Here is a 50,448-nt window from a genome sequence, read left to right as displayed (position 1 = left end):
CGAACATCTGCGCGAAACCGTGCTGGTTCCCGATCCGGCCGATCGCGCCACGATCGAGGAAGAACACGCGCTCGAACTGCGTACGCGCGACCGCGAACGCAAACTACTGAAGAAGGTGCAGCAATCGATCGTCGCCATAGATGCGGGCGAATACGGCTGGTGCGAAGAAACCGGCGAACCGATCGGCGTACCGCGCCTGCTGGCACGCCCAACCGCCACGCTGTCGCTGGAAGCGCAGCAACGTCGCGAACTCAAGCAAAAACTGTACGGCGACTGATTGACGACGCAATCGTCGCGCAGACAAAAAAACTGTCGACTCGATTGCTCAACTAAAACAAGCAGGCGACCAGCCTGACAACAAGCGCGCGGCCCTATCCGCGCGCTTTGTTTTTTTGTAGAATGCAACAATGTTGCAAATAGAAAATCTCGCGTATCGCTACGCCCGTGCCACACGCCCACATCTGGTTGTGCCGACCTTCTCGCTTGAGAAGGGGCGGCATGCCCTGTTGTTGGGGCCGTCGGGCAGCGGTAAGTCCACACTGTTGCATCTGTTGGCCGCCATCCTGCCGCCGCAAGACGGCATGCTGCGCGTCGGCGATACCGATCTCGCCACGCTCAAGGGCGGCGCAGCGGATCGCTGGCGCGGTCGCACCATTGGTTTTCTTCCGCAAAAACTTGCCCTGCTGCCAAGCCTGACGGCGCGTGAAAACATCCTGCTATCGGCCTTTGCCAACGATGCGCGCGAAGACCATGCGCGCGCCGATCAGTTGCTGACCGCGCTGGGCCTGCACGATCAGGCAATCAAGAAACCGCACCAGTTGAGCCAGGGTCAGCGCCAGCGCGTGGCACTGGCGCGCGCACTCTTCAATCGACCGCTGTTCCTGCTGGCCGATGAACCAACTGCAAGTCTTGACGATGCAGCGTGCCACGCAGCACTCGCCTTGCTGCGCGAACATGCAGACAACAACGGCGCCAGCCTGATCGTTTCCACCCATGATGCGCGCGTCTTGCAAGCCATGCCCGATGCGCAGATTCTGCGTTTGTCGGCGCCTGTTGCGGGAGAAGACTAATGCGTCTGCATGTCGTCTCGCTGGCGCTCAAGTCGCTGTGGCATCGCCCCCTTGCCACCAGCCTCAACCTGTTGTTGATGGCGCTTGGCATTGCCATCATGACCTTCATCCTTTCGGCTTCGGCACAACTCGCCAACAGTGCCACGCGCGATGCCGAAGGCATCGATCTCGTGGTCGGCGCGAAAGGTTCGCCACTGCAACTGATTTTGTCTGCCGTCTATCAGGTCGATGCGCCAACCGGCAATATCCCGCTCGCCACAGCGACGCAATTGCGCCAGAACCGCATGGTGAAGTCGCTCATTCCGCTGGCGCTCGGCGACAGTTATCGCGGCTTTCGCATTGTCGGTAGCAATGACGACTACATCACGCATTACGGCGGCAAGCTGATGCAAGGAAACCTGCCGCAGCGACCGATGCAGGCCGTATTCGGTGCACAGGCGGCGCAGCGTAGCGGTGCAAGGATCGGCAGCCATTTCTTCGGCGCTCACGGTCTTGCCGAAGGTGGCGAAGAGCATCAGGAAGCGGCATTCAAAGTCGTCGGCATCCTGCAGCCGACCGGTACCGTGCTCGATCGCTTGATCGTCACGCCGGTCGAATCGGTCTGGCAAGTGCACGAGAAAATCGATGGTCTCGATGCGGATGACAAGGAAGAACGCGAAGCTATCGAGCAAAACCGCGAACTGACTGCACTGCTGATCCAGTACACCTCGCCGCTGGCGGCCGTCACCATGCCGCGCTTCATCAACAGCCAACCGCAATTGCAGGCAGCGCAACCCGCGTTTGAAGCGGCCAAGTTGTTCCGACTGCTGGGTGTGAGCGTGGATGCGATGCGCGGCATCGCCACCATCGTGCTACTGTCGGCAGCCTTGTCGATGCTGGCAGCGCTCTACCACGCACTGGAAGAACGCCGTAGCGATCTGGCGATTTTGCGCACGCTGGGTGCGTCACCACGCAAGCTGCTGCTTCTGCTGCTGTGTGAAGGGATACTGCTGGCCGTGGCCGGAGCATTGCTGGGCTGGCTGCTGGGTCATCTCGCCGTCGAAGTGCTGGGCCAGTTGCTGCTCAACGAACACAACGTTGTCATGTCCGGCCTGCACATGACGAACGATGAACTCTGGCTACTGCCGATTGCTGCCGGCATTGGCATTCTGGCCGCCCTGTTGCCGGCGATACGCGCCTACCGCACGGATATCGCCGCCACCCTTTCCCATACCTGATTACGGAGCAACCATGCGTAAATTGCTGCTTACCTGCCTGACTGTTTCTCTGACCGCTTTCGCCGTCCCGTCACACGCGAAGGATGATGCCGCCACCTCGCAACATCGCAAGGAAACGATTGCCCAGCATCAAGCGATTGCCGAAGCACACACTGCCGCGGCGGAATGTCTGCGTAGCGGCAAGGATGAGAAAACCTGTCACGAGGAACTTGCCGCCGCCTGCAAGGGTCTGGCTCTGGGCAAACGCTGCGGCATGCGCCACGCACACTGACGCCGTCGCCGGTTTCCCCTCGCCAGACCTGCCGTTACAATAGCCGACCGCCCTGTTCTAACGATGGAGTTTTTCATGCAGCACGCCATCCGCCTCGCTCTCGCCTGCAGCATCTTGCTGACTGTGTTCGGCATGACGCATAGCGCCCTTGCGCAGCAATCGGCGCAGGAGCATGCCTTGCAAAACACGCCTCCGCCGCAAATGCCGGTGCTGAAAGACATCGCCGGTGTGACGTCGTGGAACACGCTGGCGAAGGTCAAGCAAAAGAAAGTGAAGAATCAGATCGTGCCGGATTTTGCGAAAGAGGTCGCCGCACTCGACAAGAAGGAAATCAAGATACAGGGGTTCATGATGCCGCTGGAACCCGGCGAGAAACAGAAGCACTTCCTGCTATCCATCAATCCGCAGACTTGCAGCTACTGCCTGCCGGCCGGCCCGGAAGGCGTGGTGGAAGTGAAAAGCAAGACGCCGGTGAAATACACGTTCGAACCCGTGCTGGTATCCGGCACGATGGAAATCCTGCGTGACGATCCGATGGGCTTGTATTATCGCCTCAACAACGCTGCACCGACCAGCGCACGCTAAACCGCTTTTCCACCATGCTTGCCACCCTCTTCCGTCCGACAACGCGCATCCGCCCCTGCTTCATGGCATGGCTGGCGTGCGCTTTGCTGTGCGTGCAGTGGGCTGGCATGCAACACCGTATCGATCATACGATGCTGGCCTACCAGATCAGCTCGCCGAGCGTCGAAGCACGAGCAGATATACAGACAAGCGTGCAATCCGATCACGCGAAGGATCATCTGCCCGAGCACTCTTGTGCCTTGTTCGACGGCATCTGCCTCGCCGATTCGAACACGCTTCCCGCCATCGTGCTGCCGCTGTTGCCAGCGCAGCGCATCCTCGCCCTGTGGCGCGCATTCGCGTCATGGGATGCGCCACAACTGCGCCACTTCTCGTCGCGCGCCCCGCCCTTCCTCTGAACGAACTGCCGCAGTAACGGCACGCCTGCATCGGCATCCCGGACTTGGGTCCGGCCCCGGATGCGGTCGTGCTGCCATTCGTTTTTCGAGGAATAAATCATGATTGCCCAACGTACCCTGCTGGCGAGCGCCGTATTGTCCGCGCTTGCCTCCCTTTCCACTGCCCCCTTTGCGCAGGAAGCCGCCCAGACACTGCCTGCCGTCACCGTCACGGCCACGCCCTTCAACGACGATGTCGACAACCAGATTCTCGCGCCCGCCAAGGTATTGAGCGGCGATGAGTTGCGCAACAAGCTCGGCAATACGCTGGGCGATACGCTGTCGATGGAGCCCGGTGTATCTGCTTCGGCATTCGGTGCCGGCGCATCGCGCCCCATCATCCGCGGCATGGAAGGGCCGCGCGTAAAAATCCTGCAGAATGGCATGTCGATGCTGGATGCCTCCACGCTATCGAACGACCATGCGGTTGCCGGTGAAGGCGCAACCGCACGCCAGATCGAAATCCTGCGCGGCCCGGCTTCGCTGCTGTACGGTTCGGGCGCGATTGGCGGCGTCGTCAACATCGTCAACGACCGCATTCCCACCACATTGGTTGGCAAACCCACGGGCGAGGCCGAAGTGCGCTACAGCAGCGTCGATAGCGGACGCCAGGTTTCCGGTACAGTGGAAGGCTCGACCGGCAACATCGGCCTGCATCTCGATGGCAATTTCCGCGATGCCGACGATTACCGCATTCCCGGCAATGTCGAACTCGGCGATGGCGCTTCCGGTTCCGGCCGCCTGCCCAACTCGTTCACGCGCGCCAACAGCCTCGGCTTCGGCGGTGCCTATATTCAGGATTGGGGTCACATCGGTGCGTCGGTCGGCGTCAATGACGATCGCTACGGCATCCCCACCGACGAGCGTTCGTACATCACGCTCAAGCAAACGCGCATCGACGTGGACGGCCTGATCAAGGAACCGTTTGCCAACATGGAATCGCTGCGCTTCAAGATCGGCCACACCGATTATCAGCACACCGAGCATGAGGAAGACGGCACGCCGGCCACCAACTTCAAGAACGATGCACTGGAAACCCGCCTTGAACTGACCCACAAGCCGCTCAACGGCTGGCACGGTACGTTCGGCATGCAAACCGAAAACAGCAAGTTCTCGGCACTCGCCGCCGATGGCAGCGGTGCGGCGACGGTGCCGTTGACGAAGACAGAATCGGTGGCCGCCTTTCTGGTGGAACAGCGCGATTTCGGTCCGTTCCGCCTCAGCACCGGCGCACGCGTCGAATCGGTCAAGCGCAAACCCGATGCCGGTTTCACAGAACGCGATTTCACGCTGGGTTCATATTCGCTGGGTGGCTTGTGGAGCTTCACCAAAGGCTATGGCATCGGCCTGACGGGATCGATCGCCCAGCGCGCGCCGGCAATCGAGGAACTGTATTCGAACGGCCCGCATGAATCGACCGGCACCTACGATATCGGCGACCAGAACTTGCGCAAGGAAACTTCACGCAACATCGAACTGAGCCTGCAAAAAACCGAAGGGCTGGTGCGTTGGAAAACCAATGTCTTCCAGAATCGCGTGAAGAACTATGTGTACGGCGCAATCGGCAATAGAGTGGATGAAGATGGCACGGTCGATGCGAACGGCGAATTCCAGGAACGCTTCTGGTCGCAGAATGACGCCATCATCCGTGGTGCCGAAGCCGAGATCAGCTACAACCTGCGCGGCGATGGTCTTTCCCTGCGTGGCTTTGCCGATACCTCGCGCGGCAAGCTGACAGGCGACCTCGGCAATCTGCCCTTGCAACCCGTCACGCGCGTCGGCGGTGAGATCGGCTATCGCCAGGGTGCATGGCAATCGGGCCTGAGCGTGGTCCATGCCGACCGCCAGACCCGCCTTGCCACCTTCGAAGACTTCGCTACGCCGTCCTACACCAAGGTCGATGCCAGCCTCTCGTACACGCAGCGCACCAACAATCTGCCCATAACCTGGTTCGCCATGGTCAAGAATCTCTTGAACGAAGACATTCGTGTCTCAACCTCGGTCTTGAGCGACGTTGCACCACTTCCGGGCAGAAACCTGATCGTCGGCGTACGCACGCGTTTCTAAGACAATTGTTTGCAAAAAACCCGTGCCGGGCAGCCACAGGCAGAGAAACCTGTGGCTGCTTTGTGTTACCTTCTAGCAGGTCATTTTGCTCGGATTGCGTCAGCAATTCGTTATCAGGTTCCCGACACGGGATCGTTGCGAATCAGGAAACACGTGGGAATTTTCTCGTTATTCGGAAAAAAGAATAAGGCGCCCTCTTCCGGCAAGGGTGGCGCCACTTCCTCTTCCGGTAGCAACAAGGCACCAGTCAGAAACGATTCCCCAACACGTCGCCCACGCGTCACGGCAGACAAGATCGATGCCATCGAATCGGAAATGTCATCCGAATTCGTACAGCCATTGCCATTCAGTGGCAATACGATGCCTTTCACGTCCGACGATCTGTTCACCAACCCCGGCCCGAACAGCGGCATCCACACCACGGCGGGCAGCACGCTGCAAACGACAAGCATCAAGCAGTCGACGCTCTTGCAGATGGGGGCCACCACCGCCATGCTGCTGAAGGCCGAAACCAAACCGGGCCCGATTGCCTTGTCGGAAGCGGCTCCCGTCATCGAAGAAGCCGCCATCCTGTTTGCCAACGGCCAAACGGACATGATCGAACCGATCCTGCGTCACGCCATCGAGGATGACACCTTGGGCAACATGCCCTTAGCGGTATGGGGCATGCTGTTCGATCTGTACCAGATCACCGGTCGGCGTGAACAATTCGAAAATCTGGCGCTCGATTATGCGGGCCGATTCGAACGTTCACCGCCAGCCTGGATAGAGCCGGATGCCAGCGAACAAGACCTCTCCGCTGCCCAGAAAAAAGGCAATATTCCCGGCGTCGCTTTTGCCGGCAAGCTCGACGCCGGCATCGTCAAGCAATTGGAACGCCTGCGCAATCTCGGTGAAATGAGTGAAGTATTGCGTCTGGATTTCACGCGCATCACGGAAGTCGATCCGGTCGGCTGTGGCCTGCTGCACAACGTGCTCAAACGCCTGCAACGCTCCGGACATCGTCTTTCCCTGGTTGGTGCAAACGAACTGACGGGCAAGATTCGCACGATTCTGGCCGTCGGTCGCCGTGACGAAACCGAAGCGCCCTGGCTGCTGTTGCTCGAATTATTGCGCCTGCTCGATCGCGAAACCGACTTTGAAGAAACCAGCATCGACTATTGCGTGACCTTCGAAGTGTCGCCACCCGCATTCACCCCGCCGCAGGATGCCATCGTCACCGTCTCCGAAGAAACCGACGGCAGCATCGGGGCAAATGAATCCAGCGGCCATTTCGTCATGCCGGCTGTCGTCAGCAGCAAGAACGACCACCTGATTGCGCAGATACACGAATATGCAGCGATCCACCAGCCAGCCGTGCTGGATTGCACGCGTTTGGTTCGTATGGACTTCGCTGCTGCCAGCCAGCTTTTCAGCAGCCTGACACCGCTGATTCAAAGCGGCCGCACGATCGAACTCGTCAATGCCAATCACTTCATCGCGGCCCTGTGCCATGTGATGGGATTTCAGGATTTGATCCGCATCCTGCCGCGCAAGAGTTGATCGCTTCGGCAACAATTGCCCGGCTTTAATCCTGATTTTTTCCTTGTAATCGCAGCCGGCATCCCCACTTGCCTCAAAACGGCGTTTTACACTACCCTCCACGCGCTGCCTGCCGGCAGCCAACCTCATTTCTATAGAGACACGCATGGAACAATTTCACGGCACCACCATCCTCTCAGTGCGTCGCGGCAATACCGTGGCGTTGGGCGGCGATGGTCAGGTCACGCTTGGCAATATCGTCATGAAAGGTACCGCGCGCAAGGTGCGCAAGGTCTATAACGGCAAGGTTCTGGTCGGCTTTGCCGGTGGTACCGCCGATGCCTTTACGCTGCTCGAACGCTTCGAAGGCAAGCTCGAAAAACATCAGGGCAACCTGATGCGCGCGTCGGTCGAACTCGCCAAGGACTGGCGCACCGACCGCATGCTGCGTCGTCTCGAAGCAATGCTGCTAGTGGCCGATCGCGAAACCACCCTGATCATCACCGGCAATGGCGACGTGCTGGAACCCAACGACGGCATCGGCGCCATCGGCTCGGGCGGCACCTATGCGCAATCTGCTGCCAAGGCCTTGCAGGAAAACACCGAGCTGTCACCGGAGGAAGTCGTCAAGAAGGCGCTGACCATCGCCGGCGAACTCTGCATCTACACCAATCTCTCGCACATCATCGAAACGCTGGACTGAGCGTTTGCGCTACCGGATCACTGACACCATGAACATGACCCCGCAGGAAATCGTTTCCGAACTCGACAAACACGTTGTTGGCCAAGGCAAGGCCAAGCGCGCCGTTGCCATCGCCTTGCGCAATCGCTGGCGCCGCCAGCAAGTAGCCGAGCCGCTGCGCCACGAAATCACACCCAAGAACATCCTGATGATCGGCCCGACCGGTGTCGGCAAGACCGAGATCGCCCGTCGCCTGGCGAAGCTGGCCGATGCGCCTTTCATCAAGATCGAAGCGACCAAATTCACCGAAGTCGGCTACGTCGGGCGCGATGTGGATACCATCATTCGCGACCTGATCGACATCGGCATCAAGCAGACACGTGAAAGCGAAATGCGCAAGGTGCGTGCGCGCGCCGAAGATGCCGCTGAAGACCGCATCATCGATATTCTGGTACCGCCTGCACGCGATTTCGGCATCAACAACTCGCAGCAGGCCGATGCGGACAAGAGCAACAACACACGCCAGACCTTCCGCAAACGCCTGCGCGAAGGCACGATGGACGACACCGAAATTGAAATCGAACTGGCAGAAAATGCGCCGACGATGGAAATCATGGCGCCGCCCGGCATGGAAGAAATGACCGAGCAGATCAAGAGCATGTTCTCGGGCGTGGGCGGTAATCGCAAGAAGGCGCGCAAGGTCAAGATCAAGGAAGCGATGAAGCTGCTGATCGAGGAAGAAGCGGCCAAGCTTGTCAACGAAGACGATTTGAAGCAACAGGCCATTGCCAACGTCGAGCAAAATGGCATCGTCTTCCTTGACGAGATCGACAAGATTGCTACGCGCTCGGAACATGGCGGCGGTGATGTCTCGCGCGCCGGCGTGCAGCGCGACCTGCTGCCGCTGGTGGAAGGCACGACCGTCAACACCAAGTACGGCATGATCAAGACCGATCATATTTTGTTCATCGCCTCGGGCGCATTCCATCTGGCCAAACCGTCGGATCTGATTCCCGAACTACAAGGTCGCTTCCCGATCCGCGTCGAACTCGAATCGCTGTCGATTGCCGATTTCGAACGCATTCTGACCAGTACCGACGCCTGCCTGACACGCCAGTACGAAGCGCTGCTCGGCACCGAAGGCGTAAAGGTGATTTTCGATCCTGAAGGCATCCAGCGCATGGCCGAGATTGCCTACTCGGTCAACGAGAAAACGGAAAACATCGGTGCGCGCCGTTTATACACCGTGATGGAAAAACTGCTGGAGGAAATCTCTTTCTCCGCCAGCGAGAGCGGCAATGACGAATTGCACGTCACCGCAGCGTATGTCGATGAACGCCTGGGTGCGCTGGCGGTGGACGAAGATCTCTCGCGTTACGTGCTGTAAGCAGCACGGCAATCCAAGCTGCATGCTCTTCTACAAGAAGGGCATGCATGGAGCACAACATGGCCAACAAGGCGCTCGCCAAACGACAGAAGATGACGCTCCGCGCGGAACCTTCGCACAAGGCGCCGCGCAATCCCTTTGCGCTGGCTGCCAAGCAACGCGTCGCCGGGTCCCATCAGGCATCCACTTCGAGCCAGCGGCAAACTGAACGGCGCCTGCTGGATCGCCTGCTGCAACAGGCGCGTGAAGAAGATACGTAAAACGACTTCGCGCGTTTCCTCTCCCATTCTCCTCCGCCCTCACATTCGGATTTGACGCCGCCCCCAAGCGGGGGTGTATGCTAGCGACATGCTCGATGCGCATCGTAGCGCTCGAATCGAAACAATCGTTGAGGAGAACATGATGGCGCTACCGCATGCAACATCCGGACAATTGATCGACATTTTGCCGCTCGGCCCGCGCATCGAGGAAACGCATTCGAATGCGCTGTTCAAAACCTCCCAACTCGAACTGATGCGCCTGGTGCTACCGCGCGGCAAAGGCATGCCCGAGCACAAGGTAGCCGGGGCCGTGACCATCCAGTGCATTGAAGGAGAAATCGAACTCTGTGCGCATGGCAAAACGCAGAACATGCGCGCCGGGCAACTCGTTTATCTGGCGGGCGGCGAGCCGCATTCGCTGCATGCACTGGAAGATGCCTCCATCCTGCTGACCATTCTTTTTCCTGCGCAGACATAAGCGAAGCTCACGCACGCCGCATCAATACAAAAGGGCGCTCCATGAAGCGCCCTGCTGATGCCTCCCGCAAAAATCTCAGCCATTCTCGACACGCGGATCGCGTGCCAGCAAATGCATCACGATATCGCGCGGCGCATGGCCATCGAACAGTACTGCCGCCACTGCATGCGCGATCGGCATATCGACGCAGAGCCGATCCGACAAGGCACGCACCGCCTGCGCACAACGCACCCCTTCGGCAACATGACCGAGTTCTTCGACGATTTGCGCCAACGGCTTGCCTTGTGCCAGCCCGAGGCCGACACGGCGGTTGCGCGACAGATCACCGGTACAAGTGAGGATCAGATCGCCCATGCCGGTCAGGCCGGTGAAGGTTTCAGCCCGGCCACCCAGGGCGACACCCAGCCGCATGATTTCCGCCAGCCCACGTGTCATCAGGGCGGCGCGCGCATTCAAACCCAGCCCCAGTCCATCGGTCACGCCAGTGGCAATCGCCAGAATGTTCTTGACCGCGCCGCCGACCTCGACACCGACCAGATCGTCGCTCGAATAGATGCGCAGATTGCGTCCGTGCATGGCTTCGACCACCTTGTTGCACAACGCTGCATCGGTGGAGGCAATCGTCAGCCCACACGGCAAGCCTTGTGCGACTTCCTGCGCGAATGAAGGCCCGGACAAGGCGCCTGCAGCCACGCCCTCACCCAACACGTCGCGCACGACCTGATGCGGCAGCAGATAGGTTTCTTCCTCGAAGCCCTTGCACAGCCACACGATGTTGGGAATGTCGACATCCTTGAGACGCATCGCAATCGGGCGCAAACCGGACAAGGAGCTGGCCACAATCAATAAGCCATCCTGTCCCGCATGCACAACAGCCGCGTCGAAATCGGCTGTCAGCAACAGTTCGGGCGGCAAGGCAAAACCCGGCAAGTAGGCAGCATGTTCACGCCGCGCCTGCGACTCGCGCATGATTGCTTCTTCACGCCCCCACAGCACGACTGAATGGACCGGTGCGAGGGAAATTGCCAGCGCCGTTCCCCATGCGCCGGCGCCGAGTATGGTGATGTTCATGGTTGAATTCTATTCACGGAAAAACACTGTTTGGATCACGCAACAGACGATCACTCAATCACCCCAGACTTCGGCCGATCGTACGTAACCGGCAGTGCCATCCTGATGGCGCACACCGACCCAGCCGGCTTGCGCGGGCACTGTCATGTCGAACCATACACCCTTGTCAGCGGTTGCCGTAAGTGTCGCCGCGTCGCTCATGGCCGCCAGTATGCTGGTGCGTACCGCGGTCACGACGACGGTACGTCGATCCGACAAGGCTTGTGTCGCCACCCAGGACAGATCACCTTCGGCGTCGCGAATCTTGGTCCAGCCATCGAGATCGAGAATGCGCTCGACCGGCATGCCGTGCGGTGCAATGAACATCTTGCGTGCACGCTCGGTCGGGGCGTTATAAAGAATCGCAAAGGAAGGCGCGATGGAGCGATATTCTGCGGCCTGTGCAAGCGTGGCGCCGACCAGCAGCAGTCCGCCACACAAACCTGCGAGCGCACCGCGCAATGCGGTGACGCGCAAGGCAAAACGGTGAGCGGCGGAAGACACGCGCCGCACCCGCTCAGTGCTTGGCCGTCGAGCCGTCAGCCAGCACGATGCCAGCCTGCTCCTGCTGTTCGGCAAATGCCTGCAGACGCTGCTGGTAAAACACTTCGAAGTTGATTTCGCTCAGGTGTACAGGCGGGAAACCGGCGCGCGTGATCATGTCGGCGATGTTGGCGCGCAGGTAAGGGTAGATCACGTTCGGGCAACCGATGCCGAGCAAGGGGTCGAACTGGTCTTCAGGGATGTTGCGGATTTCGAAAATGCCGGCCTGCTTGCCTTCGACGAGAAAAGCAGTCTTGTCTTTGACCTTGGCGGTCACGGTGATCGTCACGGTCGATTCGTAGATACCTTCAGCCAGCGGCTCTGCACCCACGTCCACCGCCACTTCGATGGCAGGCGCTTCCTGTTCCAGAAAAATCGCAGGCGAGTTCGGTTGCTCCAGCGACATGTCCTTCAGATAGACGCGTTGAATCTGGAATACGGGTTGCAGGTTTTCGTCAGCCATGAAGCTCTTTCGGTGATAGAGGTGAGTGAGTAAGTAAAACGGGGGATGAAATATCAAGGAAAGCGGATGCAATATCCGCTTTGAAATGGATCAGGCGCCTTGCAGCAATGCGTCCAGCTTGCCCGCACGCTCCAGCGCGTTCAGATCGTCAAAACCGCCCACATGGGTTTCGCCAATGTAAATTTGCGGAACCGTACGACGGCCGGTCTTTTCCATCATCAGCGCACGCTGCTGCGGATCGAGATCGACGCGAATCTTCTGGATATCCTCGATACCTTTGGCCTTGAGCAAACGCTCGGCCATCACGCAATACGGGCAAACGCCCGTGCTGTACATCGTTACCGGTGCGGTCATGCTACTTCCTTCTTCTTGCTGATCGGCAGGCCCTGTGCCTGCCAGGCTTCCATGCCACCCAGCAGGCTGGATGCCTGCTCGAAGCCATTCTTACGCAAGATGGAGGCCGCCTTGTTGGATTGCAAGCCCCGTGCACATACCGTGACGACAGGGCGCGTCTTGAATTTTTCCAGCTCGCCGACGCGCTCTTTCAATGCATTCAGCGGAATATTTTTTGCATCTTTGACATGACCGGTCGCGAACTCTTCCTCACTTCGGACGTCAAGTATCAGGGCCTTGCCCTGATTGAGAAGTTGTGTTGCCTGCAGAGGCGAAACCTTAGCACCTGTGCGTTGCAGTGTGTGCGCCACCAGCAGGCCACCCGACAACACGACAATCGCCAGCAAAATCAGATTATTGATATCGGAAAAGAAATTCACAGCGTTCCAGTGAGTAGAAAGAATGTTGGCATTATAAAATAGTCGGCCGAAACCGATATGGCTTCGGCATTTTGCATCAAAAACCCCTTACCACCTATCTGACTCATGTACAAAATCGTATTGATGCGCCACGGCGAGTCCACCTGGAATCTGGAAAACCGCTTCACAGGCTGGGCCGACGTCGATCTGACGGAGAAGGGTTGCGCCGAAGCAAAACGCGCTGGCGCGCTGCTGCGCGAAGCCGGTTTTACTTTCGACCTCGCCTACTCTTCCATGCTCAAGCGCGCCATCCGCACGCTGTGGATCACGCTGGACGAAATGGACCTGATGTGGATCCCCATCGTCTGCGACTGGCACCTCAACGAACGCCACTACGGCGCGCTGCAAGGGATGAACAAGGCAGAAACCGCTGAAAAGTACGGACAGGACAAGGTGCATCAATGGCGTCGCAGTTTCGACATTCCGCCCAGCTTGCTGGCTGCCGACGACGAACGCACGTCCTACAACGACCCGCGTTACGTCAGCCTCAAGCGTGACGAGATTCCACTGGGTGAATGCCTGAAAGACACTGTTGAACGTGTCGTCCCGTACTGGAACGACACCATCGCGCCGCAAATTCGCGCCGGCAAGAACATCATCATCTCGGCGCATGGCAACAGCCTGCGCGCCCTGATCAAGATGCTCGACGACATCAGCGACCAGGATATCGTCACGCTCAACATTCCCAATGGCCGCCCGATCGTCTACGAACTGGATGCCAATCTGAAACCGATTCGCCACTATTACCTGGGCGACGACCAGCCTGCCGCCGCTGCCGGAAACGCGAAATAAGAAACCAGCTTGTGTCTATCGCGTTTTTTTACCGTCTGGTTGCCGACCGTGCAGGTCGGCGCAATTTGCTGGCGTGCGCCCTGCTGGCGGCACTCGCCATCGGCACCCCGGCACATGCCCAAAAACAAACCGATCGCAGCAAGCAAAAGCAGGCTGCCGAAGCGGAGCGCGCCGACCTGCGTCGCAAGCTGACCTCGCTCAAGAAAGATATCGACCGTACCGAAAGCGCGAAAAGCAATGCCGCCGATGCGCTGGCCGAATCGGAAGCGGCCATCTCGGATGCCAAGCGCAATCTGCGCGATCTGGCCGATGAACAGCGCGGTACCGAAGCGAAACTGGCAGAGCTGGCGCGCAAGATGGCCGAATTGCAAAAAGTCGTCGATACCCAGCAAAAGCAACTGGCCAAACTGCTACGCGACCATTACGTGGCTGGCAACGAAGACCGTATCAAGCTGCTGCTGTCCGGCGACAACCCCAATCGCATCAACCGCGAATTGCAATACATGGGTTATGTCTCACGCGCGCAAGCCACGCTGATCGAATCGCTACGGGGCAACCTGAAAAAGCTCGAAGAAAATCAGGAAGAAGTGCAAAACGCCAAGGCCGAACTCGACGAGATCGCTGCCGAAGCGCGCGAGCAGCATGCCATCCTGCAAAAGGAAAAAACGCAACGTGCCAGCCTGCTGGCCCAACTCTCAAGCAAGCTGACTTCGCAACGCAAGGAAGTCGGCAACATCGAACGTAACGAACAGCGTCTGGGTACACTGGTCAATCGCCTCAATGCCTTGATCGAGGAACAACGCAAGGCGGAAGCCGCCGCTGCCGAAAAACGTCGTCAGGAACGTCTGGCGCGCGCCAAGGCTGAACGCGAACGCCGTGCAGCGGCCGCTGCCGCCGCACAACAATCGGGAAAATCGTCGCAGCAGGCTGGCCGCAGTACACCGCCCGCCACCAATCCCGACGCCATCGAGGATGACGAACCACCTTCGCAAAGTGTCGCCCGCAACAGCCTGACGCCACAACCCGGCATGCCGGATGGCGCTTTTGCCGCTTTGCGCGGCAAGCTGCGGCTACCGATTGCCGGCGATCTGACGGCCCGTTTCGGCAGCCGTCGCGGCGATGGCCCGACCTGGAAAGGTCTGTTCATCCGTGCACCGGAAGGCACCGAAGTACGCGCCATCGCTGGCGGTCGCGTGGTATTCGCGGACTGGCTGCGCGGTTTCGGCAATCTGATCATCGTCGATCACGGTAGCCAGTACATGACGATTTACGGCAACAATCAATCGGTACTAAAACGCCCGGGCGATGTGGTCAAATCCGGCGACATCATTGCCAATACAGGCAATAGCGGCGGTAACGAGCAATCAGGTTTATACTTCGAAATGCGACATCAGGGTCGCGCGTTTGACCCGCTCGGGTGGGTAACTGTCAGGTGAACATGGGAACGAAACTCAAGAATATCGCTTTGGTCGGTCTGGGCATGATGGCGGGTGCCATCGGCATGGGAACACAGCTCGATGCGATCGCGCAGAAAAATACCGGCTCGCCGCTCCCGCTTGAGGAATTGCGCCAGCTGGCCGATGTGTTCGGATTGATCAAATCCGATTATGTCGAACCCGTGGATGACAAGAAACTGCTGACCGAAGCCATCTCCGGCATGGTGTCATCGCTCGATCCGCATTCGGCCTACCTCGACAAGAAAGCCTTCAAGGAACTGCGTGAAGGCACGCAAGGCAAGTTCGTCGGTCTGGGCATCGAAGTCGGCATGGAAGACGGTTACGTCAAGGTCATTTCGCCGATCGAGGATTCGCCAGCGTACAAGGCGGGCGTCAAGGCGGGTGACTTGATCACACGTCTGGACACCACCCCCGTCAAAGGTATGACGCTGGATGAAGCGGTCAAGCGCATGCGTGGCGAACCGAATACCAAGATCACGCTGACCATCGCCCGCAAGGAAGAAGACAAGCCGGTGGTCGTCACCATCACGCGTCAGGAAATCCGCGTGCAGAGCGTGAAGTCGAAGATGGTCGAACCCGGCTATGCGTGGCTGCGTATCGCGCAATTCCAGGAACCAACCGTCGATGACATGGCCAAGAAGATCGCCGCGCTCTATGCCGAAGATCCGAATCTGAAAGGGCTGGTGCTGGATCTGCGTAACGATCCGGGTGGCGTGCTGCCGGGCGCAATTGGCGTCGCCGCTGCCTTCCTGCCGAAGGATGTCGTCGTGACCTCGACCAACGGCCAGTTGCCGGATTCGAAGCAGACGTTCTATGCTCGTCGCGAGTTCTACGCCACACGCGCTGTTGGCGATCCGCTGGCAAAACTGCCGGCTGCACTGAAGAAAATCCCGATCGTGGTGCTGGTGAACTCGGGTTCTGCATCGGCATCCGAAATCGTGGCCGGTGCCCTGCAGGATCACAAGCGCGCGGTCATCATGGGCCAACAGACGTTCGGCAAGGGATCGGTACAAACGATTCGCCAATTGTCCGCCGACACCGCCGTCAAGCTGACCACCGCACGTTACTACACGCCGAGCGGTCGCTCGATCCAGGCGCGCGGCATCGTACCTGACATGCTGGTCGATGAAACGGCAGAAGGCGATGGTCTCAACGGTCTGCGTCTGCGCGAAGCCGATCTGCAGAAGCATCTGACGAACGACAAGGACAAATCACCGGAAGTCCATGCGCAAGTCGTCGATGAGCTCGAAGAAGAACAGCGCATGCTGGCGCTCGAGAAGAAACGCAAGCCATTGGAATTCGGCAGCAAGGATGACTTCCAGCTTGTGCAGGCACTGAACCAGTTGAAGGGCCTGCCAGTTGTTCTGTCGAAATCGCCAAAGGTGGAAAGCAAGAAAGAGCCGACCATCAACGATCCGAAAGCCAAAGACAAGAATGGCGCCGGTGACAAGAACGGCGACAAGGCCAACGACAAGAAGTAAGTCGCGCCAACCGCAAAAAAGCCGCAGCGATGCGGCTTTTTTACTGGCAGAGAATAAACATGAATTGAACGAAGAATCGCCATGAACGACCAACAGCTACTCCGCTATTCCCGTCACATCCTGCTCGATGAAATCGATATCGAAGGACAGGAGCGCCTGCTGGCCGGGCATGCCCTTGTCATCGGCGCTGGCGGCCTGGGCTCGCCAGCCGCGCTATACCTGGCATCGGCCGGTATCGGCACCATCACGCTGGTCGATGACGATACGGTGGACCTGACCAATCTGCAGCGACAGATCCTGCACACGACCGCACGCGTTGGTTTGAACAAGGTCGATTCGGGCAAGGAAACGCTGCAACAGATCAATCCCGAAATTCGCATAGTCGCACTCAAGGAACGGCTGGCAGGTGAACGGCTGGCAGAGCTAGTCGCGGCAGCATCGGTGGTACTCGATTGCAGCGACAATTTCGCCACGCGTCATGCCGTCAATCGCGCCTGCGTCGCACATGGCATACCACTGGTATCGGGAGCAGCGATTCGTTTCGATGGTCAGATCAGCGTGTTCGATACGAAAAATGCAGGCCCCTGCTATGCCTGCCTGTTTCCCGAAGACCAGCAGTTCGATGAAATCAATTGCGCCACCATGGGCGTATTTTCACCGCTGGTCGGCATCATCGGCAGCATGCAGGCGGCCGAAGCGCTCAAGCTCGCTGCCGGGATTGGCGAATCGCTGGCCGGTCGTCTGTTGCTGCTCGATGCGCGCAACATGGAATGGAGCAGTATCAAGGTAGCGCGTAACACCTCCTGCAGCGTGTGCGGTCAGGTCCATCGCTGACACGTTCAGCGCTTAGCCCAGTCGCTCCATCATGCCGGTTACGCGGTCCATCGTTTCAAGGATGCGTTCGCTCGTGGTCGCGACATTGACGGCGAAGCGCAGGCGATTCTCTGCATTCACGGGACTGTGCAAGGCCTGATCGAAAAAGAACCACTGCTGTTGTGCGAGATTCAGTTCGGCCGCAATGGCCGGTTGCTCTCGTACGGCACCGGATAATTCCTTCATCGCCGCCAGAAACTCGGTGCGCGCCTGTACCAGTTGTTCGCGCCCGTTTGCCGGTGCCACGCCCCAGTTGGCTGCCTGATACAACTTGGCCATGCGTTGCGACAGCATGCGCTGACGCCCCGCAATGTTGACCAGATGCCCGCCTGCCGTGCCCGATGCAGCCTCCAGTTGCAAGGTCGCGGTATGCGCCTGTGTCAGCACTTCATCGCTGAGTTGCAACACGTATTTCGCATCCTCACAATTCGGCTTGCCACGCAACAGCAGATCGCGATAACGTCCCCAGCTCTTTTTTATTTCAGCCAGCGTGGCACGATTCTCGGCATTCGGTGCAAATGCCTGCAAGGCACCGAGCTGGCGGTCGAACAGCGTCATGGAGTCGGAAAAGATGCGCGCCGAACGTTCGGTATCGATGGCCTGTCCCATCTGCAAATACGTTTTCGCGATCCGTTGCGACAACATGCGCTGACGCCCGGACTGATTGATTGCATCGTTCATGCGCAGAATTTCTGCGCGGACTGGAAGCACAACGCCAAGACCCGCGGCAATGCCGACGGCATGTAGAAAGCGGCGTCTGTGCATGAAAACTCCTTGAAAGCGTGAGCGGCGACGGTGCAGGATCGCCGTCTTTAACAACTCAAACGCAAAAAACATGCCATCGGGAAACAGAAGCGTTTCATGCACCTTTACATTACTTTACGGTTCAAAAGCGTAACGGCAACAGAACGGGCCTACAGTGACACCATGCCAGCGCACCCCGCAGGCACATACTGAAAAGGAGCTTTCATGAACAAGCAACAATCCCCTACTTCCCTGCTCGTGCTGGAAACCGGTGCACGCAGCCGTCGCTTGCTGGCCGCGGGAGTTACCGCCGCCATTCTGGGCAGCATGTCGCTGGTCGGCGTCAGTCATGCACAGGTCGATACCAAACCGGCACCAAACGTGCAGCAAAATGCACCACAAAAACCGGAACGTCCTGACGGCAAGCGCGAACGCATGAACCCGGAACAGCGCTTTGATCGCATGATCAATCGCTTGGTGCCGGATGCATCGGCTGACCAGAAGGCACGCCTGAAAGTCATCTCTCAGACATCGTTCAAGGAAATGGGCCCGCTGCATGATAAAGGCCGCGAGTTGCGCGATCAACGCACTGCCTTGCTGGCCGCACCGAAAATCGATCGTCAGGCACTGGAACAGAATCGCGTCGCCGAACAGCAATTGGCTGATCAGCGTTCGCGCATCATGACCAAGACGCTTGCCGATGCCGCAGAAGTACTGACCCCGGCACAGCGCGTGAAAGCTGCGGAAGAAATGAAGAAGCATCGCGGCCCATTCGGTTTTGAACATGGCCGACATCATGGCGGTCCAGACCACAAGCCAGGTCGCGGCGATACCCCGCCTCCACCGCCACCAGCCAAGTAATCGGCGTCTGTAAAGAACGAGGCGATGATGCAGCGCAAGCGCGAGGCATCATCGCCTTTGCGCTTGCAGTCGCGCCGGCAAATCGACACACTACCCACATGACTCATCACCTCCTCATGATCGAAGACGACCAGCGCCTTGCCGCCATGGTCGCGACCTATCTCGGCCAGAACGGCTTTGACGTCCAGCATTGCGATACTGCGACCGCCGGTCTGGAACGGCTGCGCCACAGCGATGCGCAACCGTTCGATATCGTGCTGCTCGATCTGATGCTGCCGGATGCAGACGGACTCGACGTGTGTCGCCAGATTCGCGCCTTTCCAGCCCCCTTGCAAACGCTGCCTATCGTCATGCTGACCGCCAAGGGCGATCCGATGGACCGCGTGGTCGGCCTCGAACTCGGTGCCGACGATTACGTTCCCAAACCGTTCGAACCGCGCGAACTGCTGGCGCGTCTGCGTGCCGTATTGCGACGCCAACAAGGTGGGCAGCCAAGCGATGAGCGCGTGCTGCGCTTCGGCCGTCTGGAAATCGACCTGGATGCACGCATGCTGCGCCTCGATGAGGAAGAACGACCAGTGACGGCCTACCAGTTCAACCTGCTGGCTGCAATGGCAGAACGCGCCGGTCGCGTGCTGTCGCGTGAACAATTGATGGACATGGTCAAGGGAGAACCACTGGAAGCCTTTGATCGCTCGATCGACGTGCACATCGGCCGACTGCGCGCCGCCATCGAAGACAATCCCAAGCAGCCCAAGCGCATCATCACCGTGCGCGGTGCCGGCTATGTCTTTGCGAAAGCGCAGGATGTCTGACGCTCGCAAACGCCGCTTCGCCTGGCCAAACCGCCTGTACGTCCGCATCTATCTGGCGATGATCGTCAGTCTCGTGGTCGCCGGCCTGCTGGTTGCCACTGCCTGGCGCTGGAATGCCGACTACCGGCAAATCGGCCCCAGCCTCGAATCGTTCGCGGCCATCGCCGCCGATGTGCTGCCGCCAGCAACCGCCAGCAACGAAGAGCAGCAAGCTGCGTTGCAACGCTGGCAATCGCGCATGCGTGCCGATCTGACGCTGTACTCGGCCGACCGGCAACTCATTGCCGCCGTTGGCAAACCATTACCGCCACTTGATGAAGCACAAAGCGCCAGCGGCTGGCTCGGTGGCGGGCCGCCTGTGTTTGCAGTACGTTTGCCCGATGATCGCTGGCTGGTTGCGGAACGTCCGGGCCGTCGTCGGCCGCCGCCATTCAATTTTGCGACCACACTGGCGCTGATCGGCCTTGCCATCGGTATCGGCTCTTACCCCATCGTGCGTCGCATCACACGTCGTCTTGAACGCCTGCAAACCAGTGTCGAGGCGCTCGGTGCAGGCCAGCTATCGACGCGTATAGCCGTCGAGGGCAACGATGAAGTCGCCAGCCTCGCCAGCAGTTTCAATCGCTCGGCCGCACGTATCGAAGCCCTCGTCGATGCGCAAAAGGCCCTGCTCGCCAACGCCTCGCACGAATTGCGTTCGCCACTGGCACGCATTCGCATGGCGGTGGAATTGACAGCCAGCGATGCACAACCGGCCTTGCGCGATGAACTCAAGCGCAATATCGCGGAACTTGATCAACTGATCGACGAAATTCTGCTTGCCAGCCGACTGGATGCAACGGCCGATACGGTGCAAGCCTTCCTGCCGGTCGACATGACCGCGCTGGTGGCAGAAGAATGCGCACGCGTGGATGCAGAACTCGACGCCGAATCGATCGAGGTGCCGGGCGATGCGCGCCTGCTGCGCCGCATGGTACGCAACCTTCTGGAAAATGCGCGACGTTACGGCAATGGCACACCGATTACCGTACGTCTGGCAAAAATCACCGATAACCGCATCGCATTGCAAGTCTGCGATGGCGGCCCCGGCGTGCCCCTGACTGAACGCGAGAACATCTTTGCACCGTTCTATCGACTGTCTGGTGCCAGCGAACGCGAAGGCGGCGTGGGATTGGGCTTGAGTCTGGTGCGTCAGATTGCACGCCGTCATGGTGGCGAAGTAATCTGCACCGATCGCGGTGTGCAGTCAGGCAGTTGCTTCGAAGTGAGCCTGCCTGCGTAAAGACTACGACGAATTGCGTATTTCGTGTTCTAGCGAATGCGCAGTCAGACGCAATCAGTCCGGCTCGCTCAAACGTGCCGGCAACACACCGCGCAAGGCATTGCAGACAACGATCTCTTCGGCATGCTGCAAATCCTCGCGCGTCAAGCTCCGTTCACGTGCCTGCCACGCCGCATCTTGCAGTAGCACATCACGCATGACACCCGGCAGCAAACCTGCCGACAAGGGTGGCGTGAACCAAGCTCCCTGGATACGCACAAATACACTGCTGCGCCCACCCTCGGTCAATGCACCGTGCTGATTGAAAAACAGCTTGTCGAATGCCCCCTGTTGCTCGGCTTCGCGCCAGGCCTGATCGTAACATGTACGCACCGTCGTCTTGTGGCGCAAAAAGACGTCGTCGGCATCAACAGGCGCATCGGCCAGCAACAAGGTGACCGGGACGTCGAGCGGCACTAAGGGCGCACTGGTGATTTGTACCGTGCCGTCATGCGCAAGCGCGAGACGCACGCGATGCGCAGTATCTGCGGCAAGGTTTGCACACAAGGCTGCCACTTCGGAACGCACATGCGCTTCGTCGTAACGAAAACCGAAATAGTGTGCAGAGCGGCGCAGACGCTGCAAATGCCGTTCGAGCAATGGCACCTGATCATCGCTCGCGCGCATCGTCTCGAACAATTGAAAATCGCAGGCCAGGCCGGTCAGGAAACGCGCCTTCAACAGGCATTCTGCATATTCGTCGGCGGCCACACTGTCATGCACGATGCCGGCCCCAATCCCCATGCAGCCCTTGCGTAGGCCGTGCTGTATTGCATCGAGTTGCAGCGTGCGAATCGGTACGGACAGACAGAAGCTGCCGATTGCCTCGCCCTGTTGCACGGGATCGAACCAGCCGATTGCGCCGGTATAGACACCACGCGCGCTGCCTTCCAGTTCACGGATGATCTGCATGGTGCGCCGCTTGGGCGCGCCCGTGATCGAGCCACACGGATACAGCGCGGCAAAGACATCCTGCAGCGTCGCTTCTGCGCACAATCGCCCGTACACGGTCGAGGTCATCTGCAACACGCTGGCATAACGCTGCACATCAAACAGGCGCTCGACACCGACGCTGCCGACTTCAGCGATACGTCCCAGATCGTTACGTAGCAGGTCGACGATCATCAGATTCTCGGCCCGGCTCTTGGCATCGGTCGATAACGCCTGTGCCGTGCTCGCATCGGCTGCATCAACGCCGCTCGCAGGTGCCGTGCCTTTCATCGGTTGCGCTGTCAACACACTTGCGTCATGACGAACAAACAGTTCGGGAGACAGGGAAAGAATCGCGCTGCCGTCCGGCAGAGAGATCAGCGCACCGTAAGGTACCGGCTGACGCTCACGCAAACGTGCATAGAGCGCCTGCAAGGAACCGAAGGCATCGAAATGCAGACGATAGGTGTAGTTGACCTGATAGGTGTCGCCAGCCTCGATGTATGCGTGAATGCGCGCCATGGCGTCATCGAAGGCGGCACGATCCGTGTCGGACTGCACGGCCGCCACGCCGGCCGGCTGTTCGTCCGCATGGTGAGCCAGCCAGGTATCGACCTGCTCTCGCGTCATGCACTGACAATCGGCGAACAGCAGAATGGTCGCCAGCTTGCCCTGCCCGTCACGCGGCGCAATGCCGTGCATGGCGGCACCCAGTTCATAGCTTCCCACAAACACCGCGTGCTGTCCTCGCTGCAACGCTACATGCATGGCATCCAGCATTGCGGGCAAGTCCGCCGCATCGGTACAAACCAGGGTATCGAGATGCTGCGTGTAGAGCCGTGAACGCGGCGCTGCCGCATCGGCCCGGCAATCGTCGAGCAGGACAAAGCAGGCGTGAGCGGCAGCGGAAGAAACGGGCATGAGAAACGGTAGGCCGGGAATGAGTCAGGCGCTATTGTACGTTGCCCGCATCGAACGAGCGCAGCGGGTAGTCTAGCGAAGCAACATGCCGAGCTGAGGCTGGATACCAGCGGTCGGGCTGATGGTGAAACCCGTCTTGGCATAGCGATGCCAATGCCCGATCACGGCATTGACGATGAGGTTGGCACGCATGGGGACTTCGGCTTCATTGGCCTGACTCTGTGTCGCGGCGACGCGCAGCGATTGCTTGATGGCGAGCTCCACGCGTTCAATGAACTGGTTCATGCGTGCCTGTAACCGCGCATCTTCATTGACCAGCGCATCGCCGATGATGACACGCGTCATGCCCGGATTGCGTTCGGCGAAATTGAGCAGCATGACGACGATGGCCTGCACCTGCTGCAAGCCATTTTCTTCCTGTTCGGTGATCTTGTTGACGAGACCGAAGACCGTCGATTCGATGAATTCGATCAGCCCTTCGAACATCTGCGCCTTGCTGGCGAAGTGCCGATACAAGGCCGCCTCCGACACCTCCAGACGGGCGGCGAGCGCGGCGGTGGTGATCTTCTCCCCTTTTGGCTGCTCCAGCATCGTTGCCAGCATCTGCAGGATCTGGAGTTTGCGTTCGCCAGTTTTGGTGGTTGCCATGATTTTTTAGGAATGGATAAGCAATCGGGACTAACGCAATCGATGCAGCTGCCGGAACAGTTGCCCGACAGATTGTACTTTGACATCCACATAATCTGGCCGTTTTGTGCTTCGCGCTGTTGCATGCACGCCAGCCACGGCCTGACGCGTCGAGTCCGTGCTCAGATATTGCGTGACCCAGGCCGTGCGTAACCCTAGCGCCTTGGCGCCCTTGAGATTGGCCACCGTATCCTCCACGAGAATGCAGCGGCTTGCAGATAATCCTTCTGCCGCGAGCAACTTTCGCAGCATTGGCCGCGAAGGCTTGGGCCGCAAATGTCCATGCACGCGCATGGCTTCGATCGGTACATGGCGTGCAAAATGACGATGCAGGCCGAGGTGACGCAACACTTCACGCGAGTAACTGCGCGGGGCGTTGGTCAGCAATATCTTGCGTCCCGGCAGCTTGCGCAGGATGCGCGCCAGACTGCGTTCGGCACGAATCATGGTGGGTAGATCATCGAAGCGATGCGCTTCGCGCAGAAACTCATCGGCGCGCACTTGATGATGCTTTACCATACCGAGCAGCGTGGCACCGTAGCGCTGCCAGTAGAGAATGCGCGCGGCATCGACCGCAGCGGTATCGTTGGCCAGCCCGCACGACTGCAGCACGCGTGCGATGTAGGCATTCATGTTCAGGTTGATCGCCGGGAAAATCGCGTGCGACGCATCGTGCAACGTATTGTCGAGATCGAACAGCCAGACCGGATCGCTGGCGTTCGCGCGTCTGTTCGCGCGTTTCTTCGCACTTGTCTTGGTGTGCATCGTTTAATCCATCATCGAATCAGGAAGACCCATGTTTCGTGTTGCTGTGTTGTTCATTACCTTGCTTGGCCTGCTGGCACCGACCGCTCACGCAGAGCGCAAGTCCGACAATCGTGTTGCCAGCACCGTCGCCCGGTCAGACATCCCGCAACGCGGCACCTTGTACCGCATCGAACGCGCCGGTCACACTGCCTGGCTGTTCGGCACGGTGCACATAGGGCAATCGGCATTCTACCCACTAGAACCCAAGGTGATGCGCGCCTTCCGGCAAGCCGATGCACTGGTCATCGAAGCCGACATTCGCGATCAAGCCAATTTGCAGAAGGCCGTCACGCGCTACGCGGTTTATCCCGAGCATGACAGTATCGACCACCATCTCACCCCGACACAATGGCAAGCCTTGCAGGACGCGCTCGCCAAGGCCGGACTGCCAGCCGCACAGATACAGCGACTGAAACCGTGGATGGTCGCCAATCTGCTGATGCTGCAAGCCATGACGCAAGCCGGCTATCCGAGCGAACAAGGTATCGAGCAGTACTTCCTTGATCTTGCACACAAGGAGAACAAGCAAGTCCGCGCACTGGAGACGGTGGGCTACCAGCTTTCCCTGTTTGATCGTCTGACACCTGCACAACAGGCAGACTACTTGCAAGAAACGCTGGAGGATTTGCAAGCCAACCAGGGAATCGAGAAAGGCATTCAGTTGATCGAAGCTTGGAAAACCGCCGATCACGCAAAGATGGTCGCCCTCAAGCAAGCCATGCTCGCAGAGAACACCACCACCTCCAGCTTCATTGACAACGTCTTGCTCAAGGAACGCAACCCGGGCATGGCGAATGGCATCATTGCCCTCCTCGAAAAACGCGAGCGCATCTTCGTTGCAATCGGTGCCCTGCACTTGCTGGGTGACGACGGTGTGCCGGCCTTGCTGCGCACCCGCGGCTATCGCGTCACCCGCATCTACTGAGGCACCCATGTACACACCCGGACAAGCACTCCCCTTGCGACTGGCTAATGAGGACGATCTCGATCGCATAATAATGCTCGAAACCCTGGGCTTCGCTGCGGGCATTTGCGAAAGCCGCGAAGTCATGCAACACCGGCTACGACATTTTCCACAAGGCTTCCTGATTCTCGCTGACGACCGGAATCAAGCTGTCGGCTATCTGTCTTCGGAACTATGGTCGGCCAAGGTGCCGACCAATGCCACGCCGTTTACGTTGGGGCATGACATTCGCGACACGCACGACAGCAGCGGCTCACAACTTTACATCTCGTCCATGACCATCCATCCCGCGTATCGCGGCGGTGGTGTGGGGCGTGCATTCTTTCAGCAATGCGTGGCACGGCTCTGCCGTGATTTATCACAGGTGCGCAGCTCGATTTTGCTGGTGAGTGCGGAGTGGCTTGGTGCACATCACATCTATGCGACATGCGGCTATGAAGAAATCATGCGGCTCGGCGATTTCTTCTCTGCCGTCGCCAAACAGAATGCCGATGCCATCGTCATGCGCAAGGTCATCACATGAAATCACTATTTCTGTTGGCGTGCGGCACCGTGCTGACCTGCAGCCTTTTCTCGCTGCCTGCCCATGCCGAAGATTGGTCAATCACGACCATGACGATCACCGGCCAGACGAGCGACACCCGTCCTTTCCCGAGTGATGACATTCACATGCCTTATGTGGGCAACGGCGAGGACAAGGCTAGCGCCAACATCAACCTGTTGCTGCATATTGATCGCTTGCGTGCCTTGCCACCGAACAAGCCTGCCGCCACGATCAAGGCCGGCGACGCGGATCTTGCCGGTCTGGCGTCACAATCATTCACGGTAACGCGCAACGATGCACGCATACTCTCGCTGCGTTTCGATGCAGAAGGTTGCGGTGCGTATTGCGAAGAGTTCAACGTCTACTACAGTTTCGACAAGCAGAACGGACGACGTCTGATGGCAGAGGATCTGTTTTCATCGAACGGACGCAAGGCTTTGGCACGACGTCTGCAACAAGAAAAACGGCAGCGCTATCGCCAGCAGATCATGCTGCTCGAAACAGAATATCGGGCTGCAAAAAAACAGCACGTCGATCAGGAAACGCTGACCGATCTGAAAGATCGTCTCGCCCTCAATCGCGAATGCCTTTTACGCAATACTGAGCCAGTCAAAAACTTGGACACACTCGAACCGTATGGATGGGAATTCGGCGCACAGCAATTCACATTACAGGCGGCACGGTGCAGCAATCATGCGATGCGTGCTCTGGATGACGTGGGCGACATTAGCTTGTCGTTACCTTATGCTGGCTGGGCCACATCGATGACGACTTACGGTCGTCATGTGCTGCTCGGTACAGAACGCACCTCACAAACACCAACAAGCTTTGCCGGGCAGTTACTGCGAGGCGCGCTGGGCAAACAGGCAATCGTGATGCTGCTGCAGCAATATCGCGACGGCTCGATTTCCGGCGTCTACTTTTACGAACGATATCGCAAGCCAATCGAGCTCAGCGGCAGGCTGAACAATGGCAGTCTTCATCTGCACGAGACCGATACGAACGGGGACCTCACGGCAAACCTGATATTGAACAGCACCGGCAATCAATTGACAGGGGAATGGCAAGGTCGGCAGACACTGCCTGTTCGCCTGAGCGCACCTTGATTTTTTAAAGACACGACTCGTCTCGTTTACCAAGTTCGATGCCGGTCGAGCATTACGGATCGGGCTGCCCTTTTATGGAAAAAACACTGACACCATGCCGGCATGCCGCGTTTCACAGCCTGGTGTCATTAAACAAGAAGAAGGAAATAAGGAAGTCGGATTTGGTAGCAAACAACGGCGCCATGGCATCCGGCACCGACAAACAAAAAAGGCACACCGTGAAGGTGTGCCTTTTCACCAAAGCGCGTCGCCTCAGTGCGAACGAATCATCGTGCCGAATGCCTGCTCGGTCAGCACTTCGAGCAGCAGCGAATGCTCGATGCGGCCGTCAATGATGTGTACCGTATTGACGCCCGACTTGGCAGCATCCAGCGCCGAGGAAATCTTCGGCAACATGCCGCCGGAGATGGTGCCATCGGCGAACATTTCGTCGATCTCGCGGGCCGACAGATCGGTCAGCAGTTCGCCGCTCTTGTTTTGCACACCGGCGATATTGGTCATCATGATCAGCTTTTCAGCCTTGAGGATTTCCGCAATCTTGCCCGCCACCAGATCGGCGTTGATGTTGTAGGCCTGGCCGTCGTCACCGAAACCGATCGGCGAAATGATCGGGATGAAGGCATCGTCCTGCAACGCTTTGACCACGGCTGGATTGATCGCTTCGATCTCGCCGACAAACCCGATGTCGAGGAATTCGCCCGGTTTTTCCTTGTCCGGCATCTGCATCTTGCGCGCGCGGATCAGGCCACCGTCCTTGCCCGTCAGACCGACGGCCTGGCCACCGTAGTGGTTGATCAGCATGACGATGTCCTGCTGTACCTCACCGCCAAGCACCCATTCGACGACTTCCATGGTCTCTTCGTCGGTAATGCGCATGCCCTGCACGAAAGTGCCCTGCTTGCCGATCTTCTTCAGCGCATTGTCGATCTGCGGGCCGCCACCGTGCACCACCACCGGATTCATGCCGACCAGCTTGAGCAGAATCACGTCGCGTGCGAAGCCATGCTTGAGGTGTTCTTCGGTCATCGCATTGCCGCCGTATTTGACGACAATCGTCTTGCCATGGAATTTGCGAATGTAAGGCAGCGCCTCGGCCAGAATTTCCGCCTTGTTTTGTGGGGAAACGCCAGTAAGATCAACGGTAGAATCGGTCATGACAGGTCCTGAATAACGATCCCGCGATTTTACAGTGAATGCTCCCTGTTTTCCGGCGCTGCCATGGAAATTCGCCCCTCAAGCCAAATGCGCTGTTGCGCAAAAGACATAAGCCCCCACCATCGTTCCCGCCCATGAGTGCATGCCCCGTTTGCCATACTTCTTTCGAATGCGGCGTAGTCGATGGCCAGGAAGCGGCCAGTTGCTGGTGCATGGCCTTGCCACGCCCGACCCAGACGCGTGAAAGAAAAAGGGAAATCGACCCGCAGGCGGGTTGCCTGTGTCCCGCCTGCCTGCAAGCACTGCGCGAACGGCAGAAGAAGGAAGACTAAGGTGTCAGCCCGTCAGGCACAGTCGCGCCACTGCTGGCGCGGGAAGGCTTCCTTGATGCGATCGAGATTCTGCTTGCCGGCCGCATCCAGACCGCGAATCTGGAATGCGATGCGACGCGCACCGATACCTTGCGTGCCGACACGTGCCGTGCGCACACCTTGTTGCGTCAACGCTGCCAACTGCGCGCGGGCACCGTCTTCGGTGCGGAACACGCCTAGCGAAATACCCCATTGCAGCGGCGAACTGTCCTGAATCACGAAGTAATCCTTGACGCCAAGTTTGGCCAGTTCCGCCGCCTTGCGGTCTGCCGCTTCCTTGCTGCCCAGTGGCGGGATGAAGACGATATGCCGCGTGCTTTCCTGCACCGTGCGGCGCGCAAGACGATCACCCAAGCCCAACGCAGCGATGCTCGTTTCAAAGCGCTGCGCTTCGGCGCCGTCGAAATTGCCAAGTTCGAGACAGGCCGGGATTGCGCCACTGGCGGCAGCCGTCGCCACTGTCGCATTCGCCGGCGATTCCGATGCTGAATCGGATGCTGCCGATGTTGTCACAGAAGTTGCCGCTGGCGCTGCCGCTTCCGGCACGACAATCGTCAGTCGCTCTGGATACAGTTGTTGTGCCATGCGTGAAGGCTCATGGCTGGATGGGATCAGCGGCGTCAGCCAGCCCTGTTCATAAGCCAGCAAGCCGCCATTGAGAAACAGAAGGACACCAAACAGAATCTTCAGCATGAGGAAGTCGCCACGATTTGCAAGCCGATCAGAACGAGATTGTCGATGCGTTGGTGCGGCAGTGACAGTTGGGGTGCGATCAAGTCTGCCGCGCCCCCGGCGAGAATGCAAGTAACCTCGCCTTGCGTATGCAAGCGATGGGCGATAACCGCGCGTTCGATGGCCCCCGCCTGCGCCGCCAGACAACCGCTGGCGATTGCCGCGTCCGTATGATCGGCAAAGGGCCGATGCGGATTCGCATGCAGGCTGACTTGCGGCAGTTGCGCCGTATTCCTTGCCAGTGCCGCCGTCATCAGCGCCAGCCCCGGCAAGATCATGCCGCCGAGGAAAACCCCATCTGCACTGACGGCATCGATCGTGGTGGCCGTACCGCAGGTCGCCACGATCAAGTCACGCCCTGGCAACAAGGCATGCGCACCGATGGCGGCAGCAAAGCGATCGCAACCAAGCTGTGCCGGATTCAGATAGGTATTGCGCAAACCACCGCATGCCGCCAGCGAGACGAACCATTCGACCGGCGTCTCTGGTGGCAGCACATTTGCCAGCAATAGCTCCAGTGCCTCGCGCACTGCCGCACCTGCGACATTGGCAATCAGCACGCGCTCGATCTGCATGGCTCGCAAGGCCTTGGTCAACTCCGGTATCCCATCGTGCGTCACGCTACCGGCAGCGTGCCATTGCCCCAGTGTCGATGCAGAGGGCGATTCAACCGCACTCGGCTTTGCCACCAGCGCCCACTTCACGCGCGTATTGCCGGCATCGATCAGCAGCAGCATGCTCAGTGCTCCGTCATGCGCAGGGAGACATCGCCGACAGCCACGCTGACGCGGCCTTCTTGCGTATCCAGTTGCAGGCACGCGCTGGCATCCACGCCTGCCGTGTAGCCATGGTGCAACTCACGGCCCTGATCGAGAATCACGACTTCCCTGCCGGCATAGGCATCGAGCGCATTCCACTCGCCGACAAACGGCGCAAAGCCTTCTTGCTCAAAGACCGCCAGCATGCTGCTCAGCTCGGCAAGAAACACCGCCATCCATTGTTCGCGATCAACATGTACTTCGCCCACATCCGCCACGGCACGCGCCAATTGTGCGCTCAGGTTTTGCGACTGCGTCAGATTGAGTCCGATACCGATGACGACCCAGATCGCCTGACGATCCTGCCGATCGATTGCGGTTTCGATCAGGACGCCGGCCAGTTTGGCGCCATCGCGCAGCAAATCGTTCGGCCATTTCAAGCGGGTATCGACACCGAGTTGTGCCAGCGCGCGCGACAGCGCCACACCCACGGCTAGCGACAGACCGCTCAGTGCCTGCAGAGGAATGCGCAAACGCCACGCCAGAGAAAAAGTGAGCGCACTGTTTTCGGGCGCCAGCCATTGACGGCCGGCACGACCACGTCCCGCTGTCTGAGCAAGCGCCCAGCGCAAGACGGGTTGCGTCAATTGCGGAACGCGCGCAAGCAGATCGGCATTGGTCGAGCCGGTTTCGGCAACGACCTCGATGGCGACTTGTGCCGCCGTCGCGCCAGCCAGCGCCGCAATACGTTCGGAAGAGGGAGAAACTTGCATGTGCGCATTGTAGCCGAGCGGCTTGCGCACGGCATATCGCCGGTCGGCAGCGTGCGGCAGCGCACGTGACGCTGGAATGTTTCTCGCATACACTTTGCCGCATGTCCTCCCCCGCCCCGTCCCTTGCTCCCACCCTCGGTCTCAGCCAGGATGATCATGCGACTGCAACCGCAAGCGGATCGTGGCATGTGCGTGCGCTGACCGAACCGCACACAATGGCGCGCATCAAACAGGCATTGAAAACCGCTGCGCAGTCAAAAACAAGGGAGTGGGATCTGACGCAGGTGGAGGAACTCGATTACATCGGCGCCCAGTTGTTATGGAATGCCTGGGGTCGACAGCGACCTGCCGAACTGAGAGTGGCGGCGCATCACGAAGACTTTTTCCATCGTCTGGAAGAAACCGGCAAGCTCGATCTCAACAAGCTGCCGAAGAAGCGCTGGTATTCGTTCGATGCCATCCTGCGCCGCAAGATGCTGCTGGCCGATCACATGATCGGTTTCGTCACGCTGATTGGACAGCTCGTGATCGATATGGGCCGCTTCGTGCGCCAGCCGCAGCGCGGGCCGTGGAAAGAGATTTCGGCCAATATCTTCCATACGGGCTATCAGGCACTCGGCATCACGGCGCTGGTCGGTTTTCTGATCGGCGTGGTGCTGTCTTATCTGTCGGCGCAGCAGCTGCATCAATTTGGCGGCGACATTTATCTCGTCAACATTCTCGGCATGGCCATCATCCGTGAACTCGGGCCTTTGCTGGCGGCGATTCTAGTGGCCGGCCGCTCCGGGTCATCGATCACGGCGCAACTCGGCGTCATGCGTGTGACGGAAGAGCTCGATGCCATGCTCGTCATGGGCATGCCGCACGGCTTTCGTCTGATTCTGCCCAAGGTTCTCGCGCTGGCACTCTCGATGCCACTGCTGGTGGTCTGGACCGATGCGATGGCGTTGATCGGGGGCATGGTCGCGGCCAACATGGAACTCGGCCTCAGCTACAAATACTTCTTGCGCGAACTGCCAGATGCGGTACCGCTTGCCAATTACTGGATCGGCCTCGGCAAGGGTGTGGTGTTCGGCGGCCTGATTGCGCTGGTCGCCTGTCATTTCGGTCTGCGCATCAAACCCAATACCGAAAGTCTGGGTGCCGGCACGACCATTTCGGTGGTGACGGCCATCACCGTCGTCATCCTCGCCGATGCGTTGTTCGCCATCATTTTCACGGGAGTCGGATTTTGAACGAATGCGATCCGATCGAGCCCAAGGATGGCAGACAGCCGATCATCGAGATCGAAGGCTTGCGCACGCAATTCGGCGAAACAGTGGTGCATGAAGATTTGAATCTGGCGATAAATGAAGGCGAAATCGTCTCATTGGTCGGTGGTTCGGGTTCCGGCAAGACGGTACTGCTGCGACAGATGCTGGGACTGAACCGGCCGTCGTCAGGTGCAGTGCGCGTGTTCGGTGAAGACATCAACCGTATTGACGGCAACCGCTTGCAAACCCTGCGTCAGCGCTGGGGCATGCTGTTCCAGCATGGTGCGCTGTTTTCGGCCCTGAGCGTGCTCGACAACGTGGCGCAACCGTTGCGCGAATTGCGCACGCTGCCCAAGGATGTGGTGATTGATGCGGCATTGCTGAAGCTGCAGATGGCCGGCATCGGTCCTGAACATGCGCGCAAGATGCCTGCCGATCTGTCGGGCGGCATGATCAAGCGCGTGGCACTGGCGCGCGCGCTGGCACTGGATCCTGACTTAGTATTCCTGGACGAACCGACCGCCGGGCTCGATCCGAATGCATCGGAAAGCTTCGTCAGCCTGATTCGTGAACTGCACGACGAAATGAAGCTGACGGTAGTGATGGTGACGCACGATCTGGACACCTTGTTCGCGCTATCGTCGCGCGTGGCGGTGCTGGCCGACAAGCACATCATCGCCTACTGCGCACCGGACAAGGTGGTGGAATTCAAGCATCCGTTCATCGAAACCTTCTTTCGTGGCGAGCGCGGCCAGCGTGCGATCGAGGCGCTGCCCGATCACGTGGAACAGCAGCGCGCGGAAAAGGAAGACGAAAGCAAGAACAATAGTGACAAAGAAAAAAGCGACAAGTACGACGCCCCGCATTAAACGTGTCATGGAAATGGCGTCATGAAACATCAACGCATCATGGAAACGCATCATGGAAAATAAGGCACATGCACTGATGGCGGGCATCTTCACGATCGTGCTGCTGATCGCAGCTGCACTGATCGCGATGTGGTTCAACCAGGACCGCGAGGAACGCATCCCCTACGAAATTGCTACCAACCTTTCCGTCCCCGGACTGAATCCGCAAGCAGCGGTACGCTATCGCGGCCTCGATGTCGGGCGAGTGGATGAAGTGCTGTTCGATCCAGAAAAACCCGGCCGCATTCTGATTCGCTTCAGCGTTTCGAAAAACACGCCAATCACGCGATCAACCTTCGCCACGCTGAATTACCAGGGCGTCACCGGCCTCGCCTACGTGCAACTCGACGACACGGGTCGTGACGGAACATTGCTGCCCTCCTCGAAAAACAAGGTAGCACGCATCGACATGCGCCCCAGCTTACTGGACACGCTGCAACTGCGCGGCCTCGCCATTCTGAGACAAACCGAGGAAGTTGCGCAAAAACTCAACACCTTCTTGTCCGATGAAAACCAGAAGAAGATGCTGGCAGCCTTTACCGATGTCAGCGAAGCTGCAGACAAGATCGCCACCATTCCCGACAAGCTGCAACCGGCACTCGACGAGTTCCCGGCGCTGACGCGCAATGCCAACGAGATGGTTGTTTCGGTCAACAAACTGTCGCAGGATGCCAATGTACTGACCAACAACCTCAACGAATTCACCACGCGCCTGAATGCGCCCGATGGCCCGCTGGCAGGATTCAGCGGCGCGGTCGATAATGTGGGTTCGGCCGCATCGGTCATCGAATACGAAGCCGTGCCGCTGATCAACGAAGCCAAGACTTCGCTGCGCGTATTGAATCGCACGCTGGAAACCTTCAACCAGCGTCCGCAAAGCATCCTGTTCGGCAGCGGCACACCGCAACCGGGGCCGGGCGAACCAGGCTTCCGCGCGCCATGAAGGCTTGTTCATCGAGGAAAGGAAAACAATGATGCGATCATACAAGCACCACACGGCACGTCGCTGGTCGGCTCTACCTGCCTTGCTGCTGGCCGGCCTCATGCTGTCCGGCTGCGCCTCGGAAGCGCCACGCGCCACGCTGCTCGACCTGGGGCCGCAGCGCACACAGACAACTGTCGCGGCCAACGCCCTGCCGGCGATCAGTGTTGCCGAGATTCAGGCACCTGCATGGCTGGACAGCCAGTTGATGTATTACCGCCTCGACTACGCCAACGACTTGCAACCGCGCGCCTACGCCGGCAGTCGCTGGACCATGCCGCCGGCACAGTTGTTTGCGCAGCGCTTCAAGTCCAGTCTGTCACGCAGTGGCGGTGTCGTGATCGCCGCTGCTGACGGTGCGATCAATGTACCGATCCTGCGTCTGGAAGCCGACGAGTTCTCGCAACATTTTGAAAGCGCCGGCAAGAGTTATGGTGAAGTCGCCATTCGTGCCTCGCTGTTCGATGGCCGCGTCCTGCGCACACAGAAAATGTTCGTGCAGCGCATTCCTGCCGCCACTGCCGACGCACAGGGTGGCGCTGCCGCACTGGCCGCCGCCAGTGATGCCGTTATTGCCGACATGAGCACATGGCTCGCGAACCTGCCGCCGAAACGCTGATCCAGCAGTTCCCGCCTGCGCCACCGCGCGAGCCGTCAGTGCTAGCGCGTGGCATTCTGCTCGCCTATCTGGCGCTGATCATCTACGCCAGCCTGTATCCGTTTTCGGGCTGGGAACAACTCGGTGTTCCGCTCGAAAAATATCTGTACGAACCGATTCCACCGCGTTACTGGACCGGCTTCGACGTCGTTACCAACATCCTCGGCTATGTGCCGCTGGGCGTGCTGGCCGTTTATGCGTTCTATCCATCGGTGCGCGGCGTTGCCGCAATGCTTCTGGCGGCGCTGCTCGGCATCCTCGTATCGGGTTCGATGGAAGCCTTGCAGAGTTTCCTGCCCACGCGCGTCACGTCCAACCTTGATTTCCTGACCAACAGCACCGGCGCATTGATCGGGGCCGTGCTGGGTGCACTTACTTATCATCAGGTACTGGAACGCAGCCGTCTGCGGCGCTTGCGGCATCGGCTGTTCACGCCGGAGGCGAGTCGCGGCGTGGTGTTGATGGCCTTGTGGCCGCTCGCGCAAATCTATCCGCAAAGCTATCTGTTCGGCACCGGCCAGTTGCTGCCCGTGCTGTCGGACTGGCTGTCGCTGTGGACCGACGTACCGATCGACCTCAGCGATCTGCTGCGCAATGGCATGCAGCTTTCGGCCAGCCAATACTGGCAGGTGGAGATTGTCGTCACTTGCTGCAGCACGGCTGGCGCGCTGCTGGTGTGGTTTCACATGTTGCGCGACAAGGCACCGCGCTTTCTATTGGTAATTGCCATGCTGGCAGCGGCATTGGCGGTGAAAACGCTGTCGATGGCGCTGCTGTTCAAGCCGCAGAATGCGCTGGCATGGTTGTCCGAAGGCGCGCAACTCGGCTTGCTGGCCGGCGTCGTGCTGCTGGCGCTGCTGGTATGGCTGCCGAAACGCCTGCAACGCTATATGGCGATCATGCTGCTGGCGATTGCCTTCGTCACCATCAACGTCGCGCCGGCCAATCCCTATTTCGTCGCCACACTCGAAACCTGGGTTCAGGGCAAGTTCCTCAACTTCAATGGCGCGGCACAGTTCCTCTCGCTGGTGTGGCCGCTGATCGCCTTCTGGTTCCTGCTGCATCGCACCCATCGCCTGAAGCGAAGCTGACACGGGTGTATCATTCCGGTCTTTGAAGCGAGCCCGCAATGACCGACAACACACAGCATTTTGGCCAACACCTGTTCATCTGCATGAACCAGCGCGACGACGGCCGTGAATGCTGTGCCGAAAAAGGTGCCGCCGCTGCCCAGCAACATCTGAAGGCACGCGTCAAGGACCTCGGCCTCAGCAAAACCGGCGCCGTTCGCGTCAATCAGGCCGGTTGCCTGGGTCGCTGCGAACTCGGTCCCGTCCTCGTCATCTATCCGCAAGGCACGTGGTACACCTATGTCGATCAGGAAGATATCGACGAGATCATTGACGAACATCTGGTCGGCGGCCGCGTGGTCGAACGTCTGAAGATCTGAACGCTGGAGCACAGTCCGCATGAACGCACAAACCCGCTATTTCCTTCTCGACGGCGTGGCCGGTGCGCTTGAATGCGCGCTCGATCTGCCGGGCGACAATGCACCAGTCGGCATCGCCCTCGTGGCGCATCCGCATCCGCTGTTCGGCGGCACGATGGACAACAAGGTTGTGCACACACTGACGCGTGCCTTTACCTCACTCGGCTATGCAGCGTTCCGCATGAATTTCCGTGGGGTCGGCAAATCCGGTGGTGAATATGATGAAGGCCGCGGCGAAACCGACGACATGGCGCAACTGCTGGCACACGCCCGCGAACTGTATCCCGATCTGCCCTTCGCGCTGGCCGGTTTTTCGTTCGGCACGTATGTACAGACGCAGCTGCAGGAACGCCTGACCGCTGCCGGCACGTCGGCTGAACGTCTGGCGCTGGTCGGCTCCGCGCCCGGCAAATGGCCGTTGCCGAACGTGCCGAGTGATACGATCGTGATCCATGGCGAACTCGACGATACGATTCCGCTGAGCAACGTTTTCGACTGGGCGCGTCCGCAAGACCTGCCTGTGCTGGTGGTGCCGGGCTCCGATCATTTTTTCAACCGCAAATTGCAACATATCAAGAATCATGTAGTCCAAATGTGGCACCGCTAAGTTCGCGAGCGCACCGACTGGCCGATCAAACTGTTTGTCGTTTTCTTTACACCCTTCGTTTCCACCCTTTAGCAACCGACGCATGCCCACCCATGCGCCTCAGAAAGTCCGATGAAAAATCTCCTTGCGCTCGTTCTCGCCACCGTTCTCTCCGTTTCCGCCGCCTTCGCCCAAACCGTTCCGTCGCCGACGATCAATGCCAAATCGTGGCTCTTGCTCGATGCATCGAGCAACCAGATTCTGGCCTCGCAGGAACCCAATATGCGCATCGAGCCTGCCTCGCTGACCAAGCTGATGACGGCCTATGTGGTCTTCAATGCGCTGAAGGAAAAGAAGCTCGATCTGAACCAGATGATCAATGTGTCGGAACACGCATGGCGAGTCGATCCGAGCAGCTCCAAGATGTTCATCGAGCCGCGCACGCCGGTATCGGTCAACAACCTGCTGTACGGCCTGATCGTGCAATCGGGTAACGACGCCGCCGTTGCGCTGGCCGAAGCCGTGGCCGGCACCGAAGACGTATTCGTCTCGCTGATGAACCGCGAAGCCGAACGCATGGGCATGACCTCGACACGCTTTGCCAATCCGCACGGCCTGCCGAGCGAAACCAACTATTCGACCGCACGCGATCTGTCGATCCTGGCTTCGCGCCTGATCATCGATCATCCGCAATATTTCGCGACCTACTATTCGACCAAGGAATTCACCTACAACAACATCAAGCAGCCGAACCGCAATCGCCTGCTGTGGCTGGACCCGACCGTTGACGGCATGAAGACCGGCTACACAAACGGTGCCGGCTATTGCCTGATTTCGACCGCCAAGCGCCCTGCCGGCAACGGCGAACGACGTCTGATTTCGGTAGTGCTGGGCACGACCTCGGATCAGGCACGTGCTGCAGAAAGCCAGAAACTGCTGAATTGGGGCTTCCTGAATTTCGACGCCGTCCGTCTGTACACGAAAGACCAGGCCGTTGCCACGCCAAACGTCTGGAAAGGCACGCAAAACACTGTCAAGATCGGCTTCACGCGTGACCTCTGGGTAACTGTTCCGAAAGGCACGGCTGATAAGATCAAACCCGTTCTGCAACGCAAGGACCCACTGGTCGCCCCGATCGACAAGAATAGCCAGGTTGGCACGCTGAAGATTGAAATTGATGGCCGCACCGCAGCGGAATTGCCGGTCGTGGCGCTGGAGCAAGTCGGTGAAGCCGGCATGTTCGGCCGTGCATGGGATGCGATTCGTCTCTGGATGCATTGATTCGGCCATCGCATGATGTAAGCGTTTGCTCGCTTACACGGCGATCAAACAAAGAAAACGGCAGGTACGCGTAAGCGGCCTGCCGTTTTTCTTGTCCATTCAATCTTCGCTTGTAAATTTCTAAACGTTTAGTGTTTTCGTGATTTTTCAATTGTTTCTACGAACGCTGTAAGCTCAGGGAACCCAGCACCGCTGAGCAAATCAACTTTCCCTTGGCTAGCAACCATGAAACTTCGTCTGGCAATACCGAGCCTATCAATTAGCGGTCTAACTAAGCCGTCTACTCGCTCCACAAAATCTTTTAGATCTTGGTAGCTTCTTGGAATTTTATAGCCCTTGGTGCAACTTGAAATCAGAACTCCTTCATCCCTAAGTTTCGCAATAATCTTTGAGCGAATAGCTTGTTCGCTGATCGTCTCAAAACCCCGTTCTTTCAAGTGTTTGATAATGTCAAATGTGGAGACATAATCCCGCGAGGGATCAAATTTACTAATGAATACCAAATGGTTCAGTGTTGCTATTTGCAGTATTTTCTCGTCCTGATAAGCATCTGTATTTTCAGCTAAGAAGACTTCAGCCTGATTAAGGGCATGCTTGTAGATTAAGCTGTCGAACTCGTTAGTGCTCTTAAGCTCTGGATGAAACGGATATTTTGTTGGCCACTCCTGAATATCCAATGCATTATTTTTTAGTAAATTGAAATACTCTTCCTTCAGCGCAGGTGAGCTTTTTTCTTCATATACGCGCGCAATAGAACCAACAATAAAGTCTGCTAACTGAATAAGTACATTTTCTTTGCTTGAGGCCGTTGATACATCAGAATCCCAGAAAAGATCTGGCTTATGATTTTTCTCGATGTATGAACGGAAGCTATTGATGAATTTTTGATCTCCATGTTCATCGGCAATGATGCTTATTTTGTTGAAGCTGTGGAATAATTGCTGATAAAGCAAGCCATTCGTAAATTTGAAAAAAGACTGCTTGTATTGCAAGCCACCATCTTTGAACACCTTACTTTTATCTATAACAACCGCACAGAATTTGAAATCGATCTTGCTCAAATCTCTTAGTATCCTAATTCTTCTGTGATCGCCATCATTGTTTTTGACTCCACTAGACTTCATTTCCCCTGATTGAAAATGACGTTTCCTAATCGCATCGACTTGCTGTTTGGTCGATGTAATAGCTGATTCGTTAAGTACTACGGCAAGGACAAGAAAATAATCTGTGGCCCCCCGATTTTTCGGTTTCAATGTCGAGATTTCCGGATTCGTCAACGTAGGCAAATATACGTTCCATGGCAATCGGGCTAAATTAGATAAGATGGGTAGCCAATTATGGTCGCCATATTTCCTAAAAGATAGCTTTTATATCCATTGAATTTACTTGAATAGGCTCATCTGAGATTGAGCGCTCAGCGAGGCAGTACTTTTGAATTTGCACAGCATGATCCCGTTAAAAAAATAAACCGCACCCACATTTTCACTTACGGGCTTTTGTATTCTGAGCCCCCCCCGACCTAGACTCGAAACAAGCATCAGTTGATTAACCGTCCGCCGCTCTATTGATGGGGAGCGCATCCCACACCTCGCGTCAGTCAGAGACACTCGTCCTACCGCCATTCCCGTTATCATGTCGTCTTCTGGTCGTTTGCGCGTTGCAGACGACATGCACCCCGAGTAGCCATGCCATGAACGAACCCATCGACCCAAAAGACAGCCTGATCGAATACCCGAGCGACTTCCCCATCAAGGTCGTCGGTCTGATGCATGACGAATTTGCCCAAACCATCGTCGAAGTCGTCACCGTGCACGATCCGGAATTTCACGCGGGGAAGGTCGAAACCATGCGACCTTCTTCGGCAGGCAAGTATTTGTCGCTGACGATCACCGTGCGCGCCACCAGCCGTGAACAGCTCGACAATGTGTATCGCGCCCTGTCCGGCCATCCGATGGTGAAGTTCGTTCTCTGACGCGCTGGTCTTTGCGATAAACATGAACGCCGTTGCCGACCGTCTGCAGCCTCTGATCCGCGATCGCGGGCTGGAAGCCTACGACGTCACGTTCCCAGCGATGCGCGCCTTCACCGATGCCCGCCATGCCGGCACCGCAGATGAAATCTGGCTGGTCGAGCATCCGCCCGTCTATACACTCGGGCTGGCCGCCGATCCCGGCCATGTACTGGATGCGCACGGCATTCCCGTGATCCAGACCGATCGCGGCGGCGAAGTGACCTACCACGGACCGGGCCAGGTAGTGATCTACCTGCTGCTGGACTTGCGCCGCAATCATCCCGACGCGCGCCTGTTCGCCCGCGAACTCGTGCATCGCATCGAGCAGGCAGTCATCGATACGCTGGCGGCGTATAATCTGGCCGGTGAACGCCATCCCGGTGCGCCGGGCATTTACCTGAGTGAGGGGCCGTTGCGTGGCGCGAAAATCGCGGCGCTGGGCCTGAAGATTCGTGCGAGCGGCTGTACCTATCACGGTGTGTCGCTGAATGTGGCAATGGATTTGCAACCGTTTTCGTGGATCAATCCCTGCGGTTATGCCGGCCTGCAAACCATCGACATGCGCAGCCTGGGCAGCGCCGCCACGGTGGGCGAAGTAAGGCACACACTGACGCAACATCTGATTGCGAGTCTGTTTCGATAGGCTCGCATTTTGTATTTCCGGCGGCCCGACAGAATCGGACCACCTGTTTTCACCCTGTGGCAGACGCTACGCGCCGATGCCGCAAACCGTCACCCGCAGCGCGACCCGCTGTATGGCAAACGGCCAACCCACGGAGCGACCAGCCCAAATGAGCATCGACAGCCAAGCCCCTAGCGCCCCCGCCTACGACCCGACTGCCAAGCAGAAAGGCGCAGCTAAGACCGTACGCATCCCGATCAAGGTGGTGCAAGCCGAACGCCTGCCCAAACCCGACTGGATTCGCGTGCGCGCCGGCTCGCCTTCCACGCGCTTCTACGAAATAAAGGAGATTCTGCGTGAGCACAAGCTGCATACGGTATGCGAAGAAGCAAGTTGCCCCAACATCGGCGAATGCTTCGGCAAGGGCACGGCAACTTTCATGATCATGGGCGACAAATGCACGCGTCGCTGCCCGTTCTGCGATGTGGGCCACGGTCGTCCTGATCCGCTTGATGCAGACGAACCCGAAAACTTGGCGAAGACGATTGCCGCATTGCGGCTCAATTATGTCGTCATCACCTCGGTTGATCGCGACGATCTACGCGATGGCGGTGCTGGCCATTTCGCTGCCTGCATCGAACGCGTGCGCGCTCTGTCCCCGAAAACCCAGATCGAAGTCCTGGTGCCAGATTTCCGCGGTCGCATGGATCGTGCGCTGGAAATTCTCAAGATGGCCCCGCCGGACGTGATGAATCACAATCTCGAAACCGCGCCGCGACTGTACAAGGAAGCGCGTCCCGGCTCCGATTATCTGTACTCGCTGAGCCTGCTCAAGCGCTTCAAGGAACTGCATCCGAACGTGCCGACCAAGTCCGGCATCATGGTCGGCCTTGGTGAAACCGATGAAGAAGTGCTGCAAGTCATGCGCGACATGCGCGAACACAATGTGGACATGCTGACCATCGGCCAGTACCTGATGCCGAGCGGCGATCACCTGCCGGTACGCCGCTACGTGCACCCCGACACGTTCAAGATGTTCGAGGAAGAAGCGTACAAGATGGGCTTCAAGCATGCGGCTGTCGGCGCGATGGTGCGCTCCAGTTATCACGCCGATCAACAGGCGCATGGCGTGACTGCCGCCATCGGTCTGGCGGATGCCCCGCACGCATAACAACAGGATTTTTTCAGGGAAGAAAGAACAGCAATAATGAGCGATGCACACGCGGCCGATGGCGGCTTCAAGCAAGTCAACTCAAAGGCAAACGTCCTGTTTGCTAGCCTGATCGGCACCACCATCGAGTTCTTTGACTTTTATATCTACGCGACGGCTGCCGTCCTTGTCTTCCCGCACCTGTTCTTCCCGTCCTCCGATCCTACTGCTGCGATGCTGCAATCGCTGGCGACATTTGCGATTGCCTTCTTTGCGCGTCCGGTCGGCTCGGCCGTGTTCGGTCACTACGGTGACCGCATCGGTCGCAAGGCGACGCTGGTTGCGGCCCTGCTGACGATGGGCTTATCAACCGTCGCCATCGGTCTGCTGCCGACGTATGAAGCCATTGGCTGGGTGGCGCCGGCCTTGTTGGCGCTCTGCCGTTTCGGTCAGGGACTGGGGCTGGGTGGCGAATGGGGCGGTGCGGTGTTGCTGGCGACCGAGAACGCGCCGCCAGGCAAGATCGCCTGGTATGGCTGCTTTCCGCAACTGGGCGCGCCGATCGGTTTCTTCATGTCGGGCGGTATCTTCCTGATCCTGACGGAAACGCTGACCAACGAACAATTCTTCAGCTATGGCTGGCGCATTCCGTTTCTCGCCAGCGCAGTACTGGTGCTGGTCGGCCTGTATGTGCGTTTGAAGATCACCGAGACGCCCGCGTTCCAGAAAGTCATCGATCACGAAGAACGCGCCAAGGTGCCGCTCGTAACGGTATTTTCAGAACATGGCGGCATGCTGGTAGCCGGTACGCTGATCGCGCTGGCGACCTTCGTGCTGTTTTACCTGATGACGGTATTCGCGCTGAGCTGGGGCACGACCGGCCTCGGCTATTCGCGGCATGACTTCCTGATTGCGCAACTGTGTGCGGTGGTGTTCTTCGCCATCACGATTCCGGTTTCGGCACTGCTGGCTGATCGTTATGGTCGTCGCATCACGATGATTCTGGTATCGATTGCGATGATCGTGTTCGGCCTTTGTTTTGCACCGCTGTTCGTGGCCAACGACCTGGTGACCGTGACAGTCTTCCTGTCACTCGGGCTGGCGCTGATGGGGATGACGTATGGCCCGCTGGGCACCATGCTCTCGGAACTCTTCCCGACCGCGATCCGCTACACAGGCGTGTCGCTGACCTTCAACCTCGGTGGCATTCTGGGTGCCTCTCTTGCACCTTACATCGCGACTTGGCTGGCAACGCATCACGGCTTGCAATACGTCGGCTATTACCTGTCAGGCGCAACCTTGCTGACATTGATCGCCTTGCTGCTGGCCAGACCGTCAGCTGACTAGACGAGTAAAAAAAAACATTTCGGCTCGTTGCCGTATCTTGTCTGACACCAACGGTACTGCCTGCGATACAGCGTGTGTCATGAACCGCCAGGCTGGGTTTTCCTGGCAGTGCCAAATCGCTGATGTGCAACGTGCCGACACGTCGCACATCGCATTCGTCAGAGGCCTGCCCCCGTCTCTTCTTCCGCTTCCTCACCGAGGAAACCGCCACTCTGATGTGCCCACAGGCGCGCATACAAACCACTGCGCGCCAGCAGTTCGGCATGCGTACCTTCTTCCACGATGCGCCCCTTGTCGAGCACGATGAGTCGATCCATTGCCGCAATCGTGGAAAGACGATGCGCAATTGCCACCACGGTCTTGCCTTCCATCAGATCGTAGAGGCTGGCCTGGATCGCGGCTTCGGCTTCGGAATCGAGCGCACTGGTGGCTTCATCCAGCAGCAGGATAGGCGCGTCCTTGAGCATCACGCGCGCAATCGCAATCCGCTGGCGTTGTCCGCCTGACAGCTTGACGCCGCGCTCGCCGACATGCGCATCGTAGCCGGTGCGGCCTTGGGCATCGCCGAGTGTCTGGATGAAATCGTGCGCTTCGGCGCGGCGTGCTGCCGACAGCATGTCGGCTTCGTCCGCATCGGGACGGCCATAGAGAATGTTGTCGCGCACCGAGCGATGCAGCAGCGACGTATCCTGCGTGACCATGCCGACTTGCGCACGCAGCGAATTCTGCGTGACTTGCGAAATATCCTGTCCATCGATGAGGATGCGCCCCTTGTCGATATCGTAGAAACGCAGCAGCAGGTTCACGATGGTCGATTTACCCGCTCCCGAACGCCCCACCAGCCCGACCTTTTCGCCAGGCTTGATCGTGAGGTCGAAATGATCGATCACATCGCGCGGACCGCCATAACCGAAGCTGACATCCTCGAAACGCAATTCCCCGCGCGATACCGTGATCGGCTTGGCCGTCGCCGCATCGGTCACGGCATGCGCACGCGACAAGGTATTGATGCCATCCTGCACGGTGCCGACCTGCTCGAACAGGCTGGCCATTTCCCACATCACCCAATGCGACATGCCATTCAGGCGCAGCGCCATGGCCGTTGCGGCGGCGACGGCACCAACGCCGATCTGCCCGTGACTCCACAGCCACAGCGCCATGCCAGCCGTGCCGAGGATCAGCAACATGCTCAAGGCATGATTGACGACTTCAAAGCCGGAGACCAGACGCATCTGCCCATGCACGGCCACCATGAATTCCTGCATGGCACCGCGCACGTAATGTGCCTCGCGGCCCGCATGCGAGAACAGCTTGACGGTACCGATGTTGGTATAGGCGTCCGTAATGCGACCCGTCATCAGCGAGCGCGCATCGGCCTGACGACGCGAAACGCGGCTCAAACGCGGAATGAAATAGCGCAAGGCGATGCCATACGCTGCCGCCCAGCCGATAAACGGCACCAGCATCCATGTATCGAAACTGCCGACCACGGCCGCCATCGTGACGAAGTAAATGAAGACGAATACCAGAATATCGCCGGCGATCATGCACACATCGCGCACTGCCAGCGCAGTCTGCATGACCTTGGTGGCAATGCGTCCGGCAAATTCGTCCTGATAGAAACCCATGCTCTGGTTGAGCATGAGTCGATGGAAATTCCAGCGCAACTGCATGGGGAAATTCCCGGCCAGCGTCTGGTGCTTGAAGAACGTCTGCAAGGCGACCAGCACGGTACTGCCAAGAATCAGCCCCACCAGCAGAACCAGGCTGTTCTTTTCCTGCGCCCACAATTGCGCCGGTTCGACCTTGGCCAGCCAATCCACCACATGGCCCATCATGGCGAACAGCAGGGCTTCGAAGGCACCGGTCAACGCCGTCAGCAATGTCATCGCCACGATGTAGCGTCGCGCACCTTTGGTGCAGGCCCAGATGAAGGCGAAGAAGCCCGTCGGTGGCGTGGCCGGACGTTCTTCCTTGTAGGGGTACAGCAGATTTTCAAACCAGCGCAGCATGCATTTCTCCAAATCGTTCCGGCTCGGGAATTTTTGACGACTCGTGCGTACTAAATTGCAGATTGCATAAAGACATCGCGCAGCGATGACATGCGAACGACAGGCAGGGAGAAGGCAGAGCGAACCGGACAAGCAAGGCGAAATTCTTGCATATTCACGCCCATTGCGTGCAAAAGCGCGCCGGCTTGCTCTTCACGATCTTTGCAAGTACAGCGCGATCGCCTACAGATCGCCGCGCTTATGCCTTTTAGAGAGGAATTTGCAGAGAATTGCGTGCAATTGCACATAAGCATGCATGCAGTCTGGTATCATGCCGAGGTCGTTGTTCGATGAGCAAGCCGTGCGCGGCCGTACTCATCGGTCATGGGTGCCGCCCCGAGCGGCATGTCTCGTCAAGAAGGAAATGTGGCAGCAACAACGTTGCGGCGGCGTTTCTGGAAATATCTCCGTCTGTTCACACAGAGCGCGCCTGATCCTCAGGCAGCGTTCCGAATAGCCGGGGGCGCAGTTTTCGCCATGCGAATGTGTATCGGGCGGAAGGCAAATCAACCTTGCCTCCTGTCGGCCCGAAGGCGCATTGGTGCGGCTTGTATGTCATCACAAGATGTCGATTGTCCGGGAAAGGGGTGACCTGCAAACATAAACAGTCTGGACCAGCAAGCACGCTGCCGATGAGCGGCAAGCCGGCTGTTACCGAGTTTCGGTGGAAATCATTCCTCATCCGATTATCGACAAACCCATGGCGGCCGGTTGCGTGCCGAGCGCCTGTTTTTCCTGAATGTTTTCCTGCGCATGCCTATACCCGCCGAATCCCTGTTGCTACTCTCACTGATTGCCGTGCCGTTTCTGGGCAGTGTAATCGCTGCCTGCATGCCGTCGAATGCGCGCAACATGGAATCGATATTGGCTGGTGGCGTTGCGCTGTACGGGCTGATCGTCACGATCTATCTGTACCAATACGTGGGAAACGGCGAACCCGTACGCTATTCGGCCGAATGGCTGCCGTCGCTGGGACTGGAATTCCTGCTGAGACTCGACGGGCTGGCCTGGCTGTTTGCGATGCTGGTACTTGGCGTCGGCTTGCTGGTGGTGCTGTACGCACGCTATTACATGTCGGACGAAGATCCGGTACCGCGCTTCTTTGCCTTCCTGCTGGCCTTCATGGGCTCGATGCTTGGCGTCGTCCTGTCTGGCAACCTGATTCAACTGGTCGTGTTCTGGGAACTGACCAGCGTCACCTCCTTCCTGCTGATCGGCTACTGGCATCACCGTATCGATGCACGGCGCGGTGCCCGTATGGCGTTTACCGTCACCGCCACTGGCGGCCTGTGCCTGCTGTGCGGCGTACTGATCCTTGGCCACATCGTCGGCAGCTACGATCTCGATACCGTACTGGCAGCGGGCGACATCATTCGCGCCCATACGCTGTATCTGCCCGCGCTGATCCTGATCGCGCTTGGCGCGCTGACCAAGAGCGCACAATTCCCGTTTCACTTCTGGCTGCCGCATGCCATGGCGGCACCGACGCCGGTGTCTTCATATTTGCACTCGGCTACCATGGTCAAGGCCGGCATCTTCCTGCTGATGCGTTTGTGGCCGTCCCTGTCCGGCACGCCCGAATGGACCTGGCTGATCGCGGGGGCCGGTGTTTGCACCCTGCTGATCGGTTCCTTCGTTGCCATTTTCCAGCATGACCTTAAAGGCTTGCTGGCCTATTCGACGATCAGCCATCTCGGCCTGATCACGACACTGCTCGGCATCGGCACGCCGCTGGGCGTAGTGGCCGCGATCTTCCATACGCTGAACCACGCGATCTTCAAGGCATCGCTGTTCATGGCTGCCGGCATCATCGATCACGAAACCGGCACGCGCGACATGCGTGTGCTGCGCGGTCTGCGCAAGGCATTGCCGATCACGGCGACGCTGGCGGTGGTCGCCAGTGCCTCGATGGCTGGCGTACCGCTGCTCAATGGCTTCCTGTCGAAAGAAATGTTCTTTGCCGAAACCTTGCATGTCGGCGGCAGCGACAACTGGTGGATGTCTTATGCCGCCGTGGCAATGGGTATCTTCAGCGTGGCGTATTCGCTGCGCTTTATCAGCGTCTTCTTCGGCAAGCTGCCGGACGATCTGCCCAAGGAGCCGCACGAGCCGCCGCACTGGATGCGTTTTCCGGTCGAATTCCTGGTGCTGTTGTGCCTGATCGTCGGCATTATTCCCGGCATCAGCGTCGGCCCGTATCTGCATCAGTCAGTTGAAGCGGTACTTGGCGAACAAACGCCGGTCTACAGCCTGTCGGTCTGGCATGGCCTGAACCTGCCGCTGGCGATGAGCGTGGTGGCACTGGTCGGCGGCATTCTGTTCTACGTCATCCTACGGAAGTACTTCACGTTGCAACAGCGTGCCGACGTGCCGGTACTGCACCGCATTTCTGGCGCACAAGCCTATGAGACCGCGATGCTACAACTGAGCGCGGCCGCCAACTTCCTCGTCAAATGGCTGGGTACGCGACGCCTGCAACCCCAACTGTTCCTGATCGTGGTGGCGATGATCGGCGTGCCCTGGTTGCTCGCAGGCCCATTGCCCGTGCTCAAGCCGGCTTCGTACACCAATGTCGAACCCTTGTTTGGCGTAATGTGGCTGATCGGCTGTGCATGCGCCTTGACGGCTGCTTGGCAAGCGAAGTTTCACCGTCTCGCTGCGCTGATTCTGGTCGGTGGCGTCGGCGTCGTCACCAGCATGACCTTCCTGTGGCTGTCGGCCCCCGATCTGGCGCTGACGCAGTTGATGGTGGAAACCGTGACCGCCGTGCTGATCCTGCTGGGTCTGCGCTGGTTGCCGCGTCGTTTGCCGCCGAAAGAACTGCAGAACGGCTTGCAGATTCCGCGTTCGGTGTGGCTGCGTCGCTCGCGCGACTTCGTGCTGGCGGCAATCGGCGGCCTTGCGATCGCAGGCATCAGCTATGTTGTACTGATGCATCCACAGCCCGATAGCATCGGCAACTATTTCCTCGCACGCGCGCTGCCGGAAGGCGGCGGCACCAACGTGGTCAACGTACTGCTCGTCGATTTCCGCGGCTTCGATACGATGGGTGAAATCACCGTGCTGGCAATCGTGGCGCTGACCGTGTATGCGCTGTTGCGTCGCTTCCGCCCTGCGGCGGAAAGCATCGCGATTCCCGAACAACAGATGAACAACACCGATCCGGCGGCCTTGCAAACGCCGGCCGAACAGGTGGACAAAGGCTATCTGCACGTACCGAGCGTGTACCTGCGCTTCCTGCTGCCTTTCATGGGTGTGATCGTGGTGTATTTCTTCATGCGCGGACACAACCTGCCGGGTGGCGGTTTCGTCGCCGGCCTGATCTTCGCTGTCGCCATCATCGTGCAGTACATGATCGCCGGTACGCAGTGGGTCGAATCGCATATCCATCTGCGCCCCCTGCGCTGGATCACCTGGGGTCTGGTCGTCGCTGCGTGTACCGGTGCCGGTGCGATGGTCCTCGGCTTCCCGTTCTTGACCAGCCACACCGCACACCTGACCTTGCCGATTCTGGGTGAAGTGCATGCGCCGAGCGCCTTCATGTTCGATCTGGGCGTGTTCCTCGTCGTGGTCGGTTCGACCATGCTGATCCTGGTTGCGCTGGCGCACCAGACCGTCCGTAGCCGCCGTCCGCAAGCGGGCGGCACACCCGATACCGTTGTCTTGCCCAAACGAGGAGCCACCTGATGGAGCTGATCATTTCGCTCGCCATCGGCGTCCTGTTCGGTTCAGGCATCTGGCTGATTCTGCGTCCCCGTAGTTTCCAGGTGCTGACCGGCCTGATGCTGATGTCGTATGCCGTCAACCTGTTCATTTTCATCATGGGCCGCCTGTGGGTGGACAAACCGCCGCTGACGCTGGGCCAAGGCCCGGCCGACCCATCGATGTACAGTGATCCGCTGCCGCAGGCACTCGTACTGACGGCCATCGTGATCGGCTTTGCAACGACGGCGCTGTACCTCGTCGTGATGATCGGCTCGCGCGGTTTGACCGGCACCGATCACGTGGATGGTGAGGAGCCGGATCAATGACAAGTCTGACCTGGAACCAGCAACTGATCATCCTGCCGATCCTGCTGCCGCTGATCTGCGGCGCAGTGCTGATCATGATCAACGAGAGTCGCCATCAGTTGAAGTTTTTCATCAACTTGGCATCGATCCTGATTCAGTTCAGCATCGCCGTCTGCCTGATGAAACTGACGGATACCGGTAGCTGGCCCGACAACATGGGCGTCTACCTGGCCGCCAACTGGTCGGCACCGTTCGGCATCGCGCTCGCCGCCGATCGCCTTGCTGCGCTGATGCTGCTGTTGACCTCGGTCATGGCTGGTGCCGCGCTGCTGTTCTCGACCATGCGCTGGAGCCGCATCGGCGTGCACTTCCACTCGTTGTTCCAGTTCCTGCTGATGGGCATCAATGGCGCCTTCCTCACGCACGATCTGTTCAACCTGTTCGTGTTCTTTGAAGTCATGCTGGCCGCGTCATACGGCTTGCTGCTGCACGGCTACAACGTCACGCGTTTGCGCGCCGGCATGCAGTACATCGCGATCAACCTTGCGGCCTCGCTACTTTTCCTGATCGGCGTGGCGCTGATCTATGCCAGCGCCGGCACACTCAACATGGCCGATCTGGCCGGTCGCATTGCCGGCATCGGTGGCGAAGACCTGTTCCTGCTCAAGGTCGGTGTTGCCGTCCTGGCGATTGCCTTCCTGACCAAGAGCGCAATGTGGCCGCTCGGCTTCTGGCTGCCAACCACGTATTCCGCCGCCTCGCCGCCTGTCGCCGCGATGCTGGTCCTGATGACCAAGGTCGGCGCGTATGTGGTGCTGCGCATCTGGCTGCTGGTGTTTTCGAATGACGCGGGCGACGCCGCACATTACGGCTATCAGGCGCTGCTGTGGGGCGGCATGGCAACGATCCTGTTCGGCGCTGCCGGCATGCTGGCGAGTGAAGGTTTGGGGCGCATGGCTGGTTATGGTGCCATTGTGTCGTCGGGCACGCTGCTGGCGATCGTCGGCTACGGTCAGGCTTCGCTGGTCACCGCCGGTTTGTATTACCTGCTCGGCTCGACGATGGCGATGGGCGCATTCGTCTTGCTGATCGAATTGATCGAACG

At 58.6% G+C, this 50,448-nt stretch carries 54 protein-coding genes; 38 read left to right on the top strand and 16 right to left on the bottom strand.

What is annotated here, in order from left to right; translation table 11 throughout:
- From QZ725_RS14195 to QZ725_RS14165, 7 genes are all read left to right on the top strand, one after another.
- Window positions 1-277, top strand: a 277-nt coding sequence (locus QZ725_RS14195; RefSeq protein WP_293780972.1) for a TraR/DksA C4-type zinc finger protein, incomplete at its 5' end; no start/stop codon positions are given.
- A gap of 130 nt (window positions 278-407) precedes the next feature.
- Window positions 408-1,070 carry an ATP-binding cassette domain-containing protein gene (locus QZ725_RS14190; RefSeq protein ID WP_293780969.1) on the top strand — a complete coding sequence of 221 codons (663 nt, stop codon included), beginning with the start codon at window positions 408-410 and terminating at the stop codon, window positions 1,068-1,070.
- On the top strand, window positions 1,070-2,287 hold the full coding sequence (locus QZ725_RS14185; RefSeq protein WP_293780966.1) for an FtsX-like permease family protein: 1,218 nt from the start codon (window positions 1,070-1,072) through the stop codon (window positions 2,285-2,287). The genes QZ725_RS14190 and QZ725_RS14185 overlap by 1 nt, the downstream gene beginning before the upstream one ends.
- 13 nt (window positions 2,288-2,300) lie before the next feature.
- A complete protein-coding gene (locus QZ725_RS14180; protein ID WP_293780963.1) occupies window positions 2,301-2,558 on the top strand; it encodes a hypothetical protein in 258 nt (85 codons plus the stop codon).
- A gap of 75 nt (window positions 2,559-2,633) precedes the next feature.
- Window positions 2,634-3,143: a DUF3299 domain-containing protein gene (locus QZ725_RS14175; RefSeq protein ID WP_293780960.1), complete on the top strand. Its 510-nt coding sequence runs from the start codon at window positions 2,634-2,636 to the stop codon at window positions 3,141-3,143.
- Window positions 3,144-3,157: 14 nt separating this feature from the next.
- Window positions 3,158-3,541 carry a hypothetical protein gene (locus QZ725_RS14170; RefSeq protein ID WP_293780957.1) on the top strand — a complete coding sequence of 128 codons (384 nt, stop codon included), beginning with the start codon at window positions 3,158-3,160 and terminating at the stop codon, window positions 3,539-3,541.
- A 99-nt stretch (window positions 3,542-3,640) separates the two neighbouring features.
- Window positions 3,641-5,647 carry a TonB-dependent receptor gene (locus tag QZ725_RS14165; RefSeq protein ID WP_293780954.1) on the top strand — a complete coding sequence of 669 codons (2,007 nt, stop codon included), beginning with the start codon at window positions 3,641-3,643 and terminating at the stop codon, window positions 5,645-5,647.
- Between the two features lie 113 nt (window positions 5,648-5,760).
- On the opposite strand, the gene QZ725_RS14160 is transcribed toward QZ725_RS14165, so the two are convergent.
- A complete protein-coding gene (locus QZ725_RS14160; protein WP_293780951.1) occupies window positions 5,761-6,018 on the bottom strand; it encodes a hypothetical protein in 258 nt (85 codons plus the stop codon).
- Between QZ725_RS14160 and QZ725_RS14155 the strand changes: the two genes are divergently transcribed.
- The 5 genes from QZ725_RS14155 (at window position 6,008) to QZ725_RS14135 (ending at window position 9,975) form a co-directional block, all read left to right on the top strand.
- On the top strand, window positions 6,008-7,189 hold the full coding sequence (locus tag QZ725_RS14155) for an STAS domain-containing protein (RefSeq protein WP_293780948.1): 1,182 nt from the start codon (window positions 6,008-6,010) through the stop codon (window positions 7,187-7,189). The genes QZ725_RS14160 and QZ725_RS14155 overlap by 11 nt on opposite strands.
- A gap of 145 nt (window positions 7,190-7,334) precedes the next feature.
- Window positions 7,335-7,871: an ATP-dependent protease subunit HslV gene (gene hslV, locus QZ725_RS14150; protein WP_293780945.1), complete on the top strand. Its 537-nt coding sequence runs from the start codon at window positions 7,335-7,337 to the stop codon at window positions 7,869-7,871.
- 28 nt (window positions 7,872-7,899) lie between these two features.
- Entirely contained in the window at window positions 7,900-9,237 is a 1,338-nt protein-coding gene (gene hslU / locus QZ725_RS14145; RefSeq protein WP_293780942.1) for an ATP-dependent protease ATPase subunit HslU, read from the top strand.
- A gap of 59 nt (window positions 9,238-9,296) precedes the next feature.
- A complete protein-coding gene (locus tag QZ725_RS14140) occupies window positions 9,297-9,497 on the top strand; it encodes a hypothetical protein (protein WP_293780981.1) in 201 nt (66 codons plus the stop codon).
- Between the two features lie 142 nt (window positions 9,498-9,639).
- Window positions 9,640-9,975 (top strand): cupin domain-containing protein, encoded by a 336-nt coding sequence (locus QZ725_RS14135; RefSeq protein WP_293780939.1) that lies wholly within the window; start codon window positions 9,640-9,642, stop codon window positions 9,973-9,975.
- A gap of 75 nt (window positions 9,976-10,050) precedes the next feature.
- Here the strand turns inward: QZ725_RS14135 and QZ725_RS14130 are convergent, their stop codons facing one another.
- From QZ725_RS14130 to QZ725_RS14110, 5 genes are all read right to left on the bottom strand, one after another.
- On the bottom strand, window positions 10,051-11,046 hold the full coding sequence (locus QZ725_RS14130) for an NAD(P)H-dependent glycerol-3-phosphate dehydrogenase (RefSeq protein WP_293780936.1): 996 nt from the start codon (window positions 11,044-11,046) through the stop codon (window positions 10,051-10,053).
- A gap of 54 nt (window positions 11,047-11,100) precedes the next feature.
- The gene (locus QZ725_RS14125; RefSeq protein WP_293780933.1) at window positions 11,101-11,589 is read right to left on the bottom strand and encodes an SH3 domain-containing protein; all 489 of its coding nucleotides are present in this window, start codon (window positions 11,587-11,589) and stop codon (window positions 11,101-11,103) included.
- Between the two features lie 13 nt (window positions 11,590-11,602).
- Complete coding sequence (gene secB, locus QZ725_RS14120) at window positions 11,603-12,091, bottom strand: protein-export chaperone SecB (RefSeq protein ID WP_293780931.1); 489 nt, start codon at window positions 12,089-12,091, stop codon at window positions 11,603-11,605.
- A gap of 90 nt (window positions 12,092-12,181) precedes the next feature.
- Window positions 12,182-12,445 carry a glutaredoxin 3 gene (gene grxC, locus QZ725_RS14115; RefSeq protein ID WP_293780927.1) on the bottom strand — a complete coding sequence of 88 codons (264 nt, stop codon included), beginning with the start codon at window positions 12,443-12,445 and terminating at the stop codon, window positions 12,182-12,184.
- Window positions 12,442-12,864, bottom strand: coding sequence for a rhodanese-like domain-containing protein (locus QZ725_RS14110; RefSeq protein WP_293780924.1), 423 nt, complete (start codon window positions 12,862-12,864; stop codon window positions 12,442-12,444). Before QZ725_RS14110 ends, grxC begins: the two co-directional genes overlap by 4 nt.
- 105 nt (window positions 12,865-12,969) lie before the next feature.
- On the opposite strand from QZ725_RS14110, the gene gpmA reads away from it, so the two are divergent.
- From gpmA to moeB, 4 genes are all read left to right on the top strand, one after another.
- Window positions 12,970-13,695: a 2,3-diphosphoglycerate-dependent phosphoglycerate mutase gene (gene gpmA / locus QZ725_RS14105; protein ID WP_293780921.1), complete on the top strand. Its 726-nt coding sequence runs from the start codon at window positions 12,970-12,972 to the stop codon at window positions 13,693-13,695.
- A gap of 68 nt (window positions 13,696-13,763) precedes the next feature.
- Window positions 13,764-15,131, top strand: a complete 1,368-nt coding sequence (locus tag QZ725_RS14100; RefSeq protein WP_293780978.1) for a peptidoglycan DD-metalloendopeptidase family protein — start codon at window positions 13,764-13,766, stop codon at window positions 15,129-15,131.
- 2 nt (window positions 15,132-15,133) lie between these two features.
- Complete coding sequence (locus QZ725_RS14095; RefSeq protein ID WP_293780918.1) at window positions 15,134-16,633, top strand: S41 family peptidase; 1,500 nt, start codon at window positions 15,134-15,136, stop codon at window positions 16,631-16,633.
- An 81-nt stretch (window positions 16,634-16,714) separates the two neighbouring features.
- Window positions 16,715-17,467 (top strand): molybdopterin-synthase adenylyltransferase MoeB, encoded by a 753-nt coding sequence (moeB, locus tag QZ725_RS14090; protein ID WP_293780916.1) that lies wholly within the window; start codon window positions 16,715-16,717, stop codon window positions 17,465-17,467.
- A gap of 12 nt (window positions 17,468-17,479) precedes the next feature.
- Here moeB and QZ725_RS14085 read toward each other — a convergent pair whose 3' ends face one another.
- Window positions 17,480-18,271 (bottom strand): type IV pili methyl-accepting chemotaxis transducer N-terminal domain-containing protein, encoded by a 792-nt coding sequence (locus QZ725_RS14085; protein WP_293780914.1) that lies wholly within the window; start codon window positions 18,269-18,271, stop codon window positions 17,480-17,482.
- A 204-nt stretch (window positions 18,272-18,475) separates the two neighbouring features.
- On the opposite strand from QZ725_RS14085, the gene QZ725_RS14080 reads away from it, so the two are divergent.
- The 3 genes from QZ725_RS14080 (at window position 18,476) to QZ725_RS14070 (ending at window position 21,208) form a co-directional block, all read left to right on the top strand.
- Window positions 18,476-19,111: a Spy/CpxP family protein refolding chaperone gene (locus QZ725_RS14080; protein WP_293780912.1), complete on the top strand. Its 636-nt coding sequence runs from the start codon at window positions 18,476-18,478 to the stop codon at window positions 19,109-19,111.
- Between the two features lie 98 nt (window positions 19,112-19,209).
- Window positions 19,210-19,926, top strand: coding sequence for a response regulator transcription factor (locus QZ725_RS14075; RefSeq protein WP_293780909.1), 717 nt, complete (start codon window positions 19,210-19,212; stop codon window positions 19,924-19,926).
- The gene (locus QZ725_RS14070; protein WP_293780906.1) at window positions 19,919-21,208 is read left to right on the top strand and encodes a HAMP domain-containing sensor histidine kinase; all 1,290 of its coding nucleotides are present in this window, start codon (window positions 19,919-19,921) and stop codon (window positions 21,206-21,208) included. The genes QZ725_RS14075 and QZ725_RS14070 overlap by 8 nt, the downstream gene beginning before the upstream one ends.
- Before the next feature lie 54 nt (window positions 21,209-21,262).
- On the opposite strand, the gene pabB is transcribed toward QZ725_RS14070, so the two are convergent.
- The 3 genes from pabB to QZ725_RS14055 form a co-directional block, all read right to left on the bottom strand.
- Window positions 21,263-23,098: an aminodeoxychorismate synthase component I gene (gene pabB / locus QZ725_RS14065; RefSeq protein ID WP_293780903.1), complete on the bottom strand. Its 1,836-nt coding sequence runs from the start codon at window positions 23,096-23,098 to the stop codon at window positions 21,263-21,265.
- 72 nt (window positions 23,099-23,170) lie between these two features.
- Window positions 23,171-23,746 carry a nucleoid occlusion factor SlmA gene (gene slmA, locus QZ725_RS14060; protein ID WP_293780900.1) on the bottom strand — a complete coding sequence of 192 codons (576 nt, stop codon included), beginning with the start codon at window positions 23,744-23,746 and terminating at the stop codon, window positions 23,171-23,173.
- A gap of 30 nt (window positions 23,747-23,776) precedes the next feature.
- On the bottom strand, window positions 23,777-24,550 hold the full coding sequence (locus QZ725_RS14055; RefSeq protein WP_293780897.1) for a pyrimidine 5'-nucleotidase: 774 nt from the start codon (window positions 24,548-24,550) through the stop codon (window positions 23,777-23,779).
- Window positions 24,551-24,581: 31 nt separating this feature from the next.
- On the opposite strand from QZ725_RS14055, the gene QZ725_RS14050 reads away from it, so the two are divergent.
- Genes QZ725_RS14050 through QZ725_RS14040 form a run of 3 tightly spaced genes read left to right on the top strand, consistent with a single transcriptional unit; the run spans window position 24,582 to window position 27,206 of the window.
- A complete protein-coding gene (locus QZ725_RS14050) occupies window positions 24,582-25,517 on the top strand; it encodes a TraB/GumN family protein (protein ID WP_293780894.1) in 936 nt (311 codons plus the stop codon).
- A gap of 7 nt (window positions 25,518-25,524) precedes the next feature.
- Window positions 25,525-26,079, top strand: coding sequence for a GNAT family N-acetyltransferase (locus QZ725_RS14045; protein ID WP_293780891.1), 555 nt, complete (start codon window positions 25,525-25,527; stop codon window positions 26,077-26,079).
- Window positions 26,076-27,206 carry a hypothetical protein gene (locus tag QZ725_RS14040; protein ID WP_293780888.1) on the top strand — a complete coding sequence of 377 codons (1,131 nt, stop codon included), beginning with the start codon at window positions 26,076-26,078 and terminating at the stop codon, window positions 27,204-27,206. The genes QZ725_RS14045 and QZ725_RS14040 overlap by 4 nt, the downstream gene beginning before the upstream one ends.
- Before the next feature lie 252 nt (window positions 27,207-27,458).
- Here QZ725_RS14040 and argB read toward each other — a convergent pair whose 3' ends face one another.
- Window positions 27,459-28,361, bottom strand: coding sequence for an acetylglutamate kinase (argB, locus tag QZ725_RS14035; RefSeq protein WP_293780886.1), 903 nt, complete (start codon window positions 28,359-28,361; stop codon window positions 27,459-27,461).
- Window positions 28,362-28,495: 134 nt separating this feature from the next.
- On the opposite strand from argB, the gene QZ725_RS14030 reads away from it, so the two are divergent.
- The gene (locus tag QZ725_RS14030; protein ID WP_293780882.1) at window positions 28,496-28,693 is read left to right on the top strand and encodes a cysteine-rich CWC family protein; all 198 of its coding nucleotides are present in this window, start codon (window positions 28,496-28,498) and stop codon (window positions 28,691-28,693) included.
- Window positions 28,694-28,705: 12 nt separating this feature from the next.
- Here the strand turns inward: QZ725_RS14030 and QZ725_RS14025 are convergent, their stop codons facing one another.
- The 3 genes from QZ725_RS14025 to QZ725_RS14015 are packed head-to-tail and all read right to left on the bottom strand — an operon-like array spanning window position 28,706 to window position 31,025.
- Window positions 28,706-29,425: an SPOR domain-containing protein gene (locus QZ725_RS14025; RefSeq protein WP_293780879.1), complete on the bottom strand. Its 720-nt coding sequence runs from the start codon at window positions 29,423-29,425 to the stop codon at window positions 28,706-28,708.
- A complete protein-coding gene (locus tag QZ725_RS14020) occupies window positions 29,419-30,201 on the bottom strand; it encodes a type III pantothenate kinase (protein WP_293780876.1) in 783 nt (260 codons plus the stop codon). The genes QZ725_RS14025 and QZ725_RS14020 overlap by 7 nt, the downstream gene beginning before the upstream one ends.
- A 2-nt stretch (window positions 30,202-30,203) precedes the next feature.
- Window positions 30,204-31,025 carry a biotin--[acetyl-CoA-carboxylase] ligase gene (locus QZ725_RS14015; RefSeq protein ID WP_293780873.1) on the bottom strand — a complete coding sequence of 274 codons (822 nt, stop codon included), beginning with the start codon at window positions 31,023-31,025 and terminating at the stop codon, window positions 30,204-30,206.
- 71 nt (window positions 31,026-31,096) lie between these two features.
- On the opposite strand from QZ725_RS14015, the gene QZ725_RS14010 reads away from it, so the two are divergent.
- The 8 genes from QZ725_RS14010 (at window position 31,097) to QZ725_RS13975 (ending at window position 38,152) form a co-directional block, all read left to right on the top strand.
- Window positions 31,097-32,230, top strand: coding sequence for an ABC transporter permease (locus QZ725_RS14010; RefSeq protein ID WP_293780870.1), 1,134 nt, complete (start codon window positions 31,097-31,099; stop codon window positions 32,228-32,230).
- Window positions 32,224-33,117 (top strand): ATP-binding cassette domain-containing protein, encoded by an 894-nt coding sequence (locus QZ725_RS14005; protein WP_293780975.1) that lies wholly within the window; start codon window positions 32,224-32,226, stop codon window positions 33,115-33,117. Before QZ725_RS14010 ends, QZ725_RS14005 begins: the two co-directional genes overlap by 7 nt.
- A gap of 52 nt (window positions 33,118-33,169) precedes the next feature.
- A complete protein-coding gene (locus QZ725_RS14000) occupies window positions 33,170-34,099 on the top strand; it encodes an MlaD family protein (protein WP_293780868.1) in 930 nt (309 codons plus the stop codon).
- A 28-nt stretch (window positions 34,100-34,127) separates the two neighbouring features.
- The gene (locus tag QZ725_RS13995) at window positions 34,128-34,757 is read left to right on the top strand and encodes an ABC-type transport auxiliary lipoprotein family protein (RefSeq protein WP_293780866.1); all 630 of its coding nucleotides are present in this window, start codon (window positions 34,128-34,130) and stop codon (window positions 34,755-34,757) included.
- Window positions 34,727-35,887, top strand: coding sequence for a VanZ family protein (locus tag QZ725_RS13990; protein WP_293780864.1), 1,161 nt, complete (start codon window positions 34,727-34,729; stop codon window positions 35,885-35,887). Before QZ725_RS13995 ends, QZ725_RS13990 begins: the two co-directional genes overlap by 31 nt.
- 38 nt (window positions 35,888-35,925) lie before the next feature.
- On the top strand, window positions 35,926-36,246 hold the full coding sequence (locus QZ725_RS13985; RefSeq protein WP_293780861.1) for an NAD(P)H-dependent oxidoreductase subunit E: 321 nt from the start codon (window positions 35,926-35,928) through the stop codon (window positions 36,244-36,246).
- Between the two features lie 19 nt (window positions 36,247-36,265).
- Window positions 36,266-36,892 carry an alpha/beta hydrolase gene (locus QZ725_RS13980; RefSeq protein WP_293780859.1) on the top strand — a complete coding sequence of 209 codons (627 nt, stop codon included), beginning with the start codon at window positions 36,266-36,268 and terminating at the stop codon, window positions 36,890-36,892.
- Window positions 36,893-37,003: 111 nt separating this feature from the next.
- Complete coding sequence (locus QZ725_RS13975) at window positions 37,004-38,152, top strand: D-alanyl-D-alanine carboxypeptidase family protein (protein WP_293780856.1); 1,149 nt, start codon at window positions 37,004-37,006, stop codon at window positions 38,150-38,152.
- A 128-nt stretch (window positions 38,153-38,280) separates the two neighbouring features.
- Here the strand turns inward: QZ725_RS13975 and QZ725_RS13970 are convergent, their stop codons facing one another.
- Window positions 38,281-39,429 carry a DUF3800 domain-containing protein gene (locus QZ725_RS13970; RefSeq protein WP_293780853.1) on the bottom strand — a complete coding sequence of 383 codons (1,149 nt, stop codon included), beginning with the start codon at window positions 39,427-39,429 and terminating at the stop codon, window positions 38,281-38,283.
- Between the two features lie 413 nt (window positions 39,430-39,842).
- Between QZ725_RS13970 and QZ725_RS13965 the strand changes: the two genes are divergently transcribed.
- The 4 genes from QZ725_RS13965 (at window position 39,843) to QZ725_RS13950 (ending at window position 43,282) form a co-directional block, all read left to right on the top strand.
- On the top strand, window positions 39,843-40,124 hold the full coding sequence (locus QZ725_RS13965; protein WP_293780850.1) for a DUF493 family protein: 282 nt from the start codon (window positions 39,843-39,845) through the stop codon (window positions 40,122-40,124).
- Window positions 40,125-40,146: 22 nt separating this feature from the next.
- Window positions 40,147-40,806: a lipoyl(octanoyl) transferase LipB gene (lipB, locus tag QZ725_RS13960; protein WP_293780847.1), complete on the top strand. Its 660-nt coding sequence runs from the start codon at window positions 40,147-40,149 to the stop codon at window positions 40,804-40,806.
- A gap of 148 nt (window positions 40,807-40,954) precedes the next feature.
- A complete protein-coding gene (lipA, locus tag QZ725_RS13955) occupies window positions 40,955-41,956 on the top strand; it encodes a lipoyl synthase (RefSeq protein WP_293780844.1) in 1,002 nt (333 codons plus the stop codon).
- A gap of 36 nt (window positions 41,957-41,992) precedes the next feature.
- Complete coding sequence (locus QZ725_RS13950) at window positions 41,993-43,282, top strand: MFS transporter (RefSeq protein WP_293780841.1); 1,290 nt, start codon at window positions 41,993-41,995, stop codon at window positions 43,280-43,282.
- 158 nt (window positions 43,283-43,440) lie between these two features.
- Here QZ725_RS13950 and QZ725_RS13945 read toward each other — a convergent pair whose 3' ends face one another.
- A complete protein-coding gene (locus QZ725_RS13945) occupies window positions 43,441-45,294 on the bottom strand; it encodes an ABC transporter ATP-binding protein (RefSeq protein ID WP_293780837.1) in 1,854 nt (617 codons plus the stop codon).
- 792 nt (window positions 45,295-46,086) lie between these two features.
- Here QZ725_RS13945 and QZ725_RS13940 point away from each other — a divergent pair.
- The 3 genes from QZ725_RS13940 to QZ725_RS13930 all read left to right on the top strand — a co-directional run.
- Window positions 46,087-49,020 carry a monovalent cation/H+ antiporter subunit A gene (locus QZ725_RS13940; protein WP_293780834.1) on the top strand — a complete coding sequence of 978 codons (2,934 nt, stop codon included), beginning with the start codon at window positions 46,087-46,089 and terminating at the stop codon, window positions 49,018-49,020.
- Window positions 49,020-49,364, top strand: a complete 345-nt coding sequence (locus tag QZ725_RS13935) for a Na+/H+ antiporter subunit C (RefSeq protein WP_293780831.1) — start codon at window positions 49,020-49,022, stop codon at window positions 49,362-49,364. The genes QZ725_RS13940 and QZ725_RS13935 overlap by 1 nt, the downstream gene beginning before the upstream one ends.
- On the top strand, window positions 49,361-50,448 hold a 1,088-nt coding region (locus QZ725_RS13930; RefSeq protein WP_293780828.1), incomplete at its 3' end, for a monovalent cation/H+ antiporter subunit D. The genes QZ725_RS13935 and QZ725_RS13930, both read left to right, overlap by 4 nt.

It is taken from the genome of uncultured Oxalicibacterium sp., from assembly GCF_913776015.1.
GTDB lineage: Bacteria > Pseudomonadota > Gammaproteobacteria > Burkholderiales > Burkholderiaceae_D > Oxalicibacterium.
The sequence above is the reverse complement of the archived record's forward strand: the minus strand, read 5'-3'. Positions and strand labels throughout refer to the sequence as shown.

What these genes read in the sequence shown, in the direction of transcription:
- QZ725_RS14190 (WP_293780969.1), top strand. Translation starts at nt 408, where the DNA reads ATGTTGCAAATAGAAAATCTCGCGTATCGCTACGCCCGTGCCACACGC.
- QZ725_RS14185 (WP_293780966.1), top strand. Translation starts at nt 1,070, where the DNA reads ATGCGTCTGCATGTCGTCTCGCTGGCGCTCAAGTCGCTGTGGCATCGC.
- QZ725_RS14180 (WP_293780963.1), top strand. Translation starts at nt 2,301, where the DNA reads ATGCGTAAATTGCTGCTTACCTGCCTGACTGTTTCTCTGACCGCTTTC.
- QZ725_RS14175 (WP_293780960.1), top strand. Translation starts at nt 2,634, where the DNA reads ATGCAGCACGCCATCCGCCTCGCTCTCGCCTGCAGCATCTTGCTGACT.
- QZ725_RS14170 (WP_293780957.1), top strand. Translation starts at nt 3,158, where the DNA reads ATGCTTGCCACCCTCTTCCGTCCGACAACGCGCATCCGCCCCTGCTTC.
- QZ725_RS14165 (WP_293780954.1), top strand. Translation starts at nt 3,641, where the DNA reads ATGATTGCCCAACGTACCCTGCTGGCGAGCGCCGTATTGTCCGCGCTT.
- QZ725_RS14155 (WP_293780948.1), top strand. Translation starts at nt 6,008, where the DNA reads ATGCCTTTCACGTCCGACGATCTGTTCACCAACCCCGGCCCGAACAGC.
- hslV (WP_293780945.1), top strand. Translation starts at nt 7,335, where the DNA reads ATGGAACAATTTCACGGCACCACCATCCTCTCAGTGCGTCGCGGCAAT.
- hslU (WP_293780942.1), top strand. Translation starts at nt 7,900, where the DNA reads ATGAACATGACCCCGCAGGAAATCGTTTCCGAACTCGACAAACACGTT.
- QZ725_RS14140 (WP_293780981.1), top strand. Translation starts at nt 9,297, where the DNA reads ATGGCCAACAAGGCGCTCGCCAAACGACAGAAGATGACGCTCCGCGCG.
- QZ725_RS14135 (WP_293780939.1), top strand. Translation starts at nt 9,640, where the DNA reads ATGGCGCTACCGCATGCAACATCCGGACAATTGATCGACATTTTGCCG.
- QZ725_RS14130 (WP_293780936.1), bottom strand. Translation starts at nt 11,046, where the DNA reads ATGAACATCACCATACTCGGCGCCGGCGCATGGGGAACGGCGCTGGCA.
- secB (WP_293780931.1), bottom strand. Translation starts at nt 12,091, where the DNA reads ATGGCTGACGAAAACCTGCAACCCGTATTCCAGATTCAACGCGTCTAT.
- grxC (WP_293780927.1), bottom strand. Translation starts at nt 12,445, where the DNA reads ATGACCGCACCGGTAACGATGTACAGCACGGGCGTTTGCCCGTATTGC.
- gpmA (WP_293780921.1), top strand. Translation starts at nt 12,970, where the DNA reads ATGTACAAAATCGTATTGATGCGCCACGGCGAGTCCACCTGGAATCTG.
- QZ725_RS14095 (WP_293780918.1), top strand. Translation starts at nt 15,134, where the DNA reads ATGGGAACGAAACTCAAGAATATCGCTTTGGTCGGTCTGGGCATGATG.
- moeB (WP_293780916.1), top strand. Translation starts at nt 16,715, where the DNA reads ATGAACGACCAACAGCTACTCCGCTATTCCCGTCACATCCTGCTCGAT.
- QZ725_RS14085 (WP_293780914.1), bottom strand. Translation starts at nt 18,271, where the DNA reads ATGCACAGACGCCGCTTTCTACATGCCGTCGGCATTGCCGCGGGTCTT.
- QZ725_RS14080 (WP_293780912.1), top strand. Translation starts at nt 18,476, where the DNA reads ATGAACAAGCAACAATCCCCTACTTCCCTGCTCGTGCTGGAAACCGGT.
- QZ725_RS14075 (WP_293780909.1), top strand. Translation starts at nt 19,210, where the DNA reads ATGACTCATCACCTCCTCATGATCGAAGACGACCAGCGCCTTGCCGCC.
- QZ725_RS14070 (WP_293780906.1), top strand. Translation starts at nt 19,919, where the DNA reads ATGTCTGACGCTCGCAAACGCCGCTTCGCCTGGCCAAACCGCCTGTAC.
- pabB (WP_293780903.1), bottom strand. Translation starts at nt 23,098, where the DNA reads ATGCCCGTTTCTTCCGCTGCCGCTCACGCCTGCTTTGTCCTGCTCGAC.
- slmA (WP_293780900.1), bottom strand. Translation starts at nt 23,746, where the DNA reads ATGGCAACCACCAAAACTGGCGAACGCAAACTCCAGATCCTGCAGATG.
- QZ725_RS14055 (WP_293780897.1), bottom strand. Translation starts at nt 24,550, where the DNA reads ATGCACACCAAGACAAGTGCGAAGAAACGCGCGAACAGACGCGCGAAC.
- QZ725_RS14050 (WP_293780894.1), top strand. Translation starts at nt 24,582, where the DNA reads ATGTTTCGTGTTGCTGTGTTGTTCATTACCTTGCTTGGCCTGCTGGCA.
- QZ725_RS14045 (WP_293780891.1), top strand. Translation starts at nt 25,525, where the DNA reads ATGTACACACCCGGACAAGCACTCCCCTTGCGACTGGCTAATGAGGAC.
- QZ725_RS14040 (WP_293780888.1), top strand. Translation starts at nt 26,076, where the DNA reads ATGAAATCACTATTTCTGTTGGCGTGCGGCACCGTGCTGACCTGCAGC.
- argB (WP_293780886.1), bottom strand. Translation starts at nt 28,361, where the DNA reads ATGACCGATTCTACCGTTGATCTTACTGGCGTTTCCCCACAAAACAAG.
- QZ725_RS14030 (WP_293780882.1), top strand. Translation starts at nt 28,496, where the DNA reads ATGAGTGCATGCCCCGTTTGCCATACTTCTTTCGAATGCGGCGTAGTC.
- QZ725_RS14025 (WP_293780879.1), bottom strand. Translation starts at nt 29,425, where the DNA reads ATGCTGAAGATTCTGTTTGGTGTCCTTCTGTTTCTCAATGGCGGCTTG.
- QZ725_RS14020 (WP_293780876.1), bottom strand. Translation starts at nt 30,201, where the DNA reads ATGCTGCTGCTGATCGATGCCGGCAATACGCGCGTGAAGTGGGCGCTG.
- QZ725_RS14010 (WP_293780870.1), top strand. Translation starts at nt 31,097, where the DNA reads ATGTCCTCCCCCGCCCCGTCCCTTGCTCCCACCCTCGGTCTCAGCCAG.
- QZ725_RS14000 (WP_293780868.1), top strand. Translation starts at nt 33,170, where the DNA reads ATGGAAAATAAGGCACATGCACTGATGGCGGGCATCTTCACGATCGTG.
- QZ725_RS13995 (WP_293780866.1), top strand. Translation starts at nt 34,128, where the DNA reads ATGATGCGATCATACAAGCACCACACGGCACGTCGCTGGTCGGCTCTA.
- QZ725_RS13990 (WP_293780864.1), top strand. Translation starts at nt 34,727, where the DNA reads ATGGCTCGCGAACCTGCCGCCGAAACGCTGATCCAGCAGTTCCCGCCT.
- QZ725_RS13985 (WP_293780861.1), top strand. Translation starts at nt 35,926, where the DNA reads ATGACCGACAACACACAGCATTTTGGCCAACACCTGTTCATCTGCATG.
- QZ725_RS13980 (WP_293780859.1), top strand. Translation starts at nt 36,266, where the DNA reads ATGAACGCACAAACCCGCTATTTCCTTCTCGACGGCGTGGCCGGTGCG.
- QZ725_RS13975 (WP_293780856.1), top strand. Translation starts at nt 37,004, where the DNA reads ATGAAAAATCTCCTTGCGCTCGTTCTCGCCACCGTTCTCTCCGTTTCC.
- QZ725_RS13965 (WP_293780850.1), top strand. Translation starts at nt 39,843, where the DNA reads ATGAACGAACCCATCGACCCAAAAGACAGCCTGATCGAATACCCGAGC.
- lipB (WP_293780847.1), top strand. Translation starts at nt 40,147, where the DNA reads ATGAACGCCGTTGCCGACCGTCTGCAGCCTCTGATCCGCGATCGCGGG.
- lipA (WP_293780844.1), top strand. Translation starts at nt 40,955, where the DNA reads ATGAGCATCGACAGCCAAGCCCCTAGCGCCCCCGCCTACGACCCGACT.
- QZ725_RS13950 (WP_293780841.1), top strand. Translation starts at nt 41,993, where the DNA reads ATGAGCGATGCACACGCGGCCGATGGCGGCTTCAAGCAAGTCAACTCA.
- QZ725_RS13945 (WP_293780837.1), bottom strand. Translation starts at nt 45,294, where the DNA reads ATGCTGCGCTGGTTTGAAAATCTGCTGTACCCCTACAAGGAAGAACGT.
- QZ725_RS13940 (WP_293780834.1), top strand. Translation starts at nt 46,087, where the DNA reads ATGCCTATACCCGCCGAATCCCTGTTGCTACTCTCACTGATTGCCGTG.
- QZ725_RS13935 (WP_293780831.1), top strand. Translation starts at nt 49,020, where the DNA reads ATGGAGCTGATCATTTCGCTCGCCATCGGCGTCCTGTTCGGTTCAGGC.